We start from the raw sequence: 56,738 nt of genomic DNA on the forward strand, positions 1-56,738 counted from the left end.
CGGAGTGTGATGATGTCAAGTTCAGTATTATCAGAGGTAGAGGTTTCCCACTACAGAAAGAAATGGGCGCAACTCTTTTTGGGGTTGGTGTGCATGATTTCAATCTCCAGCCCGCAATATGTCTGGGCGCTTTTTACCCGACCTTTGATGGAAAAATTACACGCGCCACTGGCAGAAATTCAGATCACCTTTTCACTTTTAATCATCCTTCAGACGTTTTTCTCCCCGCTTCAGGGAAAATTAATTGACCGTTTTGGCCCGCGCGTGCTTATCACCATCGGGACGCTGATGGCCGGTATTAGCTGGATGCTCGTCTCACGGCTTGACTCGCTTTTTGAACTCTACCTTTATTATGGAGTAATTGGTGGTCTTGGCACGGGCATCGTTTATATCGGTGTGGTCGGATTAATGGTTCGCTGGTTCCCTGAAAAAAGAGGATTTGCAACGGGCATGGTGGCAGCAGGTTATGGAATGGGGGCCATTTTAACAACCTTTCCTGTCACCGCCTCGCTCGCTACAGCAGGACTGGAAAAGACGTTTTGGCAGTTTGGCATTATGATGGCATCCGTTGGATTTATTGCCAGCCAGGGGCTAAGGATGCCAAAAGATAGTATTGAATCGCGCGCAGGGCAGCGATCAGCTGACGCTCCCAAAAGTTTCAGCTCAAAAGAAATGCTACGGCAGCCCATATTCTGGCTGATGTTTATCATGATGACCATGATGTCTACATCAGGACTTATGGTTACGTCACAGATGGCTATATTTTCTGAAGACTTTGGCATCACTTCAATAACAATTTTGGGGATGGCGGCTTTACCCTTGGCCATGACCATAGACCGCTTGATGAATGGCCTTACACGACCCTTTTGTGGTTACATTTCCGATCGTATTGGTCGTGAAAAAATGATGTTTTTTGCTTTTGGTCTTGAAGGCATTGCTATGACGTTGTGGCTGTTATGTAAAAGTGATCCTGTGTTATTTGTTTTACTTTCCGGCGTAGTTTTCTTTGGCTGGGGAGAGATATTTTCTTTATTCCCGGCAACCTTAACGGACACCTTTGGCACTCGCTTCGCTACGGAGAATTACGGTTGGCTTTATATTTCTCAGGGTATTGGTTCTATATTCGGTGGTCCCGTAGCGGCATTGCTTTATCAGCATACGCATAACTGGAGCATAGTATTTGGCAGCGCCATTACTCTGGACATTGCCTGTGCTTTACTTGCCATATGGGTACTTAAGCCCTGGCGGGCGCGATTTTTAGCCAAAGCCTGATTCAAAGCCGGTGAGTTGCAGGTTCAGTATTTGTTATTGAATCTGCAATTTTAGGCCTCTAATTGAATTGTTTTTTATTTGAAACTGTCAGCATATTTAAATATTGATTCTGCCTGTGCCTCCTGCTCACTATCCATCATGGGTGAGCTAAATTTCTAACTTCATATAACAAGACTTATACAAACCCAGCGACATCCCTTCCTAAACCCGCTATCATGCGGATCCGGTCTGGATCCTGAGCGAAAGCGCTATTTGCCCTCCGTCTTTCTCTTGAAAACGATGTCCGGACATTAAAACAGGCAACCAATGTGCCTTAAAATGACAACGCTACGCAAAATCTGCAGCAGTTTACCCCTGCTTTTTTTTCAGAATTCACGTAGCGCGATCCCCAGCTGAATTGCGGACAAATTGAACAGATATGGATGGATTAATTACCTCACACGCCCTGCTCCCGCTTTCTCAGTCGGATGACGACCTTGCGCAACGCCTGCGCGAGTTCGTACAGGATAAAGATGCGTTTGCGCCCAATACCTGGCGACAGCTGATGAGCGTAATGCGCGTCTGTCACCGCTGGGCATTGGCCAACAATCGCGTGCTGCTTCCTATGTCGCCTGAAGATCTGCGCGACTACCTGAGCTATTTGCAGTCTATCGGGCGCGCGTCATCGACTATCGGCACGCATCAGTCGTTGATCACGATGTTACACCGTAACGCCGGGCTGGTGCCGCCATCGACCTCGCCGCTGGTCTCGCGTGCGGTAAAAAAGATCAATCGCGTGGCGGTGGTCTCCGGCGAGCGCACCGGCCAGGCGGTTCCTTTCCGGCTAAGCGATCTGCAAAAGGTGGAAGCTGCATGGGCAGAAAATGCGAGCCTGCGTCACCTGCGCGATCTCGCCTTTCTCCATGTGGCGTACAGTACGTTAATGCGTATCAGTGAAGTGGCGCGCTTTCGCGTTGGCGACGTAATTCGCGCCGAAGATGGCCGCATCATCCTGGAAGGTTCCTGGACCAAAACCATTCTGGACACCGGCAGCCTGGTGAAAGCGCTGGGGTCGAAGTCGTCAGCGGTGCTGACAAAGTGGATTATGGCATCGGGACTGATTAATGAACCCGATGCCTATCTCTTTGCGCCGGTGCACCGCTCAGGCAAAGTGATGATCGTGACCGACGAACCCATGAGCACGCCCGCGCTGAAGAGTATTTTCACCCGTGCGTGGGAGGCTGCCGGGCATACCACGACCATGAAGCCGAACAAAAATCGCTATCGCCGCTGGAGCGGCCACAGCGCGCGCGTGGGCGCCGCGCAGGATCTGGCGCGCAAAGGCTATTCTGTTCCGCAAATCATGCAGGAAGGGACCTGGAAAAAACCGGAAACCCTGATGCGCTATATCCGCTATGTGGAAGCGCACAAAGGCGCAATGGTTGATCTGATGGAAAACAGTGAAGAGTAAGCCGCTAAGTTATCCACAGAAAAAGTGGACAGCCTGTGTGAAACTCCGGGAAAAGATGCGCTGAACGGTACAGTAATGCAGGAAACAGGGCGATTTTAGCGCTGAATTAACACGCAAATACATCAGGTTATCCCCCTGTTGTTTAGCCATGCGTTAATGTCATGCCTGGAGGTGTGCAGCCAACAGCCTTTGACCGTTTTTTTCCATGATGGTTCAGCTAAATTCGCTTATTCGCACGCTTTATTAACGTCAGGTTTCCCTGTAGCGCAGCGCGTTAATCACTTCAGTCAGCGCAGGCATCATTTGACGGCGGCTGGCGTAGTAAAGATGGTATCCCGGAAAAAGCGGCCACCACGCCTGCAGAACCGGCACTAATTTTCCCCTTTCGATATAGTGCTGCGCCAGATCCAGCGGAACATAAGCGAGCCCCAGCCCATCCAGCGCCGCCTGCAGCATCAACCCGGTCGTGTTAAAAACGGTTTGTCCCTGCACCCGCACCGATAACGCTTTGCCCGCTTTTTCAAAATCCCAGGCGTAGATCCCGCCGCGTGTCGGCAGCCGCAGATTGATGCACTGATGCGTCGTCAGCTCAGCTGGCGTTTCCGGCACCGTTTTATCCTGCAGATAATCTGGCGAGGCGACTACCGCCATATAAAAGTCAGGACCGATCCTGACGGCGATCATATCCTTATCGACCACGTTGCCGACCCGCACCCCGGCATCAAACTGCTGCGCCACGATATCGGTCAGCGCATAGTCCACGCTTAATTCGATCTGCATCTCGGGATAGCGCTTCAGCAGCGGCCGCAGTCGCGGCCAGAGCACGGACTCGATGGCGTGATCGTGCGCGGTTATGCGCACGGTGCCCGCCGGTTTTTTACCCAGCGCGCGAAGCGAGGCAAGTTCGCTGTCGAGTTCGCGCAGCATCGGCAGCAGCATGTTATAGAGCCGCGCGCCAGCTTCGGTAAGGGAGACGCTGCGCGTGGTGCGCGTCAGCAGTCTGACGCCAAGGCGCGCCTCCAGCGCCGTAATCGCATGGCTCAATCCAGAGCGCGACATGCCGAGCTGCGCGGCCGCTCGGGTGAAGTTTTTCTCACGCGCCACATGAAGAAAGACGCGCAGGTCGTTGAGATTTTCAGGGACCATTGTTGAATATTCTGCACATACGCATTCACATTTGACCATCTTATCAAACAATCTTACGGAGCCTACACTGAACTGACTATCCACCAGCGGGGCTGGCGCCTGACGTTGCTCCCTGTACTGAGAACTGGAGCCATATGAAGACCCTTGCCGCTGCTGCGATGTCCCTCGCACTGGCCTGTTCAGCTGCTTACTCAAAGGAGAAGACACCTGTGATTACCATCATGCAAAGTGGAGAAAAACCCTCGGTACCGGGATCGCCAGACTATTTCACCGGAACGGTGCGCATTGACTCGCCGTTTCAGGGAGGCGATCCGGCGCGCGTGGGCGGCGCGACCGTGACGTTTGAGCCTTCCGCCCGTACGGCGTGGCATACCCATCCCCTCGGCCAGACGCTTATTGTCATCTCAGGGCTCGGCTTTGTTCAGGAATGGGACGGTCCGGCGCGCGAGATCAGGCCTGGCGATATCGTCTGGATCCCGGCGGGCGTGAAGCACTGGCATGGCGCTGCGCCGCAGAACAGCATGTCGCATATCGCCATTGCCGAGGCGCAGGAAGGCATAGCGGTTGACTGGATGGAGCACGTCAGCGACGAGCAGTATGCGTCTCGTGATAAATCTTGACGGCATAACGATTCGGCGGCGCATGGGGAGCCTGCTGGCGCTCTGCGTCGCGCTGTTTTGCTCCAGCGGCGCTGCCGAAGAAGCTTCCCGTCCCACTTCGATAAGGAACAGAACCATGCTGACCCAGCAGCAACATCCTCTTACCGCGCCGCAGAAGCAGACGGCGGCGATTGCCGCCAGCGCTGCGACGGGCGACATACCCGCACTGAACGCTGCGCTGCACCAGGGGCTGGATGCCGGTCTCACCATCAGCGACTGTCGTGAGATCCTGGTCCAGCTTTACGCCTATGCCGGTTTTCCCCGTAGCCTGAATGCGCTGGCTGAGCTGATGAAAGTCGTTGAGGCGCGTCGTGAGCAGGGTAAAAACGATGCAGAGGGCAACCCGCCAGGGCCGCTGCCGAAGCCTGAAGAGATGCTGGCGGTCGGCACGCAGAACCAAACCACGCTCGCTGGCGGCCCGGTCAAAGGCGCGCTTTTCGATTTCGCGCCAGCCATCGATAGCTATCTGAAGGTTCATCTTTTCGGCGATATTTTCAGCCGCGACAACCTCGACTGGAAACGCCGGGAGCTGGCGACCGTAGGCGCGCTGGCAGCCATGACCGGCGTGGAGTCCCAGCTAAAAGCGCACCTGAATATCAGCCGGAACGTAGGGCTGACGGATGCGCAGCTGGCCGAACTGGTGCCGCTGTTTGAGAGCCGGGGCGAGCAAAACACGGCGCAACGGCTGCAGCGTGCGCTGGAGTCGGGCAGCGCACAATAACGGCATGCACCTGAACCCGCCGGTTAAACCCGCGGGTTCAGGCTGTAAACCAGCCGCCGGGATATTGCTCGCAGATGAATGCCACGAAGGCGCTGACTTTTGGGCTCTGCAGGCGGCGAGAGGTGTGCAGCACCCACAGCTCTGTCGTCTCGTTAGCCTCTCCCCATGCGATCAGCGCGCCTTTTTCCAGCAGATTACTGACAATCGACTGGGGCAGCATCGCCGCGCCGGCGCCCGCAGTTACGGCGTCACGCACGGCCAGCAGGGAAGAGAACTGCGCCACCGGCTGCGGGACCAGGCAGCGTCGCCCGTTATCCAGCGACCAGATTTCGCCTTCCCTGTGCGTGGGCATCACGACCGCAGCAACCGGGAGCGGGCGGCCGCCGTCGCTGAGCGGCATCTCAAACCCGGGAGCGGCGACCAGCATGAGCTTGTCTCTGGCAAAGCATCTGCCCACCAGCGCGCTGTCCGGTGGGGGATTAATGCGAATTGCCACGTCGAAATGCTCCTCAACCAGATTGCTGAGCCTGTCCTCTGCCACGGACTCAATCCGGACGTCGGGATAACGCGTGCGGAATCGGGCTGTGAGCTGGCCCAGCGCCACCTGTGAAAACAGCAGCGGTGCTGCAATACGCAGGCATCCTCTGGGACGGGTCGCGCCCTCCTGCGTCATAACGACAGCTTCGCTGATTTCGCGCATGGCCCCGGCCGTTCTGGCCAGCAGAAGTTTACCTGCCTCGGTAATTTCAAGCCGACGGTTACCGCGCTCAATAAGGCGGACGCCAAGCGTTTCTTCAAGATCGGCCAGCCGCCGCGACAGTGTTGCCTTTGAACGCCCGCTGGCGCGGCTGGCGGCGCCGAACCCGCCCGAGGCGGCGATAAGGTGAAAATCTGTTAAGGCGTTAAGATCCATACGCTGTCTCATTTATGGAACAAAGAGTCTCGAGAATAGCGTCTTCCGCCATTAAACAAAACACCCTAATCTCTGTTTACACCCACCTGACATCACGGAGTAAACATCATGACTATTCTTGTTACCGGCGCCACCGGCCGTGTCGGCCGCCATGTCGTCGCCCAGCTTATCAGCCGCGGCGCTGCTGTTCGCATACTGACGCGTAACCCTGACGCTGCCGGCTTTGGGCCAGGCGTCGAGGCGGTTAAAGGCGAGCTGCTCGATCTCGACGCCCTGCGCGCCGCCTTCTCGGGCGTTAGCACGCTTTTCCTGCTGAACGCCGTCACGGCCGATGAGTTTACGCAGGCCATCATTACCCTGAACGTCGCCCGCGAATGCGGCGTTGAACGGATCGTCTATCTTTCGGTGTTCGAGGCGGATAAAGCGGTGAACGTTCCCCACTTTGCCGTTAAGTACGGCGCGGAGCAGATGCTCGCGGCGATGAATTTTAGCGCCACCATCCTGCGGCCGACCTATTACATCGATAACGACGCGATGGTTAAAGAGGTCATCTTCAACCACGGCGTTTATCCGATGCCGATCGGAAACGTCGGGCTGGCGATGGTCGATGTGCGCGATATTGCCGAGGTGGCCGCTATCGAACTGATACGACGCGACCGGGCTCCCGGCAAACTGCCGGTCGAAACCATCAATATTGTCGGACCCGATACCCTTACCGGACCTCAGGCCGCTGCGGTATGGGCTGAGACGCTCGGGCGACCGGTTAACTACGGCGGCGACGATCCTGCCGCGTTTGAAGCGAACATGGCGGGATTTATGCCGAAATGGATGGCCTATGAAATGCGTCTGATGGCCGAGCGCTACGTTAGCGACGGCATGATCCCGCAGACTGGCGATCGCGAGCGGCTGGTGGCGCTGCTGGGCCGTCCGCTGTATTCGTACCGCGACTTTGCGGCGGCGCTGGCGGGCTGAAGATCACTCGCCGTCGGGTGGAGAGGGCTCGCCCGACGCGGCCTGCTCAGCGTCGTTAATCAGCCTGAGCAGGTGCGATACCGTTCTGGCCGTGCTGCTGCGTCGCCAGGCAAAGGCGATATCCGTATAAAGCGTGTTGTTCTCGATCTCGCAAAACACAATCTGCGGGTTATTGACGCAGCACATAGAGGCCGGCACCAGCGCGATGCCGCAGTTGGCGCCCACCATGCCGAGAGAGGAGGCGATCTGCGGCGCCTGCTGAAATCGCGCCGTGGAAAAGCCCGCGCGCAGACAGGTGCTGACGATAAGTTCATACAGGCTCGGGGAGACGTCGCGCGGGAAGATAATCAGCGTTTCGTCCGCCAGCTGCGACAGCGCCACGCTTCGCTGATGGCCAAGCGCGTGGCCAGCGGGCAAGGCGACGAGCATTCTCTCGGTGGCGATCACCTTCAGATTAAAGGCTTTGCTGCTTTCGCAGGGCAGGCGAATAAACGCCGCGTCGAGCAGTCCTTCCTGTAAATCCTGCATCAGCAGCGCCATGTTCTCCTCCCGCGTGGTCAGGGTGATGGCGGGATAGCGCGCCTTGAAACGCCGGATCAAATCGAATACCGGCTGACCAAACGCCACCGAACTGGCGAAGCCCAGCGACATCTGCCCGCTGATGCCTCGCGCCACGCCGCGCGCCTTCTCCAGCGCATTATCGGCCTGTTGCACAATCTGTATCGCATCAGGCAGAAACGCGCTGCCCGCCTCGGTCAGCTCGACCCCACGCGTTAAGCGCTTCAGCAACGGCGTGCCAATCTCATGTTCCAGACGCTGGATTTGCTGACTTAGCGGCGGCTGAGAAATGCCCAGCATTTCCGCTGCGCGGGTAAAGTGCAGCGTCTCGGCCACAGCAACGAAATAACGTAGATGCCGAAGTTCCATATCAAAAACGTCTCAAAGTTAACAGGTTTCGCTATTGGATTCTGCGAGCCAACTGGCCCAACATGATATTAACACGGCTTAACTATGGGTTTGTGAGGCACCATATGTGTAATATTGTATCTGATTGTTCATGTGAGGATCAGTTCAAGGAAACCCTTGGCAAACTTGCGGAAAAATCACCAGAAAAAGTTATCTATCAGACCTCGCTGATGAGCGCGCTTCTTAACGGGGTTTACGACGGATCGACCACGGTTGCGGATCTGCTGCGCAAAGGCGATTTTGGTCTGGGCACTTTTAATCAGCTCGACGGCGAGCTGATCGCTTTTGACAGCGAGGTGTATCAGCTCCGCTCCGACGGCAGCGCCCGTCCTGCCAGGCCCGATCAGAAAACGCCTTTTGCGGTGATGACATTTTTCAAACCTGAATACCAGCACCGCTTCGCTGAAACCGCCACGCGTGACGATGTGCACCGCGTTATCGACAGCAAAATCACCTCAGATAACCAGTTCTGCGCGCTGCGCATCAGTGGCCGCTTTCATGCCGTACAGACGCGCACCGTGCCCTGCCAGTGTCGCCCCTATCGCACCATGCCTGAAGTGCTCGGCAATCAGCCCACCTTCGACTTTCGCGAGGCGGAGGGCGAACTGATTGGCTTCCGCACGCCGCAGTATATGCAGGGCATCAACGTCGCAGGCTACCACGAACACTTTATTACCGGCGATCGCCAGGGCGGCGGCCACATCCTCGATTATGTGCTGGAAGGAGGAGAGCTGACGTTCGGCGCCATCAGCCAGCTGGTGATCGATCTGCCGCAGGACCGCGATTTTCTGCAGGCGGATCTGAACCCGCAGGATCTGGATGAAGCCATTCGGGCTGTCGAAAGCTAACAACTGAGGTGATGATGAAAACGCTAAAAACCAACGTGCTCTGGAACAGCGGCGCCGATCTCGTGGTGGCGCAGCTTGAAGCGCAGGGCGTCAACCATGTGTTCGGCATTCCCGGCGCCAAAATCGACAAGGTATTCGATTCGCTGGTGGATTCCCCTATTCAGCTAATCCCGGTGAGGCATGAGGCGAACGCCGCCTTTATGGCGGCCGCGGTCGGCAGGCTGACCGGCAGCGCCGGCGTGGCGCTGGTCACCTCGGGGCCGGGCTGCTCGAACCTCGTGACCGGCATGGCCACCGCCACCAGCGAAGGCGATCCGGTGGTGGCGATTGGCGGCGCGGTGAAGCGTTCCGACAGCGCCAAGCAGGTTCATCAGAGCATGGATACCGTGTCGATGTTTCGTCCGGTGACGAAATTCGCCGTCGAGGTTACCGACGCCTCTGCGCTGGCCGAATGCGTGTCCAACGCTTTTCGCCATGCTGAGAACGGCCGCGGCGGCGGCGCCTTTATCAGCCTGCCGCAGGATATCGTCGACCAGCCGGTGTCAGGCACGCCGCTGCAGCACAAGGGACGCGTCACGCTGGGCGCCGCGCCCGATTCGCTGGTCGAGGCGGTCAGCCGCGAAATCGCCCGGGCCAAAAATCCGGTGATCCTGCTGGGCCTGATGGCGAGCCAGCCAGAGAACAGCGAGGCGATCCACGAGCTGCTGAGCAAAAGCCGCATTCCCGTCACCAGCACCTATCAGGCGGCCGGCGCGGTGCGTCAGGAGCACTTTTCGCGCTTTGCCGGACGTATCGGCCTGTTTAACAACCAGGCGGGCGATCGTCTGCTGCAGCAGGCCGATTTGATCATCACCATCGGCTACAGCCCGGTTGAGTATGAGCCCGCGATGTGGAACAGCGGAAAAGCGATGCTGGTGCATATCGATGTGCTGCCGGCGGAGGCTGACAATCTCTACCTGCCTGACGCCGAGCTGGTGGGTGATATCGCCCAGACCGTGCGTAAAATCGCCGCGCGCATCGCCTCGCCGCTGCAGCTCAGCGAGGCGGCCGCCGCCGTGCTGGAGGATCGCCGCCAGCAACGGCAGCTGCTGGCGATGCAGGGCGCCAGCCTGGATCAGTTCGCGCTGCATCCGCTGCGCATCGTGCGCGCCATGCAGGACATCATCAACAACGACGTCAGCCTGACCGTCGACATGGGCAGCTTTCATATCTGGATCGCCCGTTATCTTTACAGCTTCCGCGCGCGTCAAATCATGATTTCCAACGGGCAGCAGACGATGGGCGTCGCGCTGCCGTGGGCTATCGGCGCCTGGCTGGTGGATCCGTCGCGCAAAGTGGTGTCGGTCTCAGGCGACGGCGGATTTTTGCAGTCGAGCATGGAGCTGGAAACCGCCGTCAGGCTGAAGGCCAACATTCTGCACATTATCTGGGTCGATAACGCCTACAACATGGTCGCCATCCAGGAGGAGAAAAAGTACCAGCGCCTCTCCGGCGTCAACTTCGGCCCGGTCGACTTTAAAGCCTATGCCGAAGCCTTCGGCGCGGCCGGGTTTGCGGTAAACAGCGCGGCAGAGCTGGAGCCGACGCTGCGCAAAGCGATGGATGTGAACGGGCCGGCTGTGGTTGCCCTTCCCGTCGACTACAGCGACAACCCGCTGCTGATGGGACAGCTTCATCTCAGCCAGCTGCTCTGATCTAACCTTAAAAGGATAGCGTTATGAAAAATAAAGTGGCTTTTGTTACCGGCGCCGGTCAGGGCATCGGCGCGGCGATCGCATTACGCCTGGCGAAAGACGGCTTTGCCGTGGCGGTCGCCGATTATAATGCCGACACCGCGCAGCAGGTTGCGGAGACGATTACCCGCGCCGGCGGCAAGGCGGTTGCGCTGCAGGTCGACGTCGCCCGGCGCGATCGCGTCTTTGCGGCGGTCGAGGAGGCGAGACGCGCGCTGGGCGGCTTCGACGTCATTGTGAACAATGCCGGCGTCGCGCCCTCTACGCCGATCGCCGATATCACCGAAGAGGTGATCGATAAGGTGTATAACGTCAACGTGAAGGGCGTTATCTGGGGCATGCAGGCGGCGATCCAGGCGTTCGCCGCGGAAAGCCACGGCGGGAAAATTATCAACGCCTGTTCTCAGGCGGGCCACGTCGGCAACCCAGAGCTGGCCGTGTATAGCTCCAGCAAGTTCGCGGTGCGCGGGCTGACGCAAACGGCGGCTAAAGATTTGGCTGCTGCGGGCATTACGGTCAACGCGTTCTGTCCCGGCATTGTAAAAACGCCGATGTGGGAAGCGATCGACAAGCAGATATCGGAGGCGGCGGGAGAGCCGGCGGGATACGGCACGCGGGAATTTGCTAAACGCATTACGCTGGGGAGACTGTCCGAGCCGGAAGATGTCGCCGCCTGCGTCTCTTTCCTGGCGGGTCCCGACTCCGACTATATGACCGGGCAGTCCTTATTAATCGACGGCGGTATGGTGTTTAACTAACGTCCGCGTCGCCTGCCTTCTTTACGTTCTGAACGAGAGCAAATCGCTTTGCTCTCGTTCAGAACTTACCAGCAGGGTTATTTAGGCAGCGCGTAGACCACGACCTGGTCGCCGACCTGATCTTTCAGTATGGTGTTGCCGCCGGCGACAAAGGCGACATACTGGCGTCCTTTGTATTCATACACCGAGGGGTTTGCCACGGCTGGCGCTTCAACCTGATCGGACCAAAGCTCCTCTCCGCTCGCCAGCGAGTAAGCGCGGACTTTCGCGTCCATCGAGGCGCCGATAAAGATGACGCCGCCTGCGGTGACCGCCGGGCCGCCGATAGTGGGCGAGCCCCAGCTTTCCGGCATAAAGAACCCGTACTGCTGAGACGCGCCAACCGGACGTCGCCATTTCACGTCGCCGGTGTGCATATCCAGCGCCACGATCTCGCCAAACGGCGGCTGCCAGCACGGCATGCCGAGCCAGTTATTCGCCACGTTCAGGCGCATCCCGTAAGGCGCGCCCTCCTGCGGCGCGAATCCGCTCTCATTACCGGAGTCTTTATCCGCCTTATTATACTCTTCACGGCTGTAGAGCTTGACGTACTGCACGATGTGCGAGGTGTTCACCACCGCAATCTGATTCTGCGGATCGAAGGCGACACCGCCCCACTGCACGCCGCCGGCGCTGTCAGGATAGGTTAATGCCCCCTCGCCTTTGGTGGTTGGCGGCGTATACATGCCTTCATAGGTCAGCTTATCCCAGAGACGCGAGCACTGCCCGGCGCCGACGATATCGGCCAGCTTCCAGATTTCCGGTTTTTTAGACTGATCGAGCAAAGGCGCCGGTTTGGTCGGGAACGGCTGAGTAGGCGAAAGTTTCTCGCCCTGAACGGAGCCGTCGCCCTGCGGGACCGGACGCTCCTCGATCGGCCAGACATCTTCGCCGGTCAGGCGGTTCACGACGAACAGGAAGCCCTGTTTAGTGGCCTGGATAAGCGCCGGGATCGGTTTGCCGTTGACCGTGATGTCCATCAGCGTCGGCGCGGAGTTGATGTCGTAATCCCAGACGTCATGATGCACCCACTGGCGCGACCAGACGACTTTGCCGGTGTTCACATCAAGCGCGGTGGTTGAGGTGCCGAGCGGAATGGCGTCGACGCGATTGCCGCCCCAGTAGTTAGGCGAAGGCGAAGAGACCGGCAGATAGACTAGCCCGTTAGCCTCGTCGGCGGACATATGGGTCCAGACGTTGGCGGTGCCGGTGCGCTTTCTGATGTCGGCGGGAATGGCGTCAAAGGTCCACTCGCGCTGACCGGTTTCGGCATTGATGGAGAAGACGGTGCCCGGAGGCGCTTCGGCATAGGCCCAGTCTTTACCCGCCCAGCCGACGATCAGATGGTTGCCGACCACGGTGGGCGGCTGCAGCAGCGACAGCGGAAATTTCGCATTCAGGGTGTTCCACTGCTCGACGTTCAGCACGCCCTTATCGGCAAATTTTTCGCATGGTTTGCCGGAGTCTGCATCCAGCGCATAGAGTTTGCCGTCAACGGTGCCCATATAAACGATCTTCTGGCAGGCCTGCCCGGCAACCGGGTTTTTCGCCTGCCAGTAAGAGACGCCGCGGTTCTTCAGGACCGGCTGAGTCAGCGCTTCGCGCGGCGCTTTCGTATCGTAATGCCACTTTTCTTTCCCGGTGCCGGGATCGAGCGCAATCAGCCGGTAAAAAGGCGTGCCGATGTAAATCGTATCGTTGGCGAACACCGGCGTGGCCGACCAGACGGTGGCAGGCGTTTTACCTTTGCCGTCGGAGACGTCGCCGGTATGAAATTCCCATACTTTTTCCAGCTTGCTGACGTTATCGGCCGTGATCTGCTTGAGAGGGCTGTACTTCTGGGCGTTAAGCTGGCCGTGGAAGCTGTCCCAGGTCGCTTTTTCCGGCACCAGCGGCGACGCCGTATTAGCGGCGGACGCGACCTTTTTGCCATCCTGTTCGGAAGAGGCTTCTTTAGTTGTGTTCGTGGTGCCGGGCGACTGCTGATCGGCGGCATCCACATTAAGCTTCTCCTGCGTTCCCTGAGAAGCTTCGGCGGCCTTATCCTCGGCCTGTAATGTGAGTGGCGTCATCAGCAGCGCGAGCGCCGTCATGCTGACTTTCATCAGCTGCTTTTGTTTATCGCTATGCACGGGCAATTCCTCAGGCTCTGGCAGGTGTGGTGTGACGGGCGGGACGGCGGCCGAGAAGGATCAGACCAGCCAGACCAAGTACCATGGCGGCGGTAATGATCCCCTGATGGAGCAGTAAGGCGGCAAAGCCGATACCCACCAGCACAATCAGCGTCACGATGCCCCAGAAAATGCGTGCGCCGCGCCCTGACGCGGCGCGCAAAATCAGCGTCAGCAAAGCCAGAACTACGCTGGCGATCGCCACGCCGAGCGCGCCGATGGTGCCGGTGACGCCAGTCAGAGGCGTCAGCCAGGCGTAGAGCGCCAGCGCGAAGCCGATCGCGGCCGCCAGCAGGAGCAGCAGCGTGCCGGCGCGTGAAGGTTGAGAATGCAACATGGCAGCAAATCCCCTGTAAGAATAAAATGATAAAAATCATGCGTCTCGTTATGCCTGAATACGCCGCCGCGCGAACGGCAAACCTGAGCGCGACTGAACATTCCAGCAAACGCGGTGAAGTATAGGCGAGAATGACTTATTCGTTTTTTGAAAGGCGACTCATGCACCTGCGCGCGCTCAGAATGCATGCGGCTAACCATTATGACCTGAGCATAATTAATGTATTATGCGTTACTGACCTTTGCCGCATGCGCTGATATCCCCCTTAACTATGCGAAAAACTCAATCAGGCGCTTCCGGCGTCGCCCTGTTAAAAACCTCTCTCGGCAAAAGCATGGCCGTGTTTTTGTTGCTCACCAGCCTCTTTGTTATCGCCATTAACGCCTGGTCGTTATGGAACTCATGGCAGCAGACGGTGGGCGAAAAAAACGACGACGCCCGCAACCTGTCGGTTTCGCTGGCGAAGCAGGCGGAAGATGCGTTTCTGCAGGTAGATATCACCCTGGCGGATGCGGTCCGGCAGCTCCGGCAGCGGGGCAATGAGTACGCCGCAACGCCGGCTTTCCTGCACCAGCTAAAAGAGCAGCAGGCTAAGCTACCGCAGCTGCACGGGCTCTTCATTTACGACACCGAGGGGCACTGGATCGCCTCCTCCGGCAATTTTGTTCCGACGAACGCCAGTAATGCCGATCGCGCCTATTTCATCTGGCATCGGACCCATAACGATACGAATTTGCTTATCAGTCGGGTCATCCGCAGCCGCTCAACCGGCGATTTGGTGATCCCGGTTTCCGTTCGCCTGAACGACAGCCAGGGCCATTTTGCCGGCGTCGCGCTGGCCACCGTGCGGGTTGACTATTTCCGTCAGTATTACAGCTATTTCGCCCTGGGCAATAAAGACACCCTGGGGCTGATCCTGGCGGATTCCTCTGTCTTATATATTCGCCCGTTCCCTGACGCCTTTATCGGCCGGACGCTGGCGTCCAGCCCGTTGTTTAAAACGGAGCTTAAGGCCGCCTCAAGCGGCAACGCCACCTGGCGCTCTACGCTGGACGGCGTGGTGCGCGTGTTTGGCTACACCCGGCTGGAGCGCTATCCGTTGATCGTCACGGCGGGCTACGACCGCGACAGCATTCGTCGGGAATGGCTGGCGGGAAACCTGGTTAACCTGCTGCTTAACCTGGCTCTGCTCTGCGCTATTACCGGCATGGGCATCATGCTGCTGCGCCAGGTGGGCGCCAACGTCAGAAATCAGATTGAATTAACCTACGTGCGCGATGAGCTGACAAACATCAATCACACGCTGCAGTCGCTGGCGCTGGTCGACGGCTTAACCGGCCTGGCCAACCGAAGGCAGTTTGATGCGCTGCTTGAGCAGGGGTTACTTAAATCGCTGAAAACCGGCGACCCGATCGCGCTGGTGATGATCGACATCGACTGCTTTAAACGCTTTAACGATACGTACGGACATGTGGCCGGCGACGAGTGTCTGCAGGATGTCGCCCACGCGCTGAAAGAGAGCGTTCATTTTCACGGCGATGTGGTCGCGCGCTACGGCGGCGAAGAGTTCGCGATTATTATGCCGAACACCGACGAGTCCGAGGCGAAGATAGTGGCAGAGCGCGCCGTCAGGAGCGTGATGGAGATGGGCATCGCGCATGAGAGTACGGAAGTCTCGCTCGGTATCGTGACCATCAGCGCCGGCTACAGTTCGCTGGTCTCTGAAGGCAAACCGGCAGAGGCTGAACAGCTGAAAAAAGAGGCCGACCGCGCGCTTTACAGAGCCAAGCGCAACGGCCGGAATCAGGCGAGCGGCCAGGTCTGACCGCCCGACCGCGCCCCCCGTTTCTCCAGGGGGCGCGGGTTAAAGCATGCCGTAGATCAGCGCCGACACGGTGAGCAGGCCGCCGACGATGACGATAAGCGACATGCCGCCTCGCAGCGTCTGCAGCTCGTTTCGGGTGTACACCAGCCAGGCGGGGATCACGAACAGGAAGATCGCGATCAGCGGCCCGCAGACGGTTTCAATCAGCGCAATCACGTCCGGGTTCCAGTAGGCCACCGCAAGCGACACCGCAAACATCAGCGCAAAGGCCACCGCTTTGGCTCGCTTGCGCCCGGATTGATCTTTCAGCCCGGCGGCGTCGCCGATCAGCGTAGCGAAGGTTTCGGCGACCGGCAGGCAAACCCCCAGAAACGATTTGGTCATCGCCACCATCGCAATAAAGGGCGCAACGATAAACAGCAGACCTGCGCCACCGTTCCCTTCCATCACCGCGAGCACGTTCAGGTTCTGCGTCCTGGCTGCGATAAACACCTCGCGCGGCATGCTCAGCACACAGCTCAGCACAAAAAAGATGATGCTGAAAAAGATGGCGCAGTAAGCCAGACGGACCACGCGTACGGCTTTCTGCTCGCCGCCCTTCCCCTTTTCCTGGTACCAGGAGGAGAGCGGCGACATCATCGGCGCGGAACAGAATGAGAAGGTGATAAGCGGAAGCGCCAGCCAGAGCGCCTTCAGCGACTCGCCAGCAGGTGCGGCCGTGGTCTCGCGCAGCGCCTGAATCAGGTTGGAGAGATGCCACGACGGGATCTGCATCATGGCAATCAACAGCAGAGAGAGGGCAAAGGGGATCGCCAGCGTGCTCATGGTGGTGACCACGCGGTCGCGGCCTTTGCTTAACACCAGATAGAGTAACGACACCGCGATAAAAGCCAGCACGGCGCGGTTCAGCGCGGCGACATGCAGGTGGGCGGTAACATAGTTGTCTAACGCATTGACCAGCGAGACGACGTACACCAGCGTGACGGGAAAATGGGCAACGCAGAAAAAGATCTTAATGCCCTGACGCCCTTTTGGGCCGAAGAATTTACCGAAGAGCGGAAGAGCGGCGTTTTCCGCCTGATGGTCGCGCATGAAGATGCGGCAGATCAGCACGTGCGGTATCAGCGACAGCGGCAGGCCCAGCAGCAGCATCATAAAAAACACCAGCGGCCCGCGCGTTCCCACCTCCACCGGCAAAAATAGCGTGCCGGCGCCCACCGTGGTGCCATATACCCCCATCATCCAGATGGTATCTTTCAGCGACCAGGATGGTCTGTTTGCTACTGCGTTTTCCGTACTTGCTTGAATAGTCATTTTTACACTTTGAATTACTGGTTGTTCAGATGCCGGCGCAACAGGATTGATCACTCTTTGTCTGGCCAGACTGAACAGAGCGAAGGAGACCGGACATCCGCGCCAGACCAGACACATAACAAGGCGGCAGATTGTCTGGTAAAAAAGCGAGCAGGCCAAATGATTTCGGTGAAAAAAACCTGGGCGTTTACGTCTGGATAACTATTTTTAACCGTTATAGCGTGGTTCGGTTCCCCGCCCTGTCCTGCTCAAAAATTTTATGTTTCACCAGACGGTCGCGCAGCCAGCGTTGCGCTTTGCCGGCGGGCGCCTGTTTAAACCAGAGCAGATCAATGCCGACGATCCAGTCGGTATGGGGGTACTCCTGCTGCCGTAGCTCGATCAAGGTCCCTGCGCGCAATTCGCGATCGACGAACTCGCGAGGAAGCGACGCCCATCCGAGACCGGCCAGCGCCGCCTCCAGCATCGCGCTGTAGCTTTCCACCCGCCAGAGCATGGGACTGCCTAAGTATTCGGTGGTGGCGATCCTTGTCTCCTGGGAACCAAAGGTGATGTGCCGCCAGCTGTGCAAATCGGCAAAGGAGACGGGGATGCGCTGCGCCAGCGGATGCGCGGCGCTGACGACATGCACCATGACCACTTTCCCCAGCTGCCTAAACTGAATTTTCTCGCTCTCAACGGGGTGAGAGAGCGCGATGCCCAGATCGACTTCGCCATTTTTCACCATCGCCTCCACATCGCCGCGAAAAGGCTCTTTGATATGGATATCGACCTCAGGAAAGGTCATAGAGAATTCATATAGCACGGGCGCAATCGTGACATAGGGAAGCTCGATGGCGAGGCTGACATGGCTCTCAATCTGCTGGTTGAATGCCGTTACGCGCTGATCGAAAGCCTGACATCGTTCCAGAATGGTTTTGACATACTCGCGCAGCACTTCGCCTTCCGGCGTTAGCCGCACCTGTCGCGGCGTGCGTTCAAACAAGCAGAGGTCGAGCTCAAGCTCCAGGTTGCTCATCGCCATGTTCACAGAGGACTGGGATTTTTTCAGCTGACGCGCGGCCGAGGAGAAAGATCCCGATTTGGCTACCTGCTCAAACACCATAAGTTGTTCCAATGAATATTTCAAAACGCCCCCCGGCTTTCAATTTTCCTGAAAACAGCTCGCTTACTTGTATCACTTTTTTACTTATAGAGTGGGCTTCCTGCGCTTTATCAGTGCGACGAGAGGTGTTTATGGAAACGGTAATAGCTGAAAAAAAACCTGAAGGCTCGCTCAGCGCCAGGCGCATCGCTTCGCTGGGCTTACAGCATGTTCTGGTGATGTACGCGGGGACGGTGACGGTGCCGCTGATCCTCGCGTCGGTGATGGGCCTGACCGGGGCGGAGACGGTGACGCTGGTGAACGCCTGCCTGCTGACCTCCGGACTCGCCACGCTGCTGCAGTCGGTGGGCGTCGGGCGTTTTGGCGGACGGATGCCGTTAATCCAGGGCTGCTCCTTTATCGTTCTGGCGCCGATGGCGAGGATTGGTCAGCAGTATGGCATCACCACGGTATTCGGCTCCGCGATTGCCTGCGGCCTGTTCACCGTGGTGGTCGCGCCGCTTTTTAGCCGTTTGATCCGCTTTTTTCCGCCGGTAGTGACGGGATGCGTGATTACCATTATCGGCATCTCTCTGATGCCCGCCGCGGCAATCTGGATCGGCGGCGGCAACCCCGATGCGCCCGACTTTGCCAGCCCGTCCAGCCTGCTGCTGGGTCTGGCCACCCTGGCGATCACGCTGTTTTTTTACTGCAAAACGCAAGGCATCATCCGCAACTTCAGCATCCTGGCAGGCATGCTGGCGGGGACCCTTATCGCCTGGTTCGCAGGCCTGACCGATTTCTCCGCGGTGGGTCACGCTGCATGGCTCGGCATCAGCATGCCCTTCTCTTTTGGCCTGCCGGCGTTTTCCCCCGTGCCTGTTTTGGTCTCCTGCCTGGCGATGATCATCGTGATGACAGAGACAACCGGCAACGTCCTGCTGATAGACAAGCTAATGGGACGCCCGACGACCCCGCAGCGTCTTGCCGATACGATCCGCGCCGACGGTCTCTCCACTATGGTCGGCGGCTGTCTCAATAGTTTTCCTTACAACGCTTTTTCGCAAAATGCCGGGCTGATTATGCTGACGCGTATCACCAGCCGGTCGGTGCTGGCTGCTGCCGGGTTGATACTGGTGTTACTCGGCCTGTTTCCTAAGCTGGGCGCGCTGGTATCGGCGATCCCGCGTCCGGTGCTGGGCGGCGTTGGCGTGTTGATGTTCGGCATGACGCTGGCCGCCGGCATTCAGCAGCTGAAAGAGGTCAGTTTTAAAAATGACAACAATATGCTCATTGTTGCCGTCTCGATAAGCGTTGGCGTCATTCCCATGGCGTTTCCGGCGTTATTTACATCGCTGCCCTCATCGTTAAGGCTAATTTTCGACAGCGGTATTTTTATGGGCGGTTTTACTGCCGTAGTGCTGAACAGCTTACTGAATACTAAAAAAGAGGATGAAAATGCATAACGCCGCCGATATTAAATTTTTGCGGCTGTCTAACGAAGTTGCAAGGCGCGCTATCGCCCTGGGCAATCACCCGTTCGGCGCGGTGCTGGTGGCGCCTGATAATGAGACTGTCCTGTTGACGCAGTGTAATATCGATACCGTTAATCATGCCGAGTCAACCCTCGCTCGAATAGCCGCGAGTAATTTTACCCCTGACTATCTTTGGGACTGTACGCTCTATACCGCCGTCGAGCCGTGCTGCATGTGCGCCGGCACAATCTACTGGGCGAATATCGGCCGGGTGGTGTATGGCATGAGCGAAGCGCGCCTGCTGGCGTGCACCGGCAACCATCATGAAAATCCCACCATGAGTCTGCCAGCCTCGTCGGTATTTGCGCACGGGCAGAAAGATATTGTGCTGATCGGGCCGGTTCAGGAGGTTGAAGAGGAAACGCTGTCGTTGCAGCAGGCATTCTGGCAGGCGAGAGGGTAAATGAAAACATCGTGAAGGCATTGCAGCTTATACGAACAGCTTTAAATATTTCAGTGACGTTCTCAACGACAATGATGGTCAGAATAGCAGTAATATTTCGTCACGGCTACGGGTGAGTAGACAGCAAAAGCAGCTCGGTATTGATGGTGGTTAGTGCCCTGCCGTTGGCCTGTAGCATTTCCAGCAGGCCGCGAATATAGTGACTGCGCAGGCTGTCCCTGGCGCAGCTGTGCTGAGAGGTAAAGCCGGGCATGCCCGCAATGATGTTCAGAAATGACTTCATCGTCTGCAAGCTGGCGCAGACGACAGACCAATCAGGTAGGACTGTGCCGGGTTCAGTGAGGAGCTGCTGTTAATAGCAACCAGAGCGAACACGTCTAGAGTTTCTGTAGAGTAAAGCGACAATTTGCACGGAATGACGCTGCTGTTGACAGAGTCAGTCATGTTGGCCCTGAGTCTGATGGGGTGAGCCGCCTGGCTACAGGCTGAAATCTGACCGGACTATCTCCTGCCTGATTGGTTCTGGTAAAACTACTTATTCAAACAAACATTTTAATAAGTAGCCAGTTTCTGCACTCTCTTCTTGAATGTCGGGCGGAAAGAGTTTAGGTGGGATGGGTTGTGTAAGCCTGAAACAATTTATCGAGCAGGTTGCGCTGGTTCTCACCGAACAGGTTTCATTTCATGGCCCGATCGAACCACATCAATCACTAGGGTAAAGACGCTTTAGAGGGTAAAAGGAATGAACCTAATGAATGACATCCTAAAAGCTGTAATACCAACACTAATTTTGCTGGCTTTGAATAAAATCTTTTCTGGGATGAAAGTTTTTTCATCTGAACAGACGTTCTCTAAACTAAGCTTCAAGAAAAGGCGTGATTTCATACAGTTAATTCGCGTAAGAAACGCTTCCATTAATTATGATGATAAGATTGAGATAAGAAACGAGCTTGAAAGCTATAATGTTCGTTACAGCTATTCATTTATGCAGAAACTGTTCAACTATATCGAAGACAAAAATATTTCTCTTGCAAACTCAGACCTTAGTTCCTTTTTACAAATGGCAGGATTGTTTAAATGTGAAGATGATGGCACTGTAAAACGACATCGCTTTGCGGTTATATCTGTAATCTTATTAAGCTTCTTAACTACATTAGCCTTGGTTTTTGTGGTTTGGTCGATAAATAATTACGTCAACATAATTCTCCAGCACCTAAAATCAGGGCCCTTGTTCTTTTTAATATACATGGGTTTTACTTGTGTTGTTTTGTTGATTTTTGCGATTATTCTTTTATGTTTATTAAAGTCAACGGTGCTTCATTCAATTCCAGCCTTCCGCTTCCAGAAAAAGTATCAAAAATATTTAGATGGAAAAATGTTATAAATGAAAAAACAAGAATAAAGATGCGTGAATCATTAGCAAAGAATGTTGTGGCTGCTTTCAATGTCCGCACGCCCATCTGAATTTAGCCACTACACTTGAAATACACGCAACGTAGTTTCTGTTAAATAAGCGCAAGGCTGACACCCTGCAATCAACTGTATTCTCACCCGCCCGTACCGCTCTGATATCTGACTGTATCTTTCACCAACCCTTTGGCCGGTTGCGAAAGTTCTTCAGTCTAGGAAGCTACCATACAGAGCGCATATTCTTTGCAGGAGATTATGTGTCGGCTTCTCCTCTGCAGCTAAAAGCCTGGCGGCCTTGCGGGCCGGGGAAAGCCGGTGCTGACGCACCGGTCGACCGCTTCGCCTTCGCTTTCTCTCTCATGGACGCTGTCTCCCTGCCTTCTTTCTGCTTCCTGTTGGGCTGCAGCTGCTTCTTGATTTCCCTTTCTTTAAAGGTTGAAAGGTTGAAAGCATGAACAGCACGATGGCCCCCTCCGGCTTCCCGCCGCTGCCCGTTCGTCAGCTCTGGTGCACTAACCGGCAGAGCCGGTTAGCGTGGCGTTCGGAGCCTGCCAGCTGAGGTCTGATGACAACGGCAAGGTCACCCCCTGCAGCGGGCTGGTCACGAAAAGTTGTGGCCACCGGGGACCGGAGCGGCGATAAGCCGCGCCGTTTAACTGGCACAACAGCCTTTTTATTTAATCTTCGAATAGAAATATGTAAAACGGCTGTCGGCAGCTTCCATACTGCCTGATGATTTTGTGTTTATGTTTCCCGTCTGTTGCTGCGGATTTATTTCAACGCAAGGAATTACCCTGGCCTCACAGAGGCATTACAGACGTCAGTAAAAAACCGCCCGGAGGCGGTCTTAGATATCTTTCGCTGGATTCGGGAAATCGACATCTTCATGGAAAGGATTTTTGTCCTCTGTTTCGTCTTGTTCTTCTTCCTCATCGTCTTCATCACGATAAGCCGGGCTTTCAGCATCATCAGGCACCGGTTCTACATAATCAGGATCGGGACGTTTAGACATAGTGACCTCAGGTTTTCTGCCGGGGGGGCTTTAACTGTATATGCACAAACTAAAGAAATGGCGGCTGTTTAACCGGTATGTGAGCTAAGCGTAAATAAATTTATTTTTTAGCCGCCTGTGCTTGTGGCAAAGAAAATGAGTACCAAAATGTGAAGACAGTACAAAAACAAAATAGACTCTACCACCAAATTTCGGCCCTGGGAGGGCCGTTTTTTTCAGGGGTATGATAAAAATTTATCGTCCTGCCTTCAGCAACAAATGACTGATTAAGCAGTCAAAAGATTCCTGGCTTTGCATGCATCCTTGCCGTCTTTCCACTTTCTCTCTTAGCTGAGTTACGGCTACCTGCCGGGGTTTGTCCCCATCAACACCCTGATGGCAAATGGTCAGGGAAATCCCTGCTAACGCTTAAAGTCCGCTATGAGCGATTAGCGGACATTATGTTCCAACCACATGCAGAAGATACGTGCAGGGCTTTTTTCTCTATAGCTGGCATCAGGCATTACTGGCGTAAACGCTTCTAAAAATCACAAGATCTTCTGCAGGTTCTTGTTTGTGAAAAGGCATCTGTTACTCTGACTAAGCTGAAATAATAACAAGGAGGTCACATGCTGAACCCCGGATTCGTTACAAGCAGAGCACTTACTCAATGGCAGAATATCCCTATTTTTTTGCCACAGTTTCAGTTTTATGAAAAACATCAGGCCGTCATCAAAACGTATTCGCCTGAAAAAATTCTGCCATTAGTGGCAGGATTCGATATTCAGCAGGACGCCGTCATCCGACTATTAATGTCTGTGCGACAAATTCCGCAAAAATTTCGGCGTAATAGACCATCCCAGTCGGTTAAAAACTTTGGCCTGAACAGTTTTACTCTCCTGGAAAAGTCAGCATCCGAGCTCTGCTATGGCTTGCGCGGACAATTCTGGCGTCCAGATTTCGGCCTGGAAAACGTGCCGGATACTGACGCTTATCTGGCGCCTGTCACTCCAGGCAGCGCAAAGCTTTTACTGCGCTATCGGCTAACGGAAATCAAAGAAGGGCAACATGAGTTGCGAACTGAAACGTTCATTTACTGTCCGGATCGAGCTACACAGCTGAAAATGACCGCTTACTGGCTGGCAATACGGGCGGGCAGTGGATGGATACGAAAAAGGACGCTTATGGCTGTTCAGTCCAGCGTTTGATAACAGAGACAGGCGCAAAACATCTTCCGCTATGAGCGAAAAGCGGACCTTACTATCAAAGACTGGCCATTACGCCAATGCATTCGCGACTCGCGGCCGAGCGCGGTGCTTGTTACTCTCATACCGCTTAGCGTAAACAAGGAAGTATGAAGCATACCGTAAATATCTGTACCACATTCGTATCAACGCTTTTACTGACGTCACTCTGCGTTTCGGCGTCCACAGCTCAGTCACCGGCTATAGTTTCAGAACAACCAGACTCGCAGCGTATCTCTGTACAGACGCAAGGCTCAGGATCGGATGTGATATTGATTCCAGGACTGGCCTCGTCACGCGACGTCTGGGCCGGTTTAGCAGCAGATTTACGTAAGCGCCACCGCATTCATCTGGTAGAACTGGCGGGCTTTGCCAGCACGCCAGCCATTTCTAACCCAGATGGAAAGGTTATTGCTCCGGCAGTTGACGCCATCGCAGAATACATCCGCACCCAGCAAATCAACGCACCGGCGATTATTGGCCACTCTCTCGGCGGGGAAATTGCCCTGATGCTGGGTGCCCGCCATCCCGACCAGGTTGGTCGCCTGATGATTGTCGATGCCTTGCCGTTCTATACGTTAATGATTGACCCTGCGGCGACCAGTGAAAAGGCTGTGAGTCAGGCCACCGCTACGCGAGACTGGCTACTCGCGCAGTCGCCAGAGCAAAGGATGGCGTCTCAGAAGGTATCCGTAGCTCGCTTAGCAAAAACCGAGACGGTGAGGCCTGTTCTGGTCGCTGCGGGGATCAATTCCGATCGCAAAACCGTTGCCGATGCGGTGTATGAATTGATGATTACCGACTTGCGTCCGGAGCTTTTTCGCATTAAAGCGCCGATTGAGCTCGTCTACGCCTGGGATACCCTGTTCGGGGTGTCTGCCGCCGGCGTGGATGCAATGTACCGTCAAGCTTATGTCTCTGCACCGGATATTCATTTCACGCGTATTGATAACAGTTTTCACTTTATCATGCTCGATCAGCCAGAACGGTTCTCCAGCGCGGTTGAGGCATTTTTGAATAAGTAACGCTTCGGGGAAATATTTTCATTAAGCCAGGGGATGTGTAGGGTTGTCGCCTGTGAGCGAAAAGCGAACGTCAAAATGACAGTGACAGGGAAGCTCTGCCACATTAAACATAACAACCCTTTTACGCAGGGCATGAAAAGACCCGCCAGGGCGGGTCTTCAGCAACTCATTTCAGGAAACCTTGCGCTCAGGAGCACCTCTCCGGCTGATCTGCCCTCCCTTTCTGCCCGCTTCACGGGCTCGCTCTGGGTTATTCTTGAAGTTCCCGCCGCTTATGCGGCCACCTTTTTGGCCGGCTTCTGCAGCCCGCTCTGGATTTTCCGCAAAATTGCCGGCACCGCCTCTACGTCCCGCCATAACGCCTCCGGTTTGAGTTAAGTAAAGCCAGATAAAGCATAGCCTTAACCTTTTCCCTCTGCGCCTGATCAGGCGTGCGCAGCGTTCAGACTGCCGCACCGATCGTTTTTTGACGTTTTTAAGGCAAAAAAAACCCGCTCAGGGCGGGGAAAATTCGTTACAGAGGAATATCTCTGTCTCTAATAGGGCAACGTAAAACTATTTAAGTTCCTTCCCTGCCAGAGCGGCAGTTTTCACGTATTCTGTAGGCTTCGCCTGCCGTACGGGCAGAGCTTTCACAGCAAGCAGTTCACGCATGTACAGAAACGAAGAAAAAAGGCTGTCTGACACAGTAATGGGTGAGGCCGTGATTGCGCTACTCGATGAGCGCGCACCTGTACTAACGCCCGGTTGCTCCTGAAGCTGCGCTTTTTCTGCTCGCTGCAGACGAAACGTGGCGAGAGACTGTAATACGCGACGCCATCAGAAGCGTTCAGGCGGCAGTCCTGGAAGGCAACAGAACAGGCGTCAATTCTGCACCGAACGCGGCAACCCCGGGTGAACCGGCCAAGCACCCGGATTTAAGATAAGAGTTCTTGGGCGCATCCCCTAAGAGGCCCTCAGCGCGCTTCTGATGCGAGCGGGCCGTTTTCGGCACCTTTCCCTGTCCATATTGTGAAAAAACGCGCCTGATGATTTCGGCGCGTCTTCATGGCCACGCAGTAAAATCTGTTCTCCAGGGATTAGTGCATGCAGATGTGGGAAAAGTCCGCTTCTGGCACAAAGCGGACGTTACTCTCATGTAGTGAGATTCCTGCTGGTGGCTTCAGCCAGCATCCAGCTTTCAAAAGCCTGCAGGGCCGCTTCATTCAGTCCTGTTTCCACCGGTTTAACCAGACAGAAACGTTTGCTCAGGCTGTTCGATTCGGGCCATGGTGCTACAAGTACTCTGCTGTGGAGTTCATTTTCAACATACATGTGCGGTACTAATGCTACGCCTTGCCCTGCCAGCGCTGCGGCTATTGCCATTTCATGAAGGTCATATCGGGAACCCTGCGCCGGATTATCCAGCTTTATATCGTGTTCATTAGCATAGTGATGCCAGGCATCCGGATTTTGCCGACGGTGGATTCGCGGCAGTTCGTTCAGCTGAACGTTAATATCTTTACCCGTCAGCAGCCCGGGATGGCATACCGGCACCAGCTTTCCCTGTAACAGGAAGCGTGTCCGCATACCGGTCCATGAAGAATGCTCAAAATGAACGACGGCGTCGAAGCCGCTTTCGGTAAGAATGAAAGGGTCTGTTTTGGCTGCGATATTCAACGTTATTCCCGGATGCATTGCCTTAAAGCGACTCAGACGGGGAATGAGCCAGCGTGTGGAAAATGTAGGTAATACGGCAATGTCCAGACTGGTACTGCCCGCAGGCATTCCCATTATGTACTGAGTGTCTCGTTCAATCCTTTCCAGCGTTTCGCGGACATGGTGTGCATAACGCGCTCCGGCAGGGTTGAGCTTTACACGACTTCCCGTTCTGTCGAACAGCCTGCAGTTCAGCTGCGATTCAAGACGTGCGATCTGGCGACTGATGGCCCCTTCCGTTAGCGACAGTTCTTCCGCCGCACGCGCAAAATTGTTATGCCGGGCCGCAGCTTCGAATGCCTGTAGAGAAGTGCTACTCGGGATTTTTCTGCGCATAAATTTATTCCCTCCCCTTTTAGCTAAAATTCATTCAGTGACTGAATGTAAACGCATGGTGAGAAAGTATCGATATAAAGAGTAATAAAACGCCTTTAGCATGATGAAAATTCATTAAGCAGGTCATGCAAGTCCTGCTGTTTGTTGATGCCGAGGATAGCCCGTGTTGTATACCGTAGAATGCTCATATGCCGACCCCGCCAGCGAGAAGGACTGGAATACGTTTTACAGTCTGGAAAAATTGCCAGCGCTCATCTCTGTAACCGGATTCATCACTTCTCAGCGCTTTCGCGCACTCGGTACTGGCTGTCCTGCTTACCTCGCCATTCATACCATTGCAGATGCCCGGGTACTTAATGGCGAAGAATACCGTCTGAAAGGCGGCGGTAATTTTTCTCACTGGCAGGCCTCTGTCACTGACTGGCAGCGCAGCCTGTATGAATGTGAAGGACTGGCTCCGGCAGTATCAGACGGGCAGGTTTTGCTGCTGAGCACGCAGCCAATTGACTTCATCAGGAAGGAAACAGGATGCCCGGCAACGGTGATGAATGCGACAGGACAGGCCGACGTTCAGCAACGGCGCTTTGCCTGTGTGCTTGATCGCGACGCTGCGGTACGACTGTCTCAGTCTGTTCCTGATGCTCGCCTTTATGAACCTGTCACGCCGCAGCTTCATAAGGCCGTTGCGGAGGGCGAGATGAGGAAGCAGCTGACGCTGAAGTCGCGTCAGATCGGTGATTTTCTGGTGACTGCTCTCAGTGATGGAGTGATGTCAGCCAGCCTGGCGCTGTTGTCAGACATCAAAACGGCGGATGCCGAAAATATTCAGCTCAGTACAGGTATCACTGAACCTGGCGATATTCACATTAATTGTTACCTCATTCGCGGCAGGGGAAGAACCATCCTTGTCGATGCCGGTACAGGAGGCAGCAATAATGCGGGTGGCATGCTTAAATCAAGCCTCAGGGCCGCCGGAGTCAGCCCTGACGATATCGATACCGTTTTATTGACGCACGCTCATCCTGATCACATTGGCGGCCTGCTGGATGATAAAGGATTACCTGTCTACAAAAATGCTGAACTTCATCTGCATCCTCTTGAAGCAGGTTACTGGTGGAACGAGGAAGAAAAAGAAAGAGCCAGTGAACGCGTTCAGCGCAATTTTATACTGGCTCGCCGGACGTTAGAGGCTTATGCGCATAATCTGCACTTCCTGAGCCATGAAGAAATTGTGGAAGGCATTTCGCCTGTGTGGCTGCCCGGCCATACGCCCGGGCATACCGGTTTTCGTATTGATTCCGGTGACAGCCGTTTAATAATCTGGGGCGATATCGTTCACTTTCCCCATATTCAATCCGCACATCCGGATGTTTCCATTACCTTTGACACAAATCCTGTGCAAGCCAGGGAAACGCGGAAAGCATTGCTGGGACACGTCTTCAGAGAAAAAACGCTGGTGGCTGGCATGCACTTAGGCCCGGACGGCTTCGCACGTATTGGCAGGAGTGGTAATGGATACCATATCGCCATTGCAGCAAACGAAACTGACGCCGTTGCCTCCCTTTAAACATTTCGAACTTTTGGCGGATTAAGCGAGACTGCGGTCTGTTCTGAGCAGGGAGCCGGCCAGAGGGCTGCGTATCCACGCGGCCCTTTGTGTTTTCAAACTACGGAAGCAGGAAGTGTTATAAAAATAAGATGGCCTCTGGTTTATTCCGGCATTTGCAAAGCAAAGCGGTTTTTCAGCACAGAAAAGATCTCGCTTTGCTTCAGCTGCTGCTTTTCTACTCCATCCGCTGAAACCCATTTCAGCATATCGCCCAGCAAAATCAGGCGTCCTTCAGGCCGGTGCTGTATAACCAGCAGTTTCTGCACAAAGATGGCGTCAGGGTGAGTAGAGTTGAGGTAGTTCGCCGGAACAAAATCTGTCCACTCACAGGGTGAGAGGTCAAAGCTGTACTGGTTGCACCATTCACCCTCTGCCTTCGCCTGCAGCAGATAGTTATCATGCTTGTCACGAGTAAGTCGAAAGGTATCGAAATCTTGTTTGATTTCAGTATCAAGAATGTCCAGGGCCACGGGTGCGCGGATGCCATAACTGCCAAAACCGAGGTCGCAAAGCCACTGTCGACCATCAACTTCAGCAATTAACGCCATATGGGTTTTGGGGCGCCTGGCCGGATAGAACATGGGTCGCGCTGCAACGAAACGATACGGGATGTTTGATGCTTCCAGCGCCATGGCAAACAATCCATTGACTTCATAGCAGTAGCCGCCCCGGCCTTGTTGCAGCAACTTGTCAGCAATATCTTCAGGTAACAGCGAGACGATTTTACCTGCCTGCACATCCAGATTCTCAAAGGGTATCGAGAAGAGCTGATGGCGCATCATAGCATGCAGAGTGGCAGTATCAGCGGTCGCTGCTCCGGTATAGTTAATACGACGGAAATAGGTAGAAAGATCAAAGTTCTTGCTAAGCATAGTCCCTCCTTGTCTGAATCATATTCGACACTATAGATGCGGTGCTTCATCGTCTGTATAGTCAGATTTATCAAAAAACCGACTATACAGATTGCAATGTCTGCTCCGCTCACGTCGCTACCTCATTATCGCCGCATTGCTGAGATGCTACGGCTCACCCTTGCGTCAGGAGTCCTGCGGCCCGGCGACAGGATGATTTCCACACGTAAGCTGGCTGAACGCGAGCAGGTCAGCCTTCCGACAGCACTGGAGGCACTCCGTTGTCTTGAGGCAGAGGGCCTGATTACAGCGCGACCGCGCTCGGGCTACTTTGTGCGTCAGATAAAGGATTCCCGGGACATACAGCTTCTTCATACCTTGCGTGGTCCTGTGCCCGTCACCATGTCAGCCATAGCGCGTTCACTGTTCAGCAACGCAGAGACTCGTCTGGTGCCACTTGGCGCAGCGCTGCCTGATGCAGACTGGCTGCCTGCTGTTACTCTGCAGCGGGCGCTGCAGGCTGCAGGTCGCCGTCTTAAAGCAGGCGGGCAGAGCTACAGCCTGCCGCCCGGGAGAGCAGAACTACGCAGTAAGATTGCTACACGCGCAGCGCTGTGGGGCGCCCGTTTTAATGCAGATGATCTCATCATTACTGCAGGCGCAACCCAGGCTCTGCGCCTGGCTCTGCGGGCAGTATGCCAGCCAGGTGATGCGGTGGCGATTGAGCAGCCTGCTTACTTTGGAACGCTTCTGCTTCTGGAGGATTTAGGTCTGAAAGCATTGCAAATTCCTACCGATCCTGTTGAGGGCTTAATGCTGGCACCGCTTGCCGAAGCTGTCTGCATTCACCGGCCTGCTGCTGTGCTGGCTTCACCTACGGTGCAGAACCCGCTTGGGGCCAGCATGTCTGTCACACGCAAGCGCAAGCTTGTTGCTTTGCTTGAACAAGCGGGCATACCTCTCATCGAAGACGATGTGTATGGTGACCTGGCTGGTGAGGAGCAACGTCCTCCGGCATGTAAGGCATTCGACCAGAGCGGGAATGTTATTTACTGCAGTTCCCTGTCCAAAACGCTGGCTCCGGGCTGGCGAATCGGATGGGTTGCGGCTGGCCGCTATCATAATCAGGTTTTGCAGGCTCGCATGGCTGGCGACTGGGCGGGCGCGCCGCAGCTTGAAGCAGCAGCGGGTGAGATTCTGGCAAGTGGTCACTACGAGCGTCACCTGCGACATCTGAAGTTACGGATTGAAAAGGGGATGCGGGCTGTCCTGGAACAGGTCAGGTCGAGTTTCCCGCCGGGAACGCATGCTGCCATGCCAGCAGCGGGTTTTCTGCTATGGGTAGAACTCCCGCACCCGATAGATACCCTGGAGGTGCATCGCCGCGCGCTGGCGCTGGGCATTGGCGTAAGTCCAGGCGCTTTGTTTTCTCCTGGTGGGAGCGACTTACATAATTTTCTTCGACTGAATTGCGCAAATGAACCCACACCTGAACTTCTGAAGGCTGTGCAGCAGATCGGCGCGCTTTGCATCGAACTGGCCAGTAAGTCCCGGTGAATCATACCGGGCAGAGATAAGGGTTACCCTCATGCCTGTTCCCCGTAATGAATATAATGCGGGGATCTCTTGTCAGCTTACAGAATGCCCGAATGATAAGTCGGGTGAGTAAAGACAAAACAGGGGGAAGCAGCATGAAACATTATGGATTTTTCAACGTCTGTTTCTGGCTCAGAGCTGCTGTGCCAGCCCTGACAAGGTAGACCTGGGCTTACACCGCCTTTGTTAGCCGACATGAGAAGTGCAAGCGTGATAAGCGCTTCATATACTGGGAAATAATCTGCAAAGCCGTCATACAACCTTTCAGCTGACTGCCCATACTTCTGAACTGTGCATCAGGACAGACGCCGCGTTATTCTTCGGACAGGTTAATCGCAGACAGTGTCTTTATCCATTTTGCAGGCCGCTCAGGTGAGGGAATCTGTGAGATTAAACATAACCGGGAAAACAGTATGAAACTGGCAGTGATATCAGATATTCACGGGAATCTTCCGGCGCTGGATGCTGTGCTGGCGGACATTCAGTCTCAGGGAGTCGATCAGATTGTGAACCTGGGCGATATTGTTTCGGGAGGGCTGTTCCCTGCGGAAACCGCTGACAGGCTGATGCCTCTTGACATTCCAACTGTAAGAGGTAATCACGAACGACAACTCCTCGAACTGGATTTTTCAGATATGAGCTTGTCTGACAGGCATGCGTTCAAAAGCCTTCAGGCTGCGCACTGGAGATGGCTTAAAAACCTGCCGGCAGAGTTAACTTTTAGTGAGGACATACTGATGGTGCACGGCGTCCCGGGTGACGACCTTGTTTATCTTCTCGAAGAAGTCACTGCTTCAGGTGTGCGGCCGTCGTCTGAAGCGCGCGTTTTAGCGCTTATTGCAAGCAGAAGCGAATCGCTCATCCTGTGCGGCCATACGCACATCCCCCGAAAAATGCGGCTGGCTGACGGCCGACTGATTGTCAACCCTGGCAGCGTAGGGTTACAGGCCTATGATGATGACACACCCTGTGCGCATGTCATGGAAAGTGGTTCTCCCCATGCCCGCTATGCAATAGTGGAGCAACATAACGGGTTATGGAATGCAGAACTCAGAGCGGTTGAGTATGACTGGGAATCAGCCGCTTTAGTTGCGAGCGCGAATAACCGTCCCGACTGGTTAAATGCGCTCAGAACAGGACGTATGTAAGCTTTGTCCTGCTTTATCCCCTGTCATTCAATGAACCGTTATGGACTTTGCAACGTCCGCTTCTGGTACAAAGCGGACATTAGCATCAAAATTCTAAGGCTCCCAATTTTCCAGTTTTGCCGGCTCCGATGGCGCACTTTAGATCAACCCTTGCAGCGGGCCAGCAGCAGCGCGTTCAGACCATAGAAAGATTCAGCCGCTGAGGGCTGGGCCGGTAATGACGCCGCAGGTTTTACACAAAAGGCCCGAGTAGCGAGGCGGCTCCGGTCTGTCCAGAATTTGTAACAGAACCCGCCAGCAGCAAAGCCCACCATCACATGCTCAAACTGATACAGAACAGCGTTGAAAATATAGACTCTAATATATATTCTATATAGATTGTAATTTATAAAGGTGGGCCTGTGTGGATTGTTGAAACCACGGATTTGTTCGCTGAATGGCTGAAAGAGCAGGACAGAGCAATGCAGCTGGACTTTATTGCCGCACTGAACCTTCTGAAGCAGGAAGGTCCACACCTCGGGCGGCCGCATGTCGATACGCTGTACGGCTCGAAAATCCCCAATATGAAAGAGCTCAGAGTACAGAGCAACGGCCGACCTGTAAGAGGATTTTTTGTGTTCGATCCTCTTCGCAAAGCCATCATCCTTTGCGCGGGTAACAAAGAAGGCGCTGATGAAAAGCGTTTTTACAAGACCATGATTAAAACGGCTGAACGCGAGTATCACCGACACCTGGACCAACTGAAACGGAGTGGAAAATGAAAACGCTGGATGATCTGATGGCTGATTTGACACCCGAGGAACTGACTCAGGTGAATGATAAAGTTGCAGAAATGCGGCTTGATTCTCAGCTGTATAAACTTCGCGAGGCGCTGGCTAAAACGCAGAAGCAGCAGGCAGAAGCTATGGGGATCGCGCAACCTTCTGTGGCGGCTATCGAAGGGCGAGGCGAGGATCTGAAAATCGCGACGCTCAAACGATATGTTGAAGCGCTCGGCGGCCAGCTAACTATCGGTGTTAATATGCCCGGCGGCGAGCACGTCGATTTCACACTTTAACTGCACCCGTAAGTCTGGTCGTTTACGGTGTTCCCTGGAAAGGTGGGACTGACGTACCGGTTATTTCCCTTCGCCTGCGCTTCCTCTCTCCAACGCGCTGTCTCACGGTCTGCTTTCTTCACTTAATGCTGCTGTGTGACAGCAGCTCCACCGGTTTTCTTCCTCTGATGATTAAAAGCATAACCATCCTGCTGGTGTTCTCCAGCTCCCCGGTAGGGCCAGGTCATCAACCCTGATGCACTACCGGCAGAATCAGTAAGCTCCGCCAGACGTCACAAGCGTCGTCGCCAGAGGGTCCCGGCTGGGTCTGATGGCAAACAGCTCTGCAGCTGGCCTATAGTCCGCTAAGAGCGAAAAGCGGACATTGAGTCATTCAAATAATCTGTGCCAGAATTTGTCATTAAGGCCAGCCCTTTCGAGTAGATCCATTTCCCGCCCGCCCCTTTAAACTCACCTGTCTCACCCACCTACGGCTTATCACTGGGATTAAAAAACCCGCCGAAGCGGGTTTAGTAATTTGAATTTATTCTCAGGCGGCCATCTTTCTGCATTGTTCGGCGCAGTGATGACAAGCTCTGGAGCACTCCTGGCAATGGTCATGTTCATGCTTTCCACACTCATCGCCGCACTTCTGACAAACGTCAGCGCAAAGACGGCAGAGCGCTTGGGCTGAATCGCTATTTAGTGTCATGAATTGAGCTGCAAGACGGCAGATATTTGCACATTGCATATCCAGTTTTATGCACTCGCGCATCATCTCAAGATTCTCTTCTTCGAGACACGAAGCCGCACAGTTATCACATGCAGTTGCGCATAGGTAACAGGATTCGATGCATTTTTTATATTCGTCTAACATAATATCTCCTCAGCTAAGGTTACATATTAAACATGGATGAGATAACTGATTATGCAATTTTGGAATTAGGTAATAACCTTTTCAATGTTTCACGCTTTTAATTTTAAATGCAAATTTAGGATTACTTAAGCACCAATGTCCGCTTCTGGCACTGAGCGGACAGACACAAGCGCCAGGAGCGAACGGTAAGATAGGTCGGCGTTATCCGTAAACTCATCAGCGTCGTCATATGGTTATTCGCCTTGTCGGCGGCTTATCCGTTTTTGCCCGGCGCTGACTCGCTCGCCTTCAAAGGAATAAGCGTTTTCTTCGGACTGATGCTGACGCCCGGAGCGGCAGGCGTGATGAACCATGCCATGAGCGGCCTGGTGCTGACCTATTCCCGCGCGCTGCGCAAAGGCGAAGTGATCAGGATTGCCGATCATGAGGGCGTCGTCAGCGAGGTTGGCATGCTGGCAACGAAAATTCTGACCCGCGAGAACTACGAGGTTACGGTTCTGGCGGCAGGTTGAAGCGATGCTGGAGCTGGCCGCCAGTCGCACTCCGGGGATTAACCACAGCATTGCTCCGCTGGTACGTCAGCTGGCGCTGCAGGACTGGTATGTGGCATACGAACTGCAGGTCCGGCTTCAGGCAGGTGAATCACTGGCCGGGGTAAGGAGTATTCTTCATGGCTATATACAGGATGTGTTCAGTGAATTCGGCGTGCAGATCATGTCGCCTAACTTCGTCAGCCAGCCTGATCAGCCGGTGATTGTGACCAGGCCGGACTGGTTTACGCCTCCAGCGAAACCGGATACCGCCTCGCAATTTGCCAGCATTCAGACGCGATTATGTTTTTACCCGATTGCCCTCCCTATGCCGCGCAGCGGCATGAAGGCGCCAGCCAGTCCTACATATCACCCGGTAGCTGAACGGCGCCGGTAGCGCGGCGCAGCCGCCCTCCGCCTTCATATACTGCAAATCCAACCCCACCCTTGTATGTTGGCCGTGCTTAGAAGTCTGGAATGTGACTCAAAATTTGCAGGGAAAGAACTTAAAGGCCATTACTACTATCATGTTTCGCTTAACGTAATTTTTTTTAAATAAAGTCCTTGAAGCTTGATTTGCGAGACACTTTAACTCTTTCACTTCTCCTTTTTTCCATAATATGCGATGTAAAACATTAAGCCACAGACAGACGGTTTTTATTCTCACTATCACCACGGCCTGAATATGGCTTTTATTCTGTTGGTTCATAATTCAGGGTTTCAGAATGACTTTTGTCCAGCCATTATCACGATCGTCAAAATGCTTATATCCCTCAGGGGCTTCTGACAGCGCGAGACGATGTGAGATGATCTGCGCCGGATTGGCTCTCCCTTGATGGATAAGCCTTGCGAGCTGGCGGTTGTAGGCTTTTACGTTACACTGACCGGTCTTAATTGACTGACCTTTGAACCAGAAAGTACCAAAATCAAAAGGCACTTTACCTTCTTTAGCCAGATCGGTCGCCCCCCCAGGATCCTGAGGAACAAAAACACCTACCGCACCAATGCCGCCCGTGGCTTTGGTTGACGCGACAAGGCTATTCAAGGTGGCGGAGTTATCCTCGTGGCCATGCTTATTGCAGCATTGATAACCTACGCATTCGCAGCCGCAATCCGTGCCGCGCCCATCGGTTAATTCGAGAATTTTATTTACCGCATCATCACCCACGCCATTGATCGCCACAGCGCCAATTTGTTCGGCTAATGCCAGTCTGTCGGGATGGGTATCGACAACAAACACCTGTGATGCGCCTTTAATCATGGCCGAGTGCGCAGCCATTAAGCCGACCGGGCCAGCGCCGTAAATAGCAACACTCTCTCCCGGGCGTAATCCTGCCAGCTCAGTGGCATGCCAGCCGGTCGGGAAGATGTCGGAAAGCATAACGTAGTCTTCTTCCTTCTCAACTGCATCCGGAGGCAGCACCAGACAGTTAAAGTCAGCAAAGGGAACGCGAAGTAATTCTGCCTGTCCGCCGTCCCACTGCCCCATCTCAGCAAAACCATAGGCGGCTCCGGCCGCACCCGGGTTTGCCGTCAGGCAGTAGCCGGTTAACCCTTTCTCGCAATTTTCACAGAATCCGCAGCCGACGTTAAAGGGCAAGCAGACGTAATCACCGACTTTAATCCGCTCAACACCGCTGCCGATCTCAATCACCTGTCCCAGATTCTCATGGCCGAAGATGCGGCCCTGTTCGAAACTGGTTCGCCCTTCATACATATGCAGGTCGGAACCGCAGATATTGGTGGTGGTAATACGGACAAGCACATCGGTTGGGCGCACTATTTTGGGGTCCGGAACCTCTTTTACTGAAACGTCAAAAGGCCCGTTATAGACAACTGCTTTCATGGTGTTCTCCTCTCATGCACGATCAGTTTTGATGGCTGCGATTGCGTGACTCGTTGCTGTCGCCACCCTCTAATTGATGCTGTTTTTTCAATCAGGCTGTGTGACTGAAGGTATAAGTGTAGAACAGCTCATGGAACAGTCGGACGAGATTAATACTATGTAACTAATTGAAATATATAACCGCTTCGCTCAAAGCCCGGTTGTATTCTCGCCAAGCGAAACCTCAGCACCACAAGGCAATTTTCCGATTTTCCTGCCTGAAATGGATTTACGAGCCCACACGGAGAGTTCACTTATTCCTGCTAAGGGTTGGCTGATATCTCGCTCTAATACTTCAGGATGAAGACCACGCATGATGTCATATTCAAAACTCTCCCCTCATAGTTGTAAACCGCACACGTTTTATAATTTTGTACCTGCCGTCGGCACTGCTGAAAATCTGCGCCCAGATGACGTTGAAACTGGAGCGGTGACCTGTGTCCTGATTTTAGCGACGTGCATGTGTTAATTAAGACTCAAAGGTTACCGGACAAACAGAGGAGGGCTTCGCTTGATGAGCTATCTCATTGCCACAGGTTATTTCAACCTTTCTTTCTAATGTAACGCAAAGTCGCAGCTCTTCGACGCGTATATCCCCGGCCCCACCACGCCCTGCCCGACCGCCGTTGACGCAGCGGCCTGTCAGGCACACAGAAGCCAGACGGTCGCAGACGAAAGAAAGCCCCCGCGGCACCACCCACAGCGACACCCAAGCAATTAGTTACAGCACCCATTAATCAGCCACTGCAGTACCGACCCTTCGGGTCGGGCGGCCGGGGCTGGTCAGTGGGGGCAACCGGGCTTCAGGTCCGGCGCCGGGGTTTTGCCGGAGAGGGGCGCGGGGGTTCAGGTTCGGCTCGGATGGGGGTTAAATGGAAGCATAAATGGATGATGTAACTAATGTACATCGCCCGCCGCCGGCAGGCGGGAGCTACTTCAGGTTCTGAGCGGCGCGGACGCCTGCGGCCACTGCAAGTGAAGGCATTAAATTTATCCTCGCCAGATGCCTGCATGAAAACCTTATTTATTATTTTGATTATTCTTTCTGACGTAAGTCAGGACTGTATTGCGCGTAGCGCTGACTGTAATTGCCGGTAATTTTCTGATGTTGATTGCGGGTAACTGTGGATAAAAAAGGCCGCAGTGATTTTGCGGCCACAGTTCATTAATTTCGGGGAGAATTACCGGCGCAAAAGAGGGCGTTCAGCGCCCGGCACAAACGACTTCACCGCCAGTCAAGGCGGTTAAAATGAGCGGGTATGTCAGTGGACTATATCGGGTACTTCAGACAGCACGGGCTCATAGTCGAGCCCCAGTTCCAGCTGGCGCAGACATTTCCAGACCAGGCGGTCGAAGTCCTCCGGAGGCAGCATTTTCCACTCATGGACCGGACGCGCGCGTAGCAGCCTGGCCATTGCGTTACGCCTGTCATCGAGCGGCAATTTACTCAACCGTTTGCGGCGCTTCTGCCTGGAAGCTTTATCACGACGACTAATCAGCGTGGCCATGCGCATATTTTCATACCAGCGCCGGCGTGCGACGCGAACGGAGGCGTGTGTGCCTGGCTCGATGATCCCGTCGGCCTCTGCGGCAAGGCGTTCATTGCGCTCAGCCAGAAATTTGTTCATGTCGATGCCGCATAGCTGCCAGAACTGGTCGGTCAGCACGATATGGCGCGGCATGCAGTAGCCGGTTACGGGGTCCATTTCAAGATCAGGCCGCTCAATCAGGCCGTAACGCTCCCACTCTTCAAACAGCCGGGAGAGGCGGCTTTGCTCGACGCGCGTTTCTGGAATAACGTTGCCGTTTTCGTCTTTCGGGCTCAGATCGTCTGCGAGCCTGCTGCTGTTATAGGTCACTACTGACGTCGCAAGATCGGCGCGCTGGATGCACAGCGGCCACATGGCGTCATACAGCGCCTGCTTCTCCGGGCGAAAGTCACGCTTGCGGCCAGCGACGTCGCGCAGTTGCACAAAGTAGGGGTGACGGGACATGCGCTGGCGCAGGGTCATTTTTCCTGTGCGCTTATCCTTATTCACAAGGCGGTTCATGGCGTGCCCCATCTGGCCCGGCAGACGGCGATAGCCTTTGGGTGCAAACCACTCAGGATTAGAGCATTTGCAGGCGGTTGAGTGTTCGCCACGGTGCCGATTATCAGGTCTTTTAGCCTGAGTAACTAAAGTGTGTTTATCCACCCCGCCCTGCGCTTAAATTGCACGGGAGGAGTACGCACAGAACGGATTGTCTTTTTCCGGGCATAAATCTATACTCCCCGCATAGAGCAATCGTTCTATGCGGTTCTCTAGGGCCCCGGTAATCTTGTCGCGTCGCCAAACAAGAAAGATTATCGGGGTTTTTTCTTTTCTGATTTGGTACTACCGCCTCAGATCCCTGCCACCTTCCGGCGTGGCCAGCCATGAATTCTCAACTATTCGTAATCTATCACTCATTATAATGCTGAGCAATAACGTAATCCCCTTACGAAAAACCCTTTTTTTTAGTTTCGGCTTCGATAAGGTGTTCAAGCATTTCTGCCTGAGTCTTACCCGCTTCTTCGCATAACCTGATTAACGCTTGTTTCTGCTCAGTACGTATGAACACCTTAATTTCTTTATGCGTCTCACGTTTACGTGCCTGGTAGGCACGTACTCGCTCTTTATCCGAAGTCGGGTTCTTTCTGTTGCGAGTGGTTTTCTTTTCGGGAGCTGATGTTACTGAATCACGGGGGCTCATGCTCGTACCCTGTTGCAAAATAAGACTTTCCGCAGAATAGCATAAGCCAAATCAGTAATATCTTTAATTTACAAGGCTTGCCACGCCACCATTGAACTGGCTGATAGGTCAGGTAGTCAGTAAGAAGCGGTCTTATTCCGCAGCATACGCCCCACTTCATTGAGGGCAATGTAACGAGATATATGCCATTAGCCCCTATTTAGTATCGTGAGTATTACGTTGATCAAACATTGAACCTTATACACCCTTCGATCCTTTTCGAGCTGATGACTTTTAGGTTATGACAATATGCCCCGTGACTTATAAGTGATGACATTACGGGTTTTCAGGCGCGATTTACCCTATGACATTTGAGTATACCCGACCAATTTTTACGCTTTGAGGTAAGCCATGACGGATTTCCAACAGAATTGGCATAGCGCGATCAACTGTAAAGAGTGCTAAACGTCCGCTTTGAGCGAAAAGCGGACATTTGCATTTCCTGATCTACATCTATGAACCTGATGTAGCATTTGCGTTGAGCGAATATTCTGAAGCATTCAAAATCCACTTGTTACTCAGTATCAAATAGTAGACAATAAATCCACTATATAGTATCCATATTAAATCCCAGTGGCAGGATTTAGAGGATTTAGCATGACTTCAGTACTCACATTCCTGATGCTAATTGCCGGAGGAATTGCGCTGGTTATTCAGAACACGTTGATGACCAGGATAACTCACTCGGCTTCAACTGTACTGATAGCTCTGGTGCTGAATTCTGCCGTAGGGCTTGTTTTACTTATCAGCTTACTGGCGGGAAAGACAGGTGCGTCAGGGTTTCACGAACTGTTGCAGTCTTTCAAAGGCTGGATGCTTCTGCCGGGCATTTTAGGTTCTTTTTTTGTTTTTACCGGAATAACGGGTTATCAAAATATCGGTGCTTCGCGGACGATTGCGATACTGGTCGCCAGTCAGCTTGTCGCAGGTCTCGGATATGATATTTACCGCAGCGGTACAGAGAGTTTGTTAAAAAATTTGCCAGCCATAATCGGAGCTGTGTTCCTGGTCACGGGCGCTTTTCTCGTTGCATTACGCAAGTTCTGACTTTAAATGCTGCTACCAGCACGTCCCTGTGCCCCTGATTACCATTACTCTGGCGTTCTGAGAGTATCTGCTATCAGGGGTGTTCCCGCGTATCAAGGCGTAGCTGCAAAAACGTCAGATCCAGCCAGCGGCCAAACTTGGTGCCCACCTCTGACATCCTGCCAGCCTCTGTGAAACCGAGCTTTTTGTGTAGCGATATGGATGCGACGTTTTCAGATTCAATGCCAGCTACCATGACATGTTTACCCTGATCGGCAGCCAGTCTGATCAGTTCCTCCATCAGAGCTTTACCTGCACCCCGTCCCCGGGCACTTTTGTGCACATATACAGAATGCTCAACGGTGTGGCGATACCCGTCCCATGGGCGCCAGTCACCATATGATGCATAACCCATTATGGAATCGTTCACGTCAACTAAGACAATGACGGGAAAACCTGCCTCACAGCGGTCTCTCATCCATTTTATTCGGTTGAGAAAATCGACCTTATTTTCATTCCAGATCGCCGTGGTATTAAGCACAGCGTCGTTATAAATCTCAGCGATGGTTTCAGCATCGCGTTCTGTTGCAGCACGAATTTGCATAGTAGACACCCCGTTACTCATTTACTAAAGTAGATTAACCGTACACTATCTTAGTTATCTATTATGTTAGATGATTTGTCCAGCAAAGAAGATGATTTGAACGCTCGTATTGGCCTGAAGGTCAAGGCGGAAAGAGAAAGCCGGAGCTGGTCCCTGACCGATCTGGCAGAAAATTCAGGCGTATCACGGGCGATGATTCATAAAATTGAGCGTGGTGAAAGCAGCCCGACAGCAACCCTGCTTGCAAGACTTTCTGGCGCTTTCGATATGTCTATGTCCCAGCTGCTTGCTGAAACGGAAGTTCGCACCGGTGTGCTTGTCAGATATGAAAATCAGGCCGTATGGCAGGATCCTGAAACAGGCTACATTCGTCGCCATGCTTCACCGGGGCAGATACCCGTAGACCTGGTCAGTATCGAGCTACCTGCAAATACTGCTGTGCCTATGCCAGCTATCTCCTATCTTTCACGACGTCAGCTCATCTGGGTCATTGAGGGTAAGCTGACATTTATTGAGGGCAGCACAACATTTGAGATGCTACCGGGTGATTGTCTTGAGCTGGGCGATCCTGCTGACTGTATCTTCAAAAATGATACCAATGACCTTTGCCGCTATGCCGTAATAGTCCTCAAGCCATCCTGATTACGTGCATGGGAACTAATTATTTAAGATTTAGCAGAAAGTTAATAAGGCGGAGATTCTCCTACGTGACTGAGCATCTTTTCTCAGCTCAATTTATAACTGTCCGGATGATAGTCATGTCCTTTCTTGGTACATAACAGCCAGGTTCAGGCGATGTCCGCTTCTGGCACAAAGCGGACATACGCAGAAAAGCAATTCATGAACGAGCATCAGCGTCTTCCATTATCGCTTTCACTCTTAAAATGGTCTGCCGTGTGGTGTCAAATTCGCGGGCGATCGCGCTAATACTCTTCCCTTCACTAAGACGCAAGAACACCGCTTTCTTTTGTTCGTCATCCAGAGCCGGCGGGCGGCCGAAACGCTTTCCGGATGCCTTAGCCCGCGCAATACCAGCATGTGTACGTTCAAGTAGCAGATCGCGCTCAAATTCAGCAACCGCCGAGATTACCTGCATTGTCATCTTTCCGGCCGGACTGGTGAGGTCTACCCCTCCCAGCGCCAGGCAGTGTACCCGTATTTCTGAAGCAGAAAGTAGCTCAACGGTTTTTCTGATATCCATGGCGTTTCGCCCGAGGCGATCCAGCTTCGTTACGATTAAAACGTCCCCGTTTTCCATTCGATCAAGGAGACGCATAAATCCAGGGCGTTCAGCAGCCGCGACTGAACCACTTATATACTCTTCAATCAGTCGCTGGGGTCTGATGGCAAAGCCGGCCGCTTCGATTTCACGACGCTGGTTTTCAGTGTTCTGTTCGAGGGTCGATACCCTGCAGTAGGCAAAAACTCGTGACATGTAGTTATTTTATGTACGAAACAGGTGTACTTATTATAGCGCATGTCCGAAATTAAAAACACTAACTTTCGGACAGACTATATCCTACATGTAGGAAACCGGTCGGTTTAGGACACATCTTCCTGCTTATAAAATGCCAGCCTTGTAGGGCAAAAATTATAAGCTTGCTGATATTTTACCTTAGAAATAATTGATCTGGTCCGACATGCTAAATATCCTCAAAAAGGATTTTTCTTATTGCATTAAATTTTTTAACTACGATCGCATTAAGTTGGCGAAAGTCTTATCCCCTTGTTAACTTTTACCATGCTAAGGATTTTCAATGGCAACTACCGTAACAAGCGCATTTAGTGAATTTATGAGTGACGTGGTAAACCTCAGAAAGTCCAGTACGGACGATGCGCGTACCAGCAGAGACTGGCTGTATGAAAAACTTAACGGTTTTGAGTCAGACGCCGCGTCACCTAAAAATTATCCGGAAATTCATATCGGCTTTGGTTCTTTCGCCAGAAGAACGAAAATCAGGCCGCTTGACGATATAGATTTGATGTTTGGCCTGTCCGCAGAAGGGTGCACTTACACGATTTATAGTGACCGGATAACGCTCAATTCAGACGATACCCCTAGACGACTGAATAACTTCCGGCATCCTGATTCTCAGACGATCAGCTCGGTCAGGATACTGAATCACTTTAAAAATAAACTGCAGAACATTCCGCAGTATGAGAAGGCTGACCTGAAGCGCAATCAGGAAGCGGTGACTCTTCAGCTGAGCACAAAAACGTGGAACTTTGATATTGTTCCCTGCTTTATAACTCACGCCGATGTTTTGGGACGCAGCTACTACCTGATCCCGGACGGCAGCGGTAACTGGAAAAAAACAGACCCGCGCATTGATAAAGCAAGAACAACTGAAATAAACGTTAAGAACAGCGGCAACATGCTGAACGTTATTCGGGCAGTGAAGTACTGGCAGACAACTAAAGCATTGCCGTCCATCGGCTCCTATCTTCTTGAGACCCTTATTCTCAACTATTACGAGCACAGGACAACCTGTCAGCAATGGGTAGACCTGGAGCTTGAGGGTCTCTTTAACCATCTCAGCTTCTACATTCGATATTCAGTTAACGATCATAAAAACATTCAGGGAGACATTAATCATTTATCTTATGAAGCGAGAGAAAAAATATCTCAGAAATTCAGTTCGGAGGCGCTAAAGGTGAGCGAAGCAAGGGGATTAGAGAAAAATAACGAGCATCAGAAGTCCATAAATAAGTGGCGCGAAATATTCGGCTCAGACTTCCCGGCATTTGGATAATACGATGAATACCCTTTACACAAGCCAGTCAACGCCGGACAACATGAGCCTGCTTTACGCGCAAGCGCATCTTTACAACCGCATAAAGATATTCAGCAGCGTTAATTTTTTCATCAGTATTGTGTTACCAGTACTTCTCTCAGTTGCGGCAGCCATTCTGAAAAGCCGGTACAGCGTTCCGCAGGAGCTTCTATCGGCATACATGGGCCTATACGGCCTGATCGTTCTTACAGTCAATATTGCACTTAGTGGCTACATCTCTTCTGAGCGCAGAAAGGCGGCGACCATTCAGGAAATGTATGACTGTAATGTCCTTAGAATAAAATGGAACGACCTCCGCGTGGGAAAGAAAATTTCCAGGGATAACGTATTCAGGGCAGCACGTTTCTATCAGGACAGGCCGGCCAAGGCACAAGCCCGTTTTGGCAGCGAAGGATGGTACGTCAATAAGTCCTACGATGCGCCGCAGAGTGTAATGGCTTTACTGTGCCACGGTAAAAACTTCGGTTGGGACCGGTCTTTAAGGGATCGCCTGAACGTGTTCTATATCTGGGGCATATCCATGTCGCTTTTCAGCCTGCTTCTATACGGGATCATGATGAAGGCTACGCTGAACGATGCCCTTTTTTACGTGGTCTTCACCCTTCCCTTAATCAGGTACATTCTCCTGCAGTTTCTTGATAACAGAAAGAGCAGGGACAGAATTGAAAAGGTAAAAGATTACATAGATAAAGAGATATCGGATATTAAGATTGCCGGCCGTTTTAACAATGATGACCTGAACTACAAACTCAGGTCCATTCAAGACGAGGTTTTTTCACACCGTGCAACGAGCCCCCCAGTGCCGAACTTCATACACCTCAGGATGAAGAAGGATAACGAAGCGGTTTATGACGACTACTTTGAGGAAAACCTTAAGCTGATGACGTTCCCGGAAAGCTGACCGGTTAGCTTTCCGGCTGAACCGGAGCATTGAGTTTCTCTTGAAAGGCCGGTTTAGTGTCAGCCGACTACTGATAATTTTTCGACCTAGGTATGCCAAAACTTGCCACGCGGTTATCTTTTATCCTAAATCGAGTTAATGCTTCTAGTAGCCGCCGGCGATTTTTAGGATGGGACTTTAAGTCATGACATTAGGGTATACCCTATTGTCATAGGAAGAAGTAAGCAGGGCCAGTTTGAAGATGTCAAAGTCGGTTGACGACTTCGTCAAATAATATTATTGTATTATTAAGTACACCCGCCACGCCTAGTCTCTCAGAGATGCGCATTATGGCGGGTTTTTTTTTGTCTTCTCTCAAGCCGGATAGGACGTAATGGCTAGCCCCCAACAAAATAGACCCCGCTTGTATCAAAAACCGCCTGTAGACGTCACAGCTTTGATTGCAAAACTCAGACAACGCGGTTTGACCATTGATGATGAAAGTGCTGCGATAACTGCGCTCACGTTCATAGGTTACTTTCGCCTGCGCGGCTACTGCATTCCATACTATAAAACCACTCAGGAAAGAGTACCGCAGCTGCTCGAACCAAAAGAGTTTGTACCCGGCACAACCATTGAAGATGTGATCTCGCTTTACGAATTTGACCGAAAGCTTAGGCTAATTGTTCTAGAGCAAATACAGAAAGTTGAGATTGGATTGCGCACTTGCCTGTCAGAGTATATGAGTGCGACTTACGGATGTCATTGGTTCATGGATTTAACTAACCTAGATAGCAATTACGACTATGAGGGTTTCTTTGGACAAATACGGGATGCAAAAGAGGTGTTTATTGAGCATTACCATGACAAATATGATCATCCTAAATATCCTCCTTCATGGATGATCACCGAAACTCTCAGCTTCGGAGCATGGTCACGCATTTATAAAAATTTACACCACTATGACCAAAAGCAAGTTGCGGGTAAATTCAACATACGAAACGCAGAAATAATGGCGTCTTGGTTTCATACCTTAAGTCACTTCAGAAATCTATCTGCACATCACAATCGAATCTGGAATAGATCTTTTAAAGCATTCCCTCCTAAAAAACTCAATGGACTTGAAATCCATATGAGTAACCCATCAACACTATACAGCCGTCTTGTAGTACTTAAAGGGGTCACCTCAGAAAACGGAAAAAATCGTACGCTAAGACCCAGAGAGCGGACGTAGCGGTCGGAATTTCCCCACGCCTACTTTGGAGCTACTGCGCCAGAGGTAATCGCCGGTCAGGTTGATATGCTCCCAACCCAGCGGCGACAGGTACTGCAACAGCCCTTCATCGACACCATGGCCGTGGCCGCGCAAAGCATTCGCGGCGCGCTCCAGGTAGACCGTGTTCCACAGCACGATGGCCGCCGTCACCAGGTTGAGGCCACTGGCCCGGTAGCGCTGCTGCTCGAAACTGCGGTCGCGGATTTCGCCCAGCCGGTTGAAGAACACCGCCCTGGCCAGCGCATTGCGGGCTTCGCCCTTGTTCAATCCGGCATGCACACGACGGCGTAGTTCCACGCTTTGCAGCCAGTCCAAGATGAACAGCGTGCGCTCGATGCGCCCCAGCTCGCGCAGCGCAACGGCCAGGCCGTTCTGGCGCGGGTAGCTGCCGAGCTTGCGCAACATCAGCGAGGCCGTCACCGTGCCCTGTTTGATCGAGGTAGCCAGGCGCAGGATTTCATCCCAATGGGCACGAATAGCCTTGATGTTCAACTTGTCGCTGCTAATCGTCGGTCTGAGTGCGTCGTAACTGGCTTCACCCTTAGGGATGAACAGCTTGGTGTCGCCCAGGGCGCGGATGCGCGGCGCGAAGCGGAAGCCCAGCAGATGCATGAGGGCAAAGACATGATCGGTGAAGCCCGCCGTGTCGGTGTAGTGCTCCTCGATGCGCAGGTCGGACTCGTGGTACAGCAGGCCGTCGAGCACGTAGGTCGAGTCGCGCACGCCGACGTTCACGACCTTGGTGTGGAACGGCGCGTACTGGTCGGAGATGTGCGTGTAAAACGTCCGCCCTGGGCTGCTGCCATATTTCGGGTTGATGTGCCCGGTGCTCTCGGCCTTGCTGCCGGTGCGGAAGTTCTGGCCGTCCGACGATGACGTGGTGCCGTCACCCCAATGCTCGGCGAAGGGATGCCGGAACTGCGCGTTCACCAATTCGGCCAGCGCCGTCGAATAGGTTTCATCGCGGGTATGCCAGGCTTGTAGCCAGGCGAGCTTGGCATACGTTGTGCCGGGACAGGACTCGGCCATCTTGGTCAGGCCGAGATTGATCGCGTCGGCCAGTATGGTGGTCAGCAGCAGGTTCTTGTCCTTGGCCAGGTCGCCCGATTTCAGGTGCGTAAAGTGGCGGGTGAAGCCCGTCCATTCATCCACTTCCATAAGCAGTTCGGTGATCTTGATGTGCGGCAGGATCATCGCGGTCTGGTCGATCAGCGCCTGCGCGGTGTCAGGCACCGCCGCATCCAGAGGCGTGATCTTCAGGCCAGACTCGGTGATGATGGCGTCCGGCAGGTCGTTGGCCGCCGCCATGCGGTTGACGGTCGCAAGCTGTGTTTCTAGCAGCGTCAGCCGGTCATGCAGGTACTGGTCGCAGTTGGTGACCACAGCCAGCGGCAGTTCGCTGGCCAGCTTGAGGCTGGCGAATTTCACAGGCGGTACCAGGTAGTCCTCGAAATCCTTGAACTGGCGTGAGCCTTGCACCCAGATGTCGCCGGAGCGCAGCGCGTTCTTCAGTTCCGACAGTGCGCACAACTCGTAGTAGCGCCGGTCGATGCCGGCATCGGTCATCACCAGCTTCTGCCAGCGCGGCTTGATGAAGTCGGTCGGCGCATCGGCAGGCACCTTGCGTGCGTTGTCGCTGTTCATGCCGCGCAGCACCTCGATGGCGTCCAGCACATCCTTGGCAGCGGGCGCAGCCCGCAGCTTGAGCACGGCGAGGAATTCCGGCGCGTACCGGCGTAACGTGGCGTAGCTCTCGCCGATGCGGTGCAGGAAATCGAAGTCCTCGGGCTGCGCGAGCTTCTGCGCTTCGGTGACATTTTCGGCGAAAGCATCCCAGGATAGTACGCCCTCGATGGCGGCGAACGGATCGCGGCCCGCTTGCTTGGCCTCGATCAGCGCCTGGCCGATGCGCCCGAACAGCCGCACCTTGGCGTTGATCGCCTTGCCGGATGCCTGAAACTGCTGCTGATGCTTGTTCTTGGCGGCGTTGAACAGCTTGCCCAGGATGCGGTCGTGCAAGTCGATGATTTCGTCGGTGACCGTGGCCATGCCCTCGATGGCGAGCGCGACCAGGGTGGCGTAGCGCCGCTGCGCCTCGAACTTGGCCAGGTCGGCGGGTGTCATCTGGCCACCCTCGCGGGCGATCTTGAGCAGGCGATTCTGGTGCACCGACCGCTCGACGCCGGAAGGCAGGTCGAGCGCCTGCCATGCCTTGAGGCGTTCGATGTGTTCGAGCATGTGCCGCGAATTGGGCTTGACGGGTGACTGGCGCAGCCAGGCCAGCCAGGTCGTTTTGCCGTTGTCCCGGCGTTTGAGCAGATCGTCAAGGCGGCGACGATGCGCGTCCGATAGCGGTTCGGACAAGGTTTCGTAGATTTGCCGGTTGGCGCGGGTGATCGCCTCGGCACAGACGCGCTCGACAACATCCAGCGTCGGCAAGATGACGTGTCGGTGCCGCAGGTCGTCGAGAACACTGTTGGCCAGCATGATGCCCTTGTCGGTTTGCAAGGCCAACTCGGTCGCGGCATGGACAGCCTGCCGATAGTGCGCCAGGCCGAACGGCTCCATGCCCAAATATGCACGCAGCTCAAGCAGATGCTCGCGCCGGGTTTCTTCCCTCTCTGCATACTGTGGCCAGCACGATGGATCGATGCGCAGTTGCCGTCCGATCCATTGCAGCAGGGGCATCGGCACCGCAGCGTCGGGCAGCAGGCCCTGACCGGGAAAGCGCAATAAGCATAATTGCACCGCGACACCCAGGCGGTTGGCGTCACCGCGCCGCTGGCGGATTAGTGACAGGTCGGGTTCGCTGAACGTGTAGAGCCGGATGAGTTCGTCTTGGGTATCGGGCAACGCCAAGAGACTGTCGCGCTCTGCGGCGGAGAGGATTGAACGGCGGGGCATGCAGTCTCCTTCTTCTCAAAAACGTAGGTTTGCGACAATCCCGCTCAACCCTCTGGCGCGGTACAGCAAATCAATGCGTTGCGATTCTCGAAAACAGTTCTTGAAACTTTATTCTTGAATTCTTATCATATCAACGCGTTTCGAGAAATAGTGATGTAGCCAACCGCTGCCCCAAGTGGCTTTGACGTGTTTACGAAAGGAGAAAGACTCATGGGTATTTTTGACAGACTTTTCGGTGGCCACCACGGTGGCGGTTACAGCGGTGGTGGGCATCACGGTGGTGGGCATCACGGTGGTGGCGGTGGGTACGGAAGCGGCGGGCCGCCAGCGGGCGGGTGGGGTAATGGCGGCCTTGCTTGCCCCAACTGCAAGGCATCTAACGCGCAAGGCGCTCGCTTCTGCCAGCAGTGCGGGACTTCGTTGGTTCCTTCGGCTTGCGCGCAATGCGGAACCACACTGCAACCGGGTACGAAGTTTTGCGCTCAGTGCGGCAAGGCAGCGGTCTGACCGTGCCATGCTCGTCGGCTATGCGCGCGTCTCGACGCAGGATCAGAACCTGGAGCTACAGCGAGAGGCCTTGACCCAGGCCGGGTGCCAAAAGCTCTTTGAGGACAAATTAAGCGGCACGAGAGCCGAGCGCCCCGGCTTGGCCAAGGCGCTTGAAATGCTACGCAAGGGAGACACGCTGGTCGTCTGGAAGCTGGATCGCCTGGGCCGTAGCGTCAAGCAATTGGTCGATCTGGTCAGCGAGTTGCACAAGCAGAGCATCCAGTTCAAGAGTCTCACCGACGCCATCGACACCGGCACGCCGTCGGGACGGTTCTTCTTTCACGTCATGGCCAGCCTCGCCGAAATGGAGCGCGAGCTGACGGTGGAGCGGACCCGTGCAGGATTGGCGGTCGCCCGGCTGTCAGGCCGCAAGGGAGGACGCAAACCGAAGATGACCAAAAGCAAGATTGAATCGGCCAAGAAACTGCTCGCCAGCGGGATCGCTCCCAAGGACGTGGCCAAGAACCTCGGGGTCTCAATCCCGACGTTGTATCGCTGGGTGCCGGCTTCCGGTCACGCTGAACAAAAATGAACTCAGAAGAAGGACGAAGATGAGCACCAATCACTCCCATGCCCTACCCAGCGAGCGCAATGAAAAATCGCTCTGGATCGCCCTGGCGCTGACCGGAAGCTTCCTGCTGGCCGAAGTCGCCGCAGGCATTGTTTTCAACAGCCTGGCCCTGCTCTCAGATGCGGCGCACATGTTCACGGATGCAGCGGCGCTGGCCATCGCCTTGGCGGCTGTACGGGTGGCGAGACGGCCAGCCGATGCCAAGCGCACCTATGGCTACTACCGCTTCGAAATCCTTGCGGCCGCATTCAACGCCCTGTTGCTCTTCGGCGTCGCTGGCTACATCCTGTATGAGGGCTGGCAGCGTTTGCGCGAGCCAGCGCAGGTTCAGTCCAGCGGGATGCTGGTGGTAGCAGTGCTGGGTCTGATCGTCAACCTCATCAGCATGCGTATGCTTCAGGGCGGCAAGGACAAGAGCCTCAACGTCAAAGGCGCTTATCTGGAGGTCTGGAGCGACATGCTTGGCTCCATCGGCGTGATCGGAGCTGCGCTGGTCATCCGATTCACCGGCTGGGTGTGGGTAGATGCGGTCGTCGCCGTGGCAATTGGGCTTTGGGTGCTGCCACGAACTTGGCTGCTACTCAAGGAAAGCCTGAATGTCTTGCTGGAGGGAGTCCCAGACGGCATTGACATGGGAGCCTTGATGGCATCTGTTCAGGCCGTGCCAGGCGTGACAGGGCTGCATGACTTGCACGTATGGGCGCTCACGAGCGGCAAGGTCAGCATGACCGCTCATATCGTGTATGCGCCGGAAATAGGGCCCGACGAGTTGCTCAAAACCCTCAAGTTGTTGCTGGCTGACCGATTCAGCATCTTCCATACGACGCTGCAACTGGAGATTGTTGCCTGTGAGCACAGCGTCGATGGGTGCAACTTCGTGGATCATCGCCACAAAGAACCGAGTTCTCAACCAGACCAAGCCGCAGCCCGGCAGGCGTGACTAATGGGACTCCTACTACCCGGCTAGCCAAACCGGTCTTAGCGTACGATTTTTTCCGTTTTCTGAGACGACCCCTTAAATATCTCTCAGACCAAGTTTCTTGGTCAGATGGCCTTAAAAATCAGTTAGATAACCTAATGCAAGATAAGCCTAGCTGCGTAACATGGGAAAAGATGGGCTTTATCGAAGATTGGCAAAACACTCCACTTTGGACCCGTCTTGTAAACCCTCCACCACAAATACAAACGTAATTATGGTTGCCCCCGCTGAGAGCGGGGGGGCTGAAATTCATATTAAAGGCTACGCCACGTACGGCCGGCTATTAAAAAGCATAAAACTAAAAATACTCCCCATGCGAAAATAGTATATGCTTCTCCATGACACCCAGGAACCGCTAAAAGAGTTGCAAGGGATAGGCTTGCTGCACTAATATCCCCTAATACCTTCACTACTCTTATAAAACCATTTTTACTATTAGGGGCCAAGGCTAAGCAAAGACATGAGAAAAGAAAAGGAGCAATACTTACTTCTGCCATAAAAATTGGGTTATTCCTAAAAACTGAAGCGCAAACCCCAAAAAACACAGCAAATATAAAAACAAAAACAGTCCCTAATTTATCTTGGCCGATTTCTAATACTTTCTGCTCACTCATACCAAATCCCTTTTACTTGTTAAGTTTTGTTAAAAAATAGTTTTTTCGCTTTTCTTACAAATCTGAGCACTGAGATATCAGATCATGAAGAGCATCTTCAATTAACATCTCCGGAATTGAATATATACTAGCTCTGTATTCCTTACCTGTAATTGTGGAAGCTTTAACCATAAACCTGTTTAAGTCAGATTTATATACACCAAACGACTCTATAGAGGCAGCATCTAACCAAACTAATAACTCACTTTTATTAACATCACTGCTAAAGCATTGTAGCCAGAATTTACTTTCAGTTTTCCTTATGGAAAATGGAAACTCCCCATTTCTAGACCTATGTATGAAGGCAGCAATTTTATCTTGATTTACGGCCAACTCTATAGAAGCCTCACTCAACTGAAGCTTCAATATATCCACATCAATAAGATGTTGATAACGCTCAAAATAATCCTTGTAAACCTGATCGTTATCTAATGTTGCATTACTTGAACTCAGTTCATTACCCCATATTCTTTCGATCTCTTTCTTCACTACGGAATTTATTAATTCATATTCATCACGCTTAGTAAAATAGTAATTCTTATTCAAAGTCACCACCTTTATTTTTTAGAAGAAAATGATTTTCGATATATATGCAATATAATCGCACCGATTACTAATATCAGACATACTAATAACATCATCGAAGTTGAATGACCTAATGCAGTACATCTCTCAGTTAATAAATCACTACACTCAGGTTTCAAAGTCTCTAGAACGGTGCAAGCAGCGGCACCGAGCAGACCAATTAACATTAAGACTTCTAACACTAAGCTGAATAACCCCATAATCAGACCTCATTTTTAATGCTTGCACATTCAATAAGTTACAGAGACTATAAGTATGATGTAACTACATACAGAGGCAACACTGCTATAATATAGCAGTGTTAGGCTTATGATTTCGAGGTTGGTTGATGAAACATACTCATAGCATTACGCCTTGTTTCCTCTGAATCCGCATCAATCATTGATTCAGGTGGTTGAGTATTACTATTTATCAGTGTTTCAGGCTTTGAGCTTGTTACGTGAACCAGAATTGACTCTAGCATCCTATGGATCGCTTCATGCCTTTCTGCCGAAGCTGTATTGAAGGCATCAGGTTGCACGCTGCTGATGACCTGCATAATTTCAGCCATTGTTGTGTTTTCATCAAGCAAGGCTGTTAACAAATGATGAATCGCCACGGATAATCTAGACACTTCTGAGCCGTTGATAATATAGGTTTTCATATTCAGCCGGTGGCATCTGCTCGCTCGAACCATGCCGACGCTTACTGTTATAAAACATTTCGATATAATCAAAAATATCGCTTCTGGCTTCGTCTCTCGTTCCGTAGATCTTTTTCTTAATTCGTTCGCGTTTCAGTAACTGGAAAAAGCTTTCCGCAACCGCGTTGTCATGGCAGTTACCGCGACGACTCATGCTGCCTTTCAGTCCGTGTGATTTCAGGAACGACTGCCACTCATGGCTCGTGTACTGACTGCCCTGATCAGAGTGAACCAGTACCTGCTTTTGAGGATTACGCCTCCACACCGCCATAAGTAATGCGTTCAGGACAATCTCTTTTGTCATGCGGGGTTGCATTGACCAGCCGATAACTTTTCGTGAGAACAGGTCAACCACCACGGCCAGATACAGCCAGCCTTCGTGGGTTCGGATGTAGGTTATGTCCGTCACCCAACGCTCATCCGGTGAGTCCGGATTGAACTGCCGCTGGAGCCTGTTGGGTGTCACGATGCTGGCTTCGCCTTTACGTGCCCGTGGGCTACGGTACCCAACATGAGCTTTTATTCCGGCACGCTTCATCAGCCGCCAGACCCGATTCACTCCGCACTGCTGTCCGGTATCACGCAGATCGAGATGGATCTTGCGATAACCATAGACGCAGCCAGATTCAAGCCAGAACTGTTTGATCTGCCCGGTCAGCATCTGGTCTGTCTGGTGACGCTGTGAATGTGGCTGCTGAAGCCAGAAATAAAATCCACTCGGATGGACATCCAGAACCCGACAGAGCAAACGAACAGGCCAGCAACGGCGGTTGTCGCGGATAAAGGCGTACTTCAGTCGGACAGCTTTGCGAAGTACGCCGCGGCTTTTTTTAATATGTCCCGTTCGTCTGTAACCCGCTTCAACTCTTTCTGAAGACGGCGGATCTCGGCCTGAGCATCTGACTGTTCATTATTAGTGGAAGAATTCGGACCGTACTTCTTTATCCAGGCGTAAAGACTGTGAGTGGTGATATCAAGACGTGTTGCAACACTGGAAACAGAATGACCACGATCAACAACCTGTTTGACTGCTTCAATTTTAAACTCTTCAGGATAACGCTTACCGCTCATGGGCACCTCTCTTTAAGTCATCTTAAATGACTCTGAGGTGTCTGTTAAACCTGTGGCGATTCAAGCACACCTTAAGAAACAAATTCATTACAATCGTGTAATGTACATAGCTGTATTACATTTACGTCATCTTCCCCACAGGTTGATTATTTTTATATATGATCATAAGGACATCTTTTATGTACCTCAGAAGGTAATTACACATGAATATATTAATCACGACCACTGCGTTTACAGCTTTATTTTGTGGGGCAGCTTTTGCTCAGTCCAGTGATATTGCCCATGAAGCACATCGATTTGTTAATAATGCCTCAGCCGTCAGTCATGTGAACTCCTCGACGCATGAAAACTTACCGGACAGGGTTAATAAAAACAACACGCCCTCATTCTCTGAAATGAATGAACATGAAAGGGCCATTGTTGCTCATTCATTTATGAACAACAGCGCGTCCTATGCGCATCAAAAAATGATTGAGGAACATAAAAAAATGCTGTCCGGCAGTGATGCAAATTCAAAGACCTCGTCTTCTTCTTTTAACGAACTGAATGCCGGAGAAAAAGCCGCTCTCGTGCATGAGCAGGTCAATAATGCCGGTGCGGAAGCACATCAGACGCAGGCAAGAAAGCTTCGCGGGCTTTATTCGACCTGGTAACTGCAGGCGGGTTAGTGCTTAGCGTCAGGTGCGCAGCAGGGCTTTACTGACGGGTTACGTAGCAGGACATGAGCCCCATATTGCTCTGCCGTAACCTGTTTCAGTCCCGTTAATCATCACCGTCGGGCTGGTCATACAGTTCCCAGAGCTTCAGGAGCAAACGGGAAACAAGATATGTTACAAAAATGACGACCATCAACGGTGCTCCCGATTAACTGACAGATGACACGCCTCCTGAAAACCCCTAGCATACGCCGCAGTGTTCATGCTAACGGCGAATTCCAGTAAATGTATTCTACCGATGTCGTAAAAGAAAATGCCTACCTTTCAGCCACCCGCTCGGGGCTGGAATCGAACGAGATCGCTACTCTTCAGCGCTCCTTGCCTTCCCGGTTTAATCTGCGGCATTTGAAAAAAAATGAATCATTAAAACTCGTACTGCAAAAGAAAGCGGGAAAATCACGTGTCGTGGCCTATAAATTTACGTCCGGTTCATTTAATTACACGGCGTATCGTATATCAGATAAAAAGTTCTATAACCTTTCCGATACTTCCGGGAAAGGCAGTCTCGATTATCCGTTACCGGCCACAGCAAGACTCAGTTCGCCTTTCAATCCTGCAAGACTTAACCCGGTATCGGGAAAAGTGAGTCCCCATAATGGCATTGATTATTCCATGCCCATGAACACGAAAATAGTCAGCGTCATCGACGGAAAAATCACCCGGGCCGAATACAACAGTACCATGGGATAAATTGTTGAAGTAACGGGAAAAGCCGGTGTTAAAACTCGCTATCTCCACCTCAATAAAATACTCGTTACTAAAGGGGCCAGGGTTACCCGGGGAGACGCTATTGCGTTATCCGGTAACAGCGGACGTTCATCCGGTCCTCATCTGCATTACGAGCTGGTCATTAATAACAATCCTGTTAACTCACTGGCGTTCCGGGCAGCGGCACCCGCTGATAACAAACTTGAACAGCATGCCTTTGCGCATGCCAGAGACTACGAACGATACCTGGACTGATAACGGGGCCGCGACGCGGCCCCGTCTGCCGGATTAATTTTTTTTATCGTTTTCACTTCCTTGATGTTGATGATCTCCATGCCCTCCGTGGCCGTGGAAAAGATGCATTAGCGGGCAGACCAGCAATAACAGATATGGCCAGTAACCTGCCACATGTGACCAGTGTTCGCGCAGGAGGGCAAATGCCGCGATCGCGGCGACAGCAATAAGCGCATAGGTGGTACTTTTCATACTGGACTCCTTCTGTTCGTAACAGCCCCTTCACTCAGTGTTATTTCCCGAGCCTGACACTTTTCAGACGCAACGCATTCACAATGACGCTGACGGAGGAAAGAGCCATGGCCGCCGCCGCAATAACTGGCGACAGCAGTATTCCATACACAGGATAAAGCAGACCTGCAGCCACAGGCACGCCAAGTGCGTTGTAGATAAATGCAAAAAACAGATTCTGTCGGATATTTTTCATGGTGATTTCTGACAGATGACGGGCCCTGTTCAGTATCATCAAGTCGCCTTTGAGAAGGGTGACTCCGGCACTTTCAATTGCCACATCTGTACCCGTTCCCATGGCTATACCCACGTCAGCCGCTGCCAGCGCCGGGGCATCATTCACACCGTCTCCGGCCATCGCAACCACATGGCCAGACGCTTTCAGTCGGGTTATCACTGCTTTTTTGCCATCCGGCAGAATCCCGGCTTCAACCTCATCTATTCCCAGTTTCCGTGCGACTGCTTCAGCGGTAAGCTGGTTATCCCCGGTGAGCATAACGATGCGGATCCCCGCCTGACGCAAAGCTTTAAGCGCATCCGGCGTGGTTGCTTTCACGGGATCCGAGATAGCTATCAGGCCTGCAAGGTGCCCGTCTGTGGCCACATAGATAACGGTAGCGCCTTCCATCCGCAACGTATCCGCAACGGCCTTTTGATTATCAATAACGATACTGTTTTCCTGCATAGCCAGTTCATTACCAATAACAACCCGTTGACCTTCGACATCGCCTGAGACACCTTTACCCGACGGCGCATTGAAATGAGTGACTGCGGGTATTGCGATCCCCTTTTCCTGTGCTGCTTTAACTACTGCCATACCCAGCGGATGCTGCGAGCCTTTTTCCACTGCGGCCGTTACACGCAAAAGAGATGTTTCCCCACCCGGATTGAGACTGATAATCCCTGTCACCGTCGGCGAACCTTCCGTGAGCGTGCCTGTTTTGTCGACAACCAGCGTGTCCACTTTTTCAAGACGCTCAAGGGCTTCGGCATTCTTGATTAACACCCCGGCCTGGGCTCCTTTGCCCACCCCCACCATTATCGACATCGGCGTGGCCAG

At 53.2% G+C, this 56,738-nt stretch carries 53 protein-coding genes and 3 pseudogenes (1 of these 56 running past the window's edge); 31 read left to right on the plus strand and 25 right to left on the minus strand.

Features of this window, described 5'->3' with window-relative positions:
* Positions 1–9 precede the first annotated feature (9 nt).
* Together oxlT and Q9R34_RS17255 are read left to right on the plus strand one after the other, a co-directional pair.
* The gene (gene oxlT / locus Q9R34_RS17250) at positions 10–1,272 is read left to right on the plus strand and encodes an oxalate/formate MFS antiporter (RefSeq protein WP_485895434.1); all 1,263 of its coding nucleotides are present in this window, start codon (positions 10–12) and stop codon (positions 1,270–1,272) included.
* Between the two features lie 418 nt (positions 1,273–1,690).
* Positions 1,691–2,722, plus strand: coding sequence for a tyrosine-type recombinase/integrase (locus Q9R34_RS17255; protein WP_103797218.1), 1,032 nt, complete (start codon positions 1,691–1,693; stop codon positions 2,720–2,722).
* A gap of 249 nt (positions 2,723–2,971) precedes the next feature.
* On the opposite strand, the gene Q9R34_RS17260 is transcribed toward Q9R34_RS17255, so the two are convergent.
* Positions 2,972–3,868: a LysR family transcriptional regulator gene (locus Q9R34_RS17260; RefSeq protein ID WP_485895306.1), complete on the minus strand. Its 897-nt coding sequence runs from the start codon at positions 3,866–3,868 to the stop codon at positions 2,972–2,974.
* A 134-nt stretch (positions 3,869–4,002) separates the two neighbouring features.
* Between Q9R34_RS17260 and Q9R34_RS17265 the strand changes: the two genes are divergently transcribed.
* Together Q9R34_RS17265 and Q9R34_RS17270 are read left to right on the plus strand one after the other, a co-directional pair.
* Positions 4,003–4,488 (plus strand): (R)-mandelonitrile lyase, encoded by a 486-nt coding sequence (locus tag Q9R34_RS17265; RefSeq protein ID WP_103797216.1) that lies wholly within the window; start codon positions 4,003–4,005, stop codon positions 4,486–4,488.
* Positions 4,466–5,248 (plus strand): carboxymuconolactone decarboxylase family protein, encoded by a 783-nt coding sequence (locus Q9R34_RS17270; RefSeq protein ID WP_224481800.1) that lies wholly within the window; start codon positions 4,466–4,468, stop codon positions 5,246–5,248. Before Q9R34_RS17265 ends, Q9R34_RS17270 begins: the two co-directional genes overlap by 23 nt.
* Before the next feature lie 37 nt (positions 5,249–5,285).
* On the opposite strand, the gene Q9R34_RS17275 is transcribed toward Q9R34_RS17270, so the two are convergent.
* Positions 5,286–6,161: a LysR family transcriptional regulator gene (locus Q9R34_RS17275; RefSeq protein WP_033755664.1), complete on the minus strand. Its 876-nt coding sequence runs from the start codon at positions 6,159–6,161 to the stop codon at positions 5,286–5,288.
* A gap of 108 nt (positions 6,162–6,269) precedes the next feature.
* On the opposite strand from Q9R34_RS17275, the gene Q9R34_RS17280 reads away from it, so the two are divergent.
* Positions 6,270–7,133 (plus strand): SDR family oxidoreductase, encoded by an 864-nt coding sequence (locus Q9R34_RS17280; RefSeq protein ID WP_103797214.1) that lies wholly within the window; start codon positions 6,270–6,272, stop codon positions 7,131–7,133.
* 3 nt (positions 7,134–7,136) lie between these two features.
* Here the strand turns inward: Q9R34_RS17280 and Q9R34_RS17285 are convergent, their stop codons facing one another.
* Positions 7,137–8,060, minus strand: a complete 924-nt coding sequence (locus Q9R34_RS17285; protein WP_033755669.1) for a LysR family transcriptional regulator — start codon at positions 8,058–8,060, stop codon at positions 7,137–7,139.
* Positions 8,061–8,164: 104 nt separating this feature from the next.
* Between Q9R34_RS17285 and budA the strand changes: the two genes are divergently transcribed.
* The 3 genes from budA to Q9R34_RS17300 are packed head-to-tail and all read left to right on the plus strand — an operon-like array spanning position 8,165 to position 11,438.
* Positions 8,165–8,947, plus strand: a complete 783-nt coding sequence (budA, locus tag Q9R34_RS17290) for an acetolactate decarboxylase (protein WP_103797213.1) — start codon at positions 8,165–8,167, stop codon at positions 8,945–8,947.
* Between the two features lie 14 nt (positions 8,948–8,961).
* Positions 8,962–10,641, plus strand: coding sequence for an acetolactate synthase AlsS (alsS, locus tag Q9R34_RS17295; protein ID WP_033755671.1), 1,680 nt, complete (start codon positions 8,962–8,964; stop codon positions 10,639–10,641).
* A 23-nt stretch (positions 10,642–10,664) separates the two neighbouring features.
* Positions 10,665–11,438, plus strand: coding sequence for a (S)-acetoin forming diacetyl reductase (locus Q9R34_RS17300; protein ID WP_033792418.1), 774 nt, complete (start codon positions 10,665–10,667; stop codon positions 11,436–11,438).
* Between the two features lie 77 nt (positions 11,439–11,515).
* Here the strand turns inward: Q9R34_RS17300 and Q9R34_RS17305 are convergent, their stop codons facing one another.
* Together Q9R34_RS17305 and Q9R34_RS17310 are read right to left on the minus strand one after the other, a co-directional pair.
* Positions 11,516–13,570, minus strand: a complete 2,055-nt coding sequence (locus tag Q9R34_RS17305) for a pyrroloquinoline quinone-dependent dehydrogenase (protein ID WP_369799195.1) — start codon at positions 13,568–13,570, stop codon at positions 11,516–11,518.
* A gap of 49 nt (positions 13,571–13,619) precedes the next feature.
* A complete protein-coding gene (locus Q9R34_RS17310; protein ID WP_033755676.1) occupies positions 13,620–13,985 on the minus strand; it encodes a hypothetical protein in 366 nt (121 codons plus the stop codon).
* 271 nt (positions 13,986–14,256) lie between these two features.
* Here Q9R34_RS17310 and Q9R34_RS17315 point away from each other — a divergent pair, with 271 nt between their 5' ends.
* Positions 14,257–15,810, plus strand: a complete 1,554-nt coding sequence (locus tag Q9R34_RS17315) for a sensor domain-containing diguanylate cyclase (protein WP_224481799.1) — start codon at positions 14,257–14,259, stop codon at positions 15,808–15,810.
* Between the two features lie 39 nt (positions 15,811–15,849).
* Here Q9R34_RS17315 and Q9R34_RS17320 read toward each other — a convergent pair whose 3' ends face one another.
* Both Q9R34_RS17320 and Q9R34_RS17325 read right to left on the minus strand, forming a co-directional pair.
* Positions 15,850–17,124: an amino acid permease gene (locus Q9R34_RS17320; RefSeq protein WP_179944779.1), complete on the minus strand. Its 1,275-nt coding sequence runs from the start codon at positions 17,122–17,124 to the stop codon at positions 15,850–15,852.
* Positions 17,125–17,338: 214 nt separating this feature from the next.
* The gene (locus Q9R34_RS17325) at positions 17,339–18,253 is read right to left on the minus strand and encodes a LysR family transcriptional regulator (RefSeq protein ID WP_485895312.1); all 915 of its coding nucleotides are present in this window, start codon (positions 18,251–18,253) and stop codon (positions 17,339–17,341) included.
* A 107-nt stretch (positions 18,254–18,360) separates the two neighbouring features.
* On the opposite strand from Q9R34_RS17325, the gene Q9R34_RS17330 reads away from it, so the two are divergent.
* Both Q9R34_RS17330 and Q9R34_RS17335 read left to right on the plus strand, forming a co-directional pair.
* Complete coding sequence (locus Q9R34_RS17330) at positions 18,361–19,674, plus strand: nucleobase:cation symporter-2 family protein (RefSeq protein ID WP_239314981.1); 1,314 nt, start codon at positions 18,361–18,363, stop codon at positions 19,672–19,674.
* Positions 19,667–20,146, plus strand: a complete 480-nt coding sequence (locus Q9R34_RS17335) for a nucleoside deaminase (RefSeq protein ID WP_313385161.1) — start codon at positions 19,667–19,669, stop codon at positions 20,144–20,146. Before Q9R34_RS17330 ends, Q9R34_RS17335 begins: the two co-directional genes overlap by 8 nt.
* A 106-nt stretch (positions 20,147–20,252) precedes the next feature.
* On the opposite strand, the gene Q9R34_RS17340 is transcribed toward Q9R34_RS17335, so the two are convergent.
* Entirely contained in the window at positions 20,253–20,429 is a 177-nt protein-coding gene (locus Q9R34_RS17340; protein ID WP_158253405.1) for a hypothetical protein, read from the minus strand.
* A 468-nt stretch (positions 20,430–20,897) separates the two neighbouring features.
* On the opposite strand from Q9R34_RS17340, the gene Q9R34_RS17345 reads away from it, so the two are divergent.
* Positions 20,898–21,530, plus strand: coding sequence for a hypothetical protein (locus Q9R34_RS17345; protein ID WP_485895315.1), 633 nt, complete (start codon positions 20,898–20,900; stop codon positions 21,528–21,530).
* An 873-nt stretch (positions 21,531–22,403) separates the two neighbouring features.
* Here the strand turns inward: Q9R34_RS17345 and Q9R34_RS17350 are convergent.
* A complete protein-coding gene (locus tag Q9R34_RS17350) occupies positions 22,404–22,568 on the minus strand; it encodes a hypothetical protein (protein ID WP_485895317.1) in 165 nt (54 codons plus the stop codon).
* Positions 22,569–23,176: 608 nt separating this feature from the next.
* Here Q9R34_RS17350 and Q9R34_RS17355 point away from each other — a divergent pair.
* Entirely contained in the window at positions 23,177–23,755 is a 579-nt protein-coding gene (locus tag Q9R34_RS17355) for a hypothetical protein (protein ID WP_485895319.1), read from the plus strand.
* A gap of 302 nt (positions 23,756–24,057) precedes the next feature.
* Complete coding sequence (locus Q9R34_RS17360; protein WP_485895321.1) at positions 24,058–24,816, plus strand: alpha/beta fold hydrolase; 759 nt, start codon at positions 24,058–24,060, stop codon at positions 24,814–24,816.
* Between the two features lie 171 nt (positions 24,817–24,987).
* Here Q9R34_RS17360 and Q9R34_RS17365 read toward each other — a convergent pair whose 3' ends face one another.
* Complete coding sequence (locus Q9R34_RS17365; RefSeq protein WP_072010481.1) at positions 24,988–25,173, minus strand: con-10 family general stress protein; 186 nt, start codon at positions 25,171–25,173, stop codon at positions 24,988–24,990.
* 777 nt (positions 25,174–25,950) lie between these two features.
* Positions 25,951–26,850 carry a LysR substrate-binding domain-containing protein gene (locus tag Q9R34_RS17370; protein WP_485895323.1) on the minus strand — a complete coding sequence of 300 codons (900 nt, stop codon included), beginning with the start codon at positions 26,848–26,850 and terminating at the stop codon, positions 25,951–25,953.
* A gap of 163 nt (positions 26,851–27,013) precedes the next feature.
* On the opposite strand from Q9R34_RS17370, the pseudogene Q9R34_RS17375 reads away from it, so the two are divergent.
* A pseudogene (locus Q9R34_RS17375) lies at positions 27,014–27,523 on the plus strand (sugar ABC transporter); the annotation flags it as partial.
* Between the two features lie 24 nt (positions 27,524–27,547).
* A complete protein-coding gene (locus Q9R34_RS17380; protein WP_239314996.1) occupies positions 27,548–28,417 on the plus strand; it encodes an MBL fold metallo-hydrolase in 870 nt (289 codons plus the stop codon).
* 143 nt (positions 28,418–28,560) lie between these two features.
* Here the strand turns inward: Q9R34_RS17380 and Q9R34_RS17385 are convergent, their stop codons facing one another.
* Entirely contained in the window at positions 28,561–29,331 is a 771-nt protein-coding gene (locus Q9R34_RS17385; protein WP_239314990.1) for an arylamine N-acetyltransferase family protein, read from the minus strand.
* A gap of 96 nt (positions 29,332–29,427) precedes the next feature.
* Here Q9R34_RS17385 and Q9R34_RS17390 point away from each other — a divergent pair, with 96 nt between their 5' ends.
* From Q9R34_RS17390 to Q9R34_RS17405, 4 genes are all read left to right on the plus strand, one after another.
* The gene (locus Q9R34_RS17390) at positions 29,428–30,867 is read left to right on the plus strand and encodes an aminotransferase-like domain-containing protein (protein WP_239314991.1); all 1,440 of its coding nucleotides are present in this window, start codon (positions 29,428–29,430) and stop codon (positions 30,865–30,867) included.
* A gap of 452 nt (positions 30,868–31,319) precedes the next feature.
* Positions 31,320–32,054 (plus strand): metallophosphoesterase family protein, encoded by a 735-nt coding sequence (locus tag Q9R34_RS17395; RefSeq protein WP_239314992.1) that lies wholly within the window; start codon positions 31,320–31,322, stop codon positions 32,052–32,054.
* Between the two features lie 401 nt (positions 32,055–32,455).
* Positions 32,456–32,815, plus strand: a complete 360-nt coding sequence (locus Q9R34_RS17400; protein ID WP_239314993.1) for a type II toxin-antitoxin system RelE/ParE family toxin — start codon at positions 32,456–32,458, stop codon at positions 32,813–32,815.
* Positions 32,812–33,111, plus strand: a complete 300-nt coding sequence (locus Q9R34_RS17405; RefSeq protein WP_071668522.1) for an XRE family transcriptional regulator — start codon at positions 32,812–32,814, stop codon at positions 33,109–33,111. The genes Q9R34_RS17400 and Q9R34_RS17405 overlap by 4 nt, the downstream gene beginning before the upstream one ends.
* Before the next feature lie 529 nt (positions 33,112–33,640).
* Here the strand turns inward: Q9R34_RS17405 and Q9R34_RS17410 are convergent.
* Entirely contained in the window at positions 33,641–33,967 is a 327-nt protein-coding gene (locus tag Q9R34_RS17410) for a four-helix bundle copper-binding protein (protein WP_103793601.1), read from the minus strand.
* A 194-nt stretch (positions 33,968–34,161) separates the two neighbouring features.
* Between Q9R34_RS17410 and Q9R34_RS17415 the strand changes: the two are divergent.
* Positions 34,162–34,894: pseudogene (locus tag Q9R34_RS17415) on the plus strand (mechanosensitive ion channel family protein); the annotation flags it as partial.
* 315 nt (positions 34,895–35,209) lie between these two features.
* On the opposite strand, the gene Q9R34_RS17420 reads toward Q9R34_RS17415, so the two are convergent.
* The 3 genes from Q9R34_RS17420 to Q9R34_RS17430 all read right to left on the minus strand — a co-directional run bounded on the left by Q9R34_RS17420 (position 35,210) and on the right by Q9R34_RS17430 (position 39,115).
* Positions 35,210–36,343, minus strand: a complete 1,134-nt coding sequence (locus Q9R34_RS17420) for a glutathione-independent formaldehyde dehydrogenase (protein WP_239314994.1) — start codon at positions 36,341–36,343, stop codon at positions 35,210–35,212.
* A gap of 1,301 nt (positions 36,344–37,644) precedes the next feature.
* Positions 37,645–38,577, minus strand: coding sequence for a plasmid replication initiator RepA (gene repA / locus Q9R34_RS17425; protein WP_485895328.1), 933 nt, complete (start codon positions 38,575–38,577; stop codon positions 37,645–37,647).
* A gap of 283 nt (positions 38,578–38,860) precedes the next feature.
* Entirely contained in the window at positions 38,861–39,115 is a 255-nt protein-coding gene (locus tag Q9R34_RS17430) for a RepB family protein (protein ID WP_046289565.1), read from the minus strand.
* Between the two features lie 636 nt (positions 39,116–39,751).
* On the opposite strand from Q9R34_RS17430, the gene Q9R34_RS17435 reads away from it, so the two are divergent.
* Positions 39,752–40,201 carry a DMT family transporter gene (locus Q9R34_RS17435; RefSeq protein WP_485895330.1) on the plus strand — a complete coding sequence of 150 codons (450 nt, stop codon included), beginning with the start codon at positions 39,752–39,754 and terminating at the stop codon, positions 40,199–40,201.
* 73 nt (positions 40,202–40,274) lie between these two features.
* Here the strand turns inward: Q9R34_RS17435 and Q9R34_RS17440 are convergent, their stop codons facing one another.
* A complete protein-coding gene (locus Q9R34_RS17440) occupies positions 40,275–40,784 on the minus strand; it encodes a GNAT family N-acetyltransferase (RefSeq protein ID WP_485895332.1) in 510 nt (169 codons plus the stop codon).
* Positions 40,785–40,847: 63 nt separating this feature from the next.
* Between Q9R34_RS17440 and Q9R34_RS17445 the strand changes: the two genes are divergently transcribed.
* The gene (locus Q9R34_RS17445; protein WP_485895334.1) at positions 40,848–41,426 is read left to right on the plus strand and encodes a helix-turn-helix domain-containing protein; all 579 of its coding nucleotides are present in this window, start codon (positions 40,848–40,850) and stop codon (positions 41,424–41,426) included.
* Positions 41,427–41,622: 196 nt separating this feature from the next.
* Here the strand turns inward: Q9R34_RS17445 and Q9R34_RS17450 are convergent, their stop codons facing one another.
* Entirely contained in the window at positions 41,623–42,219 is a 597-nt protein-coding gene (locus Q9R34_RS17450; RefSeq protein ID WP_033755777.1) for a recombinase family protein, read from the minus strand.
* Positions 42,220–42,541: 322 nt separating this feature from the next.
* Between Q9R34_RS17450 and Q9R34_RS17455 the strand changes: the two genes are divergently transcribed.
* The 3 genes from Q9R34_RS17455 (at position 42,542) to Q9R34_RS17465 (ending at position 45,693) form a co-directional block, all read left to right on the plus strand.
* Positions 42,542–43,537: a nucleotidyltransferase domain-containing protein gene (locus tag Q9R34_RS17455; protein WP_040126235.1), complete on the plus strand. Its 996-nt coding sequence runs from the start codon at positions 42,542–42,544 to the stop codon at positions 43,535–43,537.
* Positions 43,538–43,541: 4 nt separating this feature from the next.
* Entirely contained in the window at positions 43,542–44,480 is a 939-nt protein-coding gene (locus tag Q9R34_RS17460) for an S-4TM family putative pore-forming effector (protein WP_040126236.1), read from the plus strand.
* Positions 44,481–44,853: 373 nt separating this feature from the next.
* Entirely contained in the window at positions 44,854–45,693 is an 840-nt protein-coding gene (locus Q9R34_RS17465; RefSeq protein WP_485895337.1) for an Abi family protein, read from the plus strand.
* Here Q9R34_RS17465 and Q9R34_RS17470 read toward each other — a convergent pair.
* On the minus strand, positions 45,670–48,639 hold the full coding sequence (locus Q9R34_RS17470; RefSeq protein ID WP_024945956.1) for a Tn3-like element TnShfr1 family transposase: 2,970 nt from the start codon (positions 48,637–48,639) through the stop codon (positions 45,670–45,672). The genes Q9R34_RS17465 and Q9R34_RS17470 overlap by 24 nt on opposite strands.
* A 210-nt stretch (positions 48,640–48,849) precedes the next feature.
* On the opposite strand from Q9R34_RS17470, the gene Q9R34_RS17475 reads away from it, so the two are divergent.
* Genes Q9R34_RS17475 through Q9R34_RS17485 form a run of 3 tightly spaced genes read left to right on the plus strand, consistent with a single transcriptional unit; the run spans position 48,850 to position 50,699 of the window.
* The gene (locus Q9R34_RS17475; protein ID WP_485895339.1) at positions 48,850–49,146 is read left to right on the plus strand and encodes a double zinc ribbon domain-containing protein; all 297 of its coding nucleotides are present in this window, start codon (positions 48,850–48,852) and stop codon (positions 49,144–49,146) included.
* 7 nt (positions 49,147–49,153) lie between these two features.
* Entirely contained in the window at positions 49,154–49,720 is a 567-nt protein-coding gene (locus Q9R34_RS17480; RefSeq protein WP_011638900.1) for a recombinase family protein, read from the plus strand.
* A 19-nt stretch (positions 49,721–49,739) separates the two neighbouring features.
* A complete protein-coding gene (locus Q9R34_RS17485) occupies positions 49,740–50,699 on the plus strand; it encodes a cation diffusion facilitator family transporter (RefSeq protein WP_023294863.1) in 960 nt (319 codons plus the stop codon).
* Between the two features lie 293 nt (positions 50,700–50,992).
* On the opposite strand, the gene Q9R34_RS17490 is transcribed toward Q9R34_RS17485, so the two are convergent.
* The 4 genes from Q9R34_RS17490 to Q9R34_RS17505 form a co-directional block, all read right to left on the minus strand.
* Entirely contained in the window at positions 50,993–51,352 is a 360-nt protein-coding gene (locus Q9R34_RS17490; RefSeq protein WP_144380590.1) for a hypothetical protein, read from the minus strand.
* A gap of 54 nt (positions 51,353–51,406) precedes the next feature.
* The gene (locus Q9R34_RS17495; RefSeq protein WP_485895342.1) at positions 51,407–51,937 is read right to left on the minus strand and encodes a hypothetical protein; all 531 of its coding nucleotides are present in this window, start codon (positions 51,935–51,937) and stop codon (positions 51,407–51,409) included.
* Positions 51,938–52,283: 346 nt separating this feature from the next.
* On the minus strand, positions 52,284–52,619 hold the full coding sequence (locus Q9R34_RS17500; protein ID WP_485895344.1) for a hypothetical protein: 336 nt from the start codon (positions 52,617–52,619) through the stop codon (positions 52,284–52,286).
* Positions 52,582–53,729, minus strand: a protein-coding gene (locus tag Q9R34_RS17505; RefSeq protein WP_312141937.1) for an IS3 family transposase whose coding sequence is annotated in 2 segments (ribosomal slippage) — positions 52,582–53,492 and positions 53,492–53,729 — 1,149 coding nt in all. Because the reading frame shifts where the segments join, the coding sequence is not laid out codon by codon here. Before Q9R34_RS17505 ends, Q9R34_RS17500 begins: the two co-directional genes overlap by 38 nt.
* A gap of 203 nt (positions 53,730–53,932) precedes the next feature.
* Between Q9R34_RS17505 and Q9R34_RS17510 the strand changes: the two genes are divergently transcribed.
* On the plus strand, positions 53,933–54,382 hold the full coding sequence (locus tag Q9R34_RS17510) for a hypothetical protein (RefSeq protein WP_040126202.1): 450 nt from the start codon (positions 53,933–53,935) through the stop codon (positions 54,380–54,382).
* A 288-nt stretch (positions 54,383–54,670) separates the two neighbouring features.
* Positions 54,671–55,408 (plus strand): annotated as a pseudogene (locus Q9R34_RS17515) (peptidoglycan DD-metalloendopeptidase family protein).
* Between the two features lie 33 nt (positions 55,409–55,441).
* Here the strand turns inward: Q9R34_RS17515 and Q9R34_RS17520 are convergent.
* Together Q9R34_RS17520 and silP are read right to left on the minus strand one after the other, a co-directional pair.
* Positions 55,442–55,639 carry a DUF2933 domain-containing protein gene (locus Q9R34_RS17520; RefSeq protein ID WP_000843497.1) on the minus strand — a complete coding sequence of 66 codons (198 nt, stop codon included), beginning with the start codon at positions 55,637–55,639 and terminating at the stop codon, positions 55,442–55,444.
* 40 nt (positions 55,640–55,679) lie between these two features.
* Positions 55,680–56,738: the end of an Ag(+)-translocating P-type ATPase SilP gene (gene silP / locus Q9R34_RS17525; RefSeq protein WP_485895351.1), read on the minus strand. 1,413 nt of this gene lie beyond the right edge of the window; the window shows 1,059 of its 2,472 coding nt (coding positions 1,414–2,472); its start codon lies beyond the right edge, outside the window; its stop codon occupies positions 55,680–55,682.

The organism is Enterobacter sp. BRE11 (assembly GCF_031844285.1).
Classification (GTDB): domain Bacteria; phylum Pseudomonadota; class Gammaproteobacteria; order Enterobacterales; family Enterobacteriaceae; genus Pantoea.

Excerpts from the sequence above, each read along its gene's own strand:
- Q9R34_RS17335 (WP_313385161.1), top strand. The coding sequence starts at position 19,667 with ATGCATAACGCCGCCGATATTAAATTTTTGCGGCTGTCTAACGAAGTT.
- Q9R34_RS17455 (WP_040126235.1), top strand. The coding sequence starts at position 42,542 with ATGGCAACTACCGTAACAAGCGCATTTAGTGAATTTATGAGTGACGTG.
- Q9R34_RS17420 (WP_239314994.1), bottom strand. The coding sequence starts at position 36,343 with ATGAAAGCAGTTGTCTATAACGGGCCTTTTGACGTTTCAGTAAAAGAG.
- Q9R34_RS17435 (WP_485895330.1), top strand. The coding sequence starts at position 39,752 with ATGACTTCAGTACTCACATTCCTGATGCTAATTGCCGGAGGAATTGCG.
- Q9R34_RS17280 (WP_103797214.1), top strand. The coding sequence starts at position 6,270 with ATGACTATTCTTGTTACCGGCGCCACCGGCCGTGTCGGCCGCCATGTC.
- Q9R34_RS17365 (WP_072010481.1), bottom strand. The coding sequence starts at position 25,173 with ATGGCGGGACGTAGAGGCGGTGCCGGCAATTTTGCGGAAAATCCAGAG.
- Q9R34_RS17480 (WP_011638900.1), top strand. The coding sequence starts at position 49,154 with ATGCTCGTCGGCTATGCGCGCGTCTCGACGCAGGATCAGAACCTGGAG.
- Q9R34_RS17285 (WP_033755669.1), bottom strand. The coding sequence starts at position 8,060 with ATGGAACTTCGGCATCTACGTTATTTCGTTGCTGTGGCCGAGACGCTG.
- alsS (WP_033755671.1), top strand. The coding sequence starts at position 8,962 with ATGAAAACGCTAAAAACCAACGTGCTCTGGAACAGCGGCGCCGATCTC.
- Q9R34_RS17395 (WP_239314992.1), top strand. The coding sequence starts at position 31,320 with ATGAAACTGGCAGTGATATCAGATATTCACGGGAATCTTCCGGCGCTG.
- Q9R34_RS17310 (WP_033755676.1), bottom strand. The coding sequence starts at position 13,985 with ATGTTGCATTCTCAACCTTCACGCGCCGGCACGCTGCTGCTCCTGCTG.
- Q9R34_RS17465 (WP_485895337.1), top strand. The coding sequence starts at position 44,854 with ATGGCTAGCCCCCAACAAAATAGACCCCGCTTGTATCAAAAACCGCCT.
- Q9R34_RS17405 (WP_071668522.1), top strand. The coding sequence starts at position 32,812 with ATGAAAACGCTGGATGATCTGATGGCTGATTTGACACCCGAGGAACTG.
- Q9R34_RS17320 (WP_179944779.1), bottom strand. The coding sequence starts at position 17,124 with ATGACTATTCAAGCAAGTACGGAAAACGCAGTAGCAAACAGACCATCC.
- Q9R34_RS17470 (WP_024945956.1), bottom strand. The coding sequence starts at position 48,639 with ATGCCCCGCCGTTCAATCCTCTCCGCCGCAGAGCGCGACAGTCTCTTG.
- Q9R34_RS17330 (WP_239314981.1), top strand. The coding sequence starts at position 18,361 with ATGGAAACGGTAATAGCTGAAAAAAAACCTGAAGGCTCGCTCAGCGCC.
- Q9R34_RS17410 (WP_103793601.1), bottom strand. The coding sequence starts at position 33,967 with ATGTTAGACGAATATAAAAAATGCATCGAATCCTGTTACCTATGCGCA.
- Q9R34_RS17450 (WP_033755777.1), bottom strand. The coding sequence starts at position 42,219 with ATGTCACGAGTTTTTGCCTACTGCAGGGTATCGACCCTCGAACAGAAC.
- Q9R34_RS17440 (WP_485895332.1), bottom strand. The coding sequence starts at position 40,784 with ATGCAAATTCGTGCTGCAACAGAACGCGATGCTGAAACCATCGCTGAG.
- Q9R34_RS17390 (WP_239314991.1), top strand. The coding sequence starts at position 29,428 with ATGTCTGCTCCGCTCACGTCGCTACCTCATTATCGCCGCATTGCTGAG.
- Q9R34_RS17265 (WP_103797216.1), top strand. The coding sequence starts at position 4,003 with ATGAAGACCCTTGCCGCTGCTGCGATGTCCCTCGCACTGGCCTGTTCA.
- Q9R34_RS17300 (WP_033792418.1), top strand. The coding sequence starts at position 10,665 with ATGAAAAATAAAGTGGCTTTTGTTACCGGCGCCGGTCAGGGCATCGGC.
- Q9R34_RS17345 (WP_485895315.1), top strand. The coding sequence starts at position 20,898 with ATGAATGACATCCTAAAAGCTGTAATACCAACACTAATTTTGCTGGCT.
- Q9R34_RS17305 (WP_369799195.1), bottom strand. The coding sequence starts at position 13,570 with ATGACGGCGCTCGCGCTGCTGATGACGCCACTCACATTACAGGCCGAG.
- Q9R34_RS17355 (WP_485895319.1), top strand. The coding sequence starts at position 23,177 with ATGCTGAACCCCGGATTCGTTACAAGCAGAGCACTTACTCAATGGCAG.
- Q9R34_RS17385 (WP_239314990.1), bottom strand. The coding sequence starts at position 29,331 with ATGCTTAGCAAGAACTTTGATCTTTCTACCTATTTCCGTCGTATTAAC.
- Q9R34_RS17510 (WP_040126202.1), top strand. The coding sequence starts at position 53,933 with ATGAATATATTAATCACGACCACTGCGTTTACAGCTTTATTTTGTGGG.
- Q9R34_RS17430 (WP_046289565.1), bottom strand. The coding sequence starts at position 39,115 with ATGAGCCCCCGTGATTCAGTAACATCAGCTCCCGAAAAGAAAACCACT.
- Q9R34_RS17380 (WP_239314996.1), top strand. The coding sequence starts at position 27,548 with ATGAGGAAGCAGCTGACGCTGAAGTCGCGTCAGATCGGTGATTTTCTG.
- Q9R34_RS17260 (WP_485895306.1), bottom strand. The coding sequence starts at position 3,868 with ATGGTCCCTGAAAATCTCAACGACCTGCGCGTCTTTCTTCATGTGGCG.
- Q9R34_RS17490 (WP_144380590.1), bottom strand. The coding sequence starts at position 51,352 with ATGAGTGAGCAGAAAGTATTAGAAATCGGCCAAGATAAATTAGGGACT.
- Q9R34_RS17315 (WP_224481799.1), top strand. The coding sequence starts at position 14,257 with ATGCGAAAAACTCAATCAGGCGCTTCCGGCGTCGCCCTGTTAAAAACC.
- Q9R34_RS17485 (WP_023294863.1), top strand. The coding sequence starts at position 49,740 with ATGAGCACCAATCACTCCCATGCCCTACCCAGCGAGCGCAATGAAAAA.
- Q9R34_RS17340 (WP_158253405.1), bottom strand. The coding sequence starts at position 20,429 with ATGAAGTCATTTCTGAACATCATTGCGGGCATGCCCGGCTTTACCTCT.
- Q9R34_RS17500 (WP_485895344.1), bottom strand. The coding sequence starts at position 52,619 with ATGAAAACCTATATTATCAACGGCTCAGAAGTGTCTAGATTATCCGTG.
- Q9R34_RS17350 (WP_485895317.1), bottom strand. The coding sequence starts at position 22,568 with ATGTCTAAACGTCCCGATCCTGATTATGTAGAACCGGTGCCTGATGAT.
- Q9R34_RS17520 (WP_000843497.1), bottom strand. The coding sequence starts at position 55,639 with ATGAAAAGTACCACCTATGCGCTTATTGCTGTCGCCGCGATCGCGGCA.
- oxlT (WP_485895434.1), top strand. The coding sequence starts at position 10 with ATGATGTCAAGTTCAGTATTATCAGAGGTAGAGGTTTCCCACTACAGA.
- budA (WP_103797213.1), top strand. The coding sequence starts at position 8,165 with ATGTGTAATATTGTATCTGATTGTTCATGTGAGGATCAGTTCAAGGAA.
- Q9R34_RS17270 (WP_224481800.1), top strand. The coding sequence starts at position 4,466 with ATGCGTCTCGTGATAAATCTTGACGGCATAACGATTCGGCGGCGCATG.
- Q9R34_RS17445 (WP_485895334.1), top strand. The coding sequence starts at position 40,848 with ATGTTAGATGATTTGTCCAGCAAAGAAGATGATTTGAACGCTCGTATT.
- Q9R34_RS17460 (WP_040126236.1), top strand. The coding sequence starts at position 43,542 with ATGAATACCCTTTACACAAGCCAGTCAACGCCGGACAACATGAGCCTG.
- Q9R34_RS17475 (WP_485895339.1), top strand. The coding sequence starts at position 48,850 with ATGGGTATTTTTGACAGACTTTTCGGTGGCCACCACGGTGGCGGTTAC.
- Q9R34_RS17370 (WP_485895323.1), bottom strand. The coding sequence starts at position 26,850 with ATGCGCAGAAAAATCCCGAGTAGCACTTCTCTACAGGCATTCGAAGCT.
- Q9R34_RS17275 (WP_033755664.1), bottom strand. The coding sequence starts at position 6,161 with ATGGATCTTAACGCCTTAACAGATTTTCACCTTATCGCCGCCTCGGGC.
- Q9R34_RS17255 (WP_103797218.1), top strand. The coding sequence starts at position 1,691 with ATGGATGGATTAATTACCTCACACGCCCTGCTCCCGCTTTCTCAGTCG.